Source organism: Pseudomonas fluorescens, assembly GCF_005938625.1.
GTDB lineage: Bacteria > Pseudomonadota > Gammaproteobacteria > Pseudomonadales > Pseudomonadaceae > Aquipseudomonas > Aquipseudomonas fluorescens_BD.
Genome location: NZ_VCNJ01000059.1, coordinates 1 through 43728, shown reverse-complemented (window position 1 = coordinate 43728; position 43728 = coordinate 1). Strand labels below are relative to the sequence as shown.

Annotated in this window: 20 protein-coding genes; 11 read left to right on the top strand and 9 right to left on the bottom strand. The window is 60.6% G+C overall.

Features of this window, described 5'->3' with window-relative positions; genetic code table 11:
• Positions 1-909 precede the first annotated feature (909 nt).
• Entirely contained in the window at positions 910-1275 is a 366-nt protein-coding gene (locus tag FGA82_RS27655) for a DUF6124 family protein (RefSeq protein WP_141129555.1), read from the top strand.
• A 606-nt stretch (positions 1276-1881) separates the two neighbouring features.
• On the top strand, positions 1882-2247 hold the full coding sequence (locus FGA82_RS27650; RefSeq protein ID WP_141129554.1) for a DUF6124 family protein: 366 nt from the start codon (positions 1882-1884) through the stop codon (positions 2245-2247).
• Between the two features lie 769 nt (positions 2248-3016).
• Here the strand turns inward: FGA82_RS27650 and FGA82_RS27645 are convergent.
• Positions 3017-4408, bottom strand: coding sequence for a surface-adhesin E family protein (locus tag FGA82_RS27645; protein WP_141129553.1), 1392 nt, complete (start codon positions 4406-4408; stop codon positions 3017-3019).
• 79 nt (positions 4409-4487) lie between these two features.
• Positions 4488-5186, bottom strand: a complete 699-nt coding sequence (locus FGA82_RS27640) for a hypothetical protein (RefSeq protein ID WP_064389790.1) — start codon at positions 5184-5186, stop codon at positions 4488-4490.
• A 218-nt stretch (positions 5187-5404) separates the two neighbouring features.
• On the opposite strand from FGA82_RS27640, the gene FGA82_RS32720 reads away from it, so the two are divergent.
• Positions 5405-5539, top strand: coding sequence for a hypothetical protein (locus FGA82_RS32720; protein WP_283242354.1), 135 nt, complete (start codon positions 5405-5407; stop codon positions 5537-5539).
• Between the two features lie 150 nt (positions 5540-5689).
• Here FGA82_RS32720 and FGA82_RS27630 read toward each other — a convergent pair whose 3' ends face one another.
• The 3 genes from FGA82_RS27630 to inhA form a co-directional block, all read right to left on the bottom strand.
• Complete coding sequence (locus FGA82_RS27630) at positions 5690-7255, bottom strand: methyl-accepting chemotaxis protein (protein WP_141129552.1); 1566 nt, start codon at positions 7253-7255, stop codon at positions 5690-5692.
• A gap of 102 nt (positions 7256-7357) precedes the next feature.
• Positions 7358-8149 (bottom strand): CPBP family intramembrane glutamic endopeptidase, encoded by a 792-nt coding sequence (locus FGA82_RS27625; RefSeq protein WP_141129551.1) that lies wholly within the window; start codon positions 8147-8149, stop codon positions 7358-7360.
• Positions 8150-8380: 231 nt separating this feature from the next.
• Positions 8381-9067 (bottom strand): isonitrile hydratase, encoded by a 687-nt coding sequence (inhA, locus tag FGA82_RS27620; protein ID WP_141129550.1) that lies wholly within the window; start codon positions 9065-9067, stop codon positions 8381-8383.
• Positions 9068-9156: 89 nt separating this feature from the next.
• Here inhA and FGA82_RS27615 point away from each other — a divergent pair, with 89 nt between their 5' ends.
• Positions 9157-10140, top strand: coding sequence for a GlxA family transcriptional regulator (locus tag FGA82_RS27615; RefSeq protein WP_141129549.1), 984 nt, complete (start codon positions 9157-9159; stop codon positions 10138-10140).
• 53 nt (positions 10141-10193) lie between these two features.
• On the opposite strand, the gene FGA82_RS27610 is transcribed toward FGA82_RS27615, so the two are convergent.
• From FGA82_RS27610 to FGA82_RS27595, 4 genes are all read right to left on the bottom strand, one after another.
• Complete coding sequence (locus FGA82_RS27610; RefSeq protein WP_141129548.1) at positions 10194-11678, bottom strand: hypothetical protein; 1485 nt, start codon at positions 11676-11678, stop codon at positions 10194-10196.
• Between the two features lie 34 nt (positions 11679-11712).
• On the bottom strand, positions 11713-12102 hold the full coding sequence (locus FGA82_RS27605) for a hypothetical protein (RefSeq protein ID WP_141129547.1): 390 nt from the start codon (positions 12100-12102) through the stop codon (positions 11713-11715).
• A gap of 360 nt (positions 12103-12462) precedes the next feature.
• Positions 12463-14289 carry a glycoside hydrolase family 15 protein gene (locus FGA82_RS27600; RefSeq protein WP_141129546.1) on the bottom strand — a complete coding sequence of 609 codons (1827 nt, stop codon included), beginning with the start codon at positions 14287-14289 and terminating at the stop codon, positions 12463-12465.
• Positions 14282-15082: a glucose 1-dehydrogenase gene (locus tag FGA82_RS27595; RefSeq protein ID WP_141129545.1), complete on the bottom strand. Its 801-nt coding sequence runs from the start codon at positions 15080-15082 to the stop codon at positions 14282-14284. The genes FGA82_RS27600 and FGA82_RS27595 overlap by 8 nt, the downstream gene beginning before the upstream one ends.
• 260 nt (positions 15083-15342) lie before the next feature.
• On the opposite strand from FGA82_RS27595, the gene FGA82_RS27590 reads away from it, so the two are divergent.
• From FGA82_RS27590 to FGA82_RS27560, 7 genes are all read left to right on the top strand, one after another.
• Entirely contained in the window at positions 15343-16515 is a 1173-nt protein-coding gene (locus FGA82_RS27590; RefSeq protein ID WP_141129544.1) for an MFS transporter, read from the top strand.
• Between the two features lie 72 nt (positions 16516-16587).
• On the top strand, positions 16588-17328 hold the full coding sequence (locus FGA82_RS27585) for a thioesterase II family protein (RefSeq protein WP_141129543.1): 741 nt from the start codon (positions 16588-16590) through the stop codon (positions 17326-17328).
• A 37-nt stretch (positions 17329-17365) separates the two neighbouring features.
• Complete coding sequence (locus FGA82_RS27580; protein WP_141129542.1) at positions 17366-18349, top strand: TauD/TfdA family dioxygenase; 984 nt, start codon at positions 17366-17368, stop codon at positions 18347-18349.
• Positions 18350-18536: 187 nt separating this feature from the next.
• The gene (locus tag FGA82_RS27575) at positions 18537-21938 is read left to right on the top strand and encodes a non-ribosomal peptide synthetase (protein WP_141129541.1); all 3402 of its coding nucleotides are present in this window, start codon (positions 18537-18539) and stop codon (positions 21936-21938) included.
• Complete coding sequence (locus tag FGA82_RS27570) at positions 21935-29767, top strand: non-ribosomal peptide synthetase (protein ID WP_141129540.1); 7833 nt, start codon at positions 21935-21937, stop codon at positions 29765-29767. Before FGA82_RS27575 ends, FGA82_RS27570 begins: the two co-directional genes overlap by 4 nt.
• Positions 29768-29780: 13 nt before the next feature.
• Positions 29781-42101 carry a non-ribosomal peptide synthase/polyketide synthase gene (locus FGA82_RS27565; protein ID WP_141129539.1) on the top strand — a complete coding sequence of 4107 codons (12321 nt, stop codon included), beginning with the start codon at positions 29781-29783 and terminating at the stop codon, positions 42099-42101.
• A gap of 76 nt (positions 42102-42177) precedes the next feature.
• A complete protein-coding gene (locus FGA82_RS27560; RefSeq protein WP_141129538.1) occupies positions 42178-43134 on the top strand; it encodes an alpha/beta hydrolase in 957 nt (318 codons plus the stop codon).
• The last annotated feature ends 594 nt before the right edge of the window (positions 43135-43728 follow it).

The following is a 43728-nucleotide window of genomic DNA, read 5'->3' as shown; positions in this document are numbered from 1 at the left end:
GGGTTCCTTCGCTGCGGGATCGATCCGGGCGCAGCGCCTACGGTTTGCTTCGCTGCACCTCCTCTCGCTGTGTTTGGCTGCGCCAAACGGTCGCTGCGCTCCCACCCCCGGATCAATCCCTCCACTCAGCCTTCCGACGTCGCCCGTGGATCAAGATCAAAAGCAGGCGAGCTGACACTCGGCCTATTGGCGAAGAGCGGGTGTTCGGCTTTGGATTTGTGGTGGATTTTCCCCTCACCCCAGCCCTCTCCCGGAGGGAGAGGGAGCCGATTTTTGAGCTTTTCAGAATCTGAGTTCAACTCGGTATCGCACGTCGGCGTACCTTGCCCAAACACCTCGATCAGTCCCCTCTCCCTCTGGGAGAGGGTTAGGGTGAGGGGCTTTTGATCTGTTTCAGAATCTGAGTTCGCCCCGGTATTTCACGTCGGCGTACCTCGCCCGAACACCTCAGGTCAGTCCCCTCTCCCTCCGGGAGAGGGCTAGGGTGAGGGGCTATTTCGCTGACACGATAAAAACTTGAACCGCTCTCTGTCCGGCATTTCCTGTGCGTAAACATGATTTTGTGAGCACGTTTAAATTACACAACCCGTTACGCCACTGGGCCTACAACACCTTGCGCCGTTACCTACGCGTACGCCAGAATCCGCCGGCTTACACGACCATAGCGCGGGCTATATCGTTTGCCTGCCACTGCCCATCAGTGGTCGGGTTTAGTAGCCCGTATGGTTTTAGTAAGTGCATAGGTCCCATTAAGTCAGGCGCATTTGCCTGTACTCAATGGTGGCTGTGCTCAGGGCGCTTTCGAGCGCGCCGGTCTTGCTAATTCCTCCGGTCTACTAACCTGCGCACAGCCGCCACCCTTCTTTTAGTAGAGAACGGTCGCGGCCCTTGTTCAGGAATTAGATATTTATGTTCAAAGCCACGCCAAACCCTCCGGGCACAGACCCAACCCCTCACGACCCAGCGCTTGAGTCTCAAAAGACAAAAGAAGCGACTGATCGCGCCCTCGACTACTACCTCAGACCAGAAACCCTGGCGGCCCCGCCAAACTCGCCCAAGTTTCGCCCGGTCTATCTCGTCGACCCCACGCTGGATGACGAAACCCTCCTGGTCGAGGCTAGCGAGTCGCTTTCATACGCCCACGCCATGGCCGGTAACATCGCCAACTCAATCGGCGGCCCGGAACGCAAGCCGCTGCTGGCGCTGCAACAGGTGATCATGCTCAACGAACTGTTGGTCAATCGACTGTTGGATAAGCTGAAATTGCCTCGGTAATTTCGCTGGCTGTTATGGCCTCATCGCGAGCAGGCTCACTCCTACATTGGATCTGCGGTGATCACTGATTGAGTGCCCGGCAACGATCCCCTGTAGGAGTGAGCCTGCTCGCGATGGCGGCCTAAGAGTCGACCAACCTCTAACTGATTGCATCCGGTCCAAATGTGGGAGCGAGCTTGCTCGCGAAAGCGGTCTGACAGACACCATCAAAAGAACAGGGCATTTGCGGATTTTTCTGTCGGTAAACGCAATCCTGTAAGCACGTTTAAATCACACAATCCGTTACGCCGCAGGGCCTACAACACCTTGCGCCGTTACCTACGCGTACGCCAGAATCCGCCGGCTTACACGGCTATGGGCCGGGCTATATCGTTTGCCTGTCACTGCAAATCAGTGATCGGGTTTGGTAGCCCGTCTGTAATAGCCGTGTGGCAACACCCTGTTCTGTCTCTTTGTAGAGGCCCAGTTCAATGGTGGTCATGCGTGGGGCTCACTCGTGAGCGCCGGGTTCCTATTGCAGCCGGTCTACCAACCCGCGTATGGCCACCACCCACTCGTTTGGTAGCGAGAGTGATGGCTCCTTAAACTGCGATAGGAGTTTCATCCATGTTCAAAATCACACCAAACCCACCACCCACCGATCCAATCCCCCACGACCCAGCGCTCAGCCCGCAAAAGATCAAAGAAGCAACCGACCGCGCCCTCGACTACTACCTCCGACCCGAAGCCCTGGCGGCTCCGCCAAACTCGCCAAAGTTTCGCCCCGTCTATCTCGTCGACCCTACGCTGGACGACGAAACCCTGCTGGTCGAGGCGAGCGAGTCGCTTTCATACGCCCACGCCATGGCCGGTAACATCGCCAACTCAATAGGCGGCCCGGAACGCAAGCCGCTGCTGGCGCTGCAACAGGTGATCATGCTCAACGAACTGTTGGTCAATCGACTGTTGGATAAGCTGAAGTTGCCTCAGTAATTTCGCTGGCTGTTATGGCCTCATCGCGAGCAGGCTCGCTCCCACATTGGATCTGCGGTCATCACAGATTGTGAGCCCGACAACGACCCCCTGTAGGAGTGAGCCTGCTCGCGATAACGGTATGACAAGCGACATCAATTTCAGACAGGCAATAAAAAAGCCCGAATGCTTTCGCTTTCCGGGCTTCCACGATCAAAAGATCGCAGCCTTCGGCAGCTCCTACCGTGATCGGTGAATAGCTGCCGAAGGCTGCGATCTTTTAATTTACTTTGTAGTGGGAAGCCTGCCAGTGATCACAAATTCATCGAACACTTTCTGCCCATCACGCGCGGCTTGCCGAACATCAAGGAATGTCAGTTCTTCACAAAATTTCTGTTTGTCGGGTTTTCGGGTGGAGTGTGTATTCATGCGGGCTGGCCTGCGTGATTGAGTAGCGACCGGCAAACAATAGAACCTGGCCTCAACGAGCACCAGTCGGCTCATTCTGGCGCAGTTGTAGGCAGTGTCTGCATTGCTTGAGTGAGATCGTCGTCGGCAGAGAAGGCCTCATCGCGAGCAGGCTCGCTCCTACAGGGGATCGTGACCGGGTACATAAACCTGTGATCACCGCAGATCCAATATAGGCCTTCGCCTGTTCGCGATGACGATCTGCCAGCCCCCAAAAATCCCAGATCACAAACAAAAGGCCCGGAAGCGCTCGCTTGCCGGGCTTTCAAGTGTAAAAAGGGCGACGCGGGATGGCTGCGCTATTTCAGCGTCCCGTCGCCGCCTACTTCACGCTTTGCACGTGCATATCCACCGCAATCCCGTCGCCTTTATCCGTACTAGCGTGATAGAAAAAACCGTAATCCACCAGATAGTAATAATGATCCATCGGCACGGGCTTCAAGCTCTTGCGCTGATCACGGCAACTGATCGCTTTGGCGTTACCACTCAACGCCGGGTTCAGCAGTTTGGCGGGTGACTCGCTGTCGACGGTGCAATCCACGGTAACCGGTTCTTCCCCCAGCGAGCCGATCAGGTTGCTGTTGATGCTGCCTTGGCGGGTGTAGCCCAGTTGGCTGCCGACGCGCATTTGCTGCCAATCACCTCGGAAACTCAAATTGTCGATCACAAGGGTGTTGCGGGACAGTTTGGCCTGTTCCCGACCGGACAGGGTGAGCAGGCCGCGCCAGCTGATTTGATGGCCGACGAGGTTTTCGCTCTTATGGTCAATGCTCAGTTGTTGGGTGACCGGATCGGTGGAAATGAAGTATTCGGTGCGTTCCGGCCAGCTCTTTTTGCTATTGCTGGCGGTTCCGGCGAGGTCCAGGTAAGTCAGGGTCTTGAGTGGTTTCGGCAGGTGCAGCTGTTCGATGCTTTTCAGCACGTTCGGGTTGATGTCGGGGATAGCGTTGGCATCTACCGCCGCTTTGCTGCGTCGGGTCAGCGCCGGCAGGCTGGCGATTGACGTTGGTGCGTTGCACACCAGTTCAACCATTTTTGACTTGTCCGCCTCGGACGCCGTGATCGCTTTGGTCTCGGGGAACATGTCGATTTTGCCGTCGGTGACCTGGTTGTCGGCGTTGAGGAAATAGCGGGCCAGCAGCGTGGAATTGCGTGTAGCGCAATCGTACGTGTAGTGCTCGCGAGTTTGGGTGAACGGTGCGCTATTGACCAGGTTGAGGCGGGTTTTCGGCTCGTCGTAGGCCATCCATACATCGACTTGCCCGGCCTTGTTTTGCAGGTTGTTTTTATCGACCAGCAACCAACGACCCGTGTCGTCTTGCGCCACTTTGCGCCAATCGGCGACGGGCAGGTTTTTGCATGCCTGGAGGAAGTCGCGGTTGTTCAGCAGTGTGGCGTGGTAACGCTCGGGCAACGCCCTCGCCGGCGCATAGTGGCCCGGATTGCCCGGATAAATGTGGCGCATCAACAGGAATGAATACACTTCGTTGATCTGCGCCGTGCTGCAGGCCGCCGAGTACTGGAAGCGCTGTACCACCACGGATTGCGGATCGCGCGGCTCGATCACCTGAAAGTTGATGACGTCGCCTTCACGCATCAGGCTGTTGGGTGTCAACGGCTGGGCCAGCAACACTGCCTGGCGGTCGGTATTTTTGGGCTGGGTGACGCAAGCGGCCAGCAGCAATGTGCTGATGCAAAGAATGATGCGCTGCACGGAACTCTCCGGGGGATCGATTGAAAGAGGCATTACGATTCATATAGCTCTGCTTGGGCTCAGCGCAGCGCCATCACCCTTACTCGTTCAAATCCTTGACCAGATAGTCGCCGACAATCTGCGAAACACCGGTCAACGCGGTGCGTACCAGTTCCGGTTCAGTGCGATAGCGCAGCGGCTCATAACCGTAGGTGTTGGCGCCGTTAAACGCGGTGATCGGCTCGTTGCGCTGCCAGATCAACTCGTCGCCGCGCTTCATCACGCCGTTGACCGCGATGGTCGGGTAAACCACGCTGCTGAAGCCCTGGGTCAGGGCGAAGCCCCAGTTGAATACGGTCAGTTCAATCTGCGCGTCCGCCGGTTCGTTGTCGCCGACGATTTTGAAGCGGCCGCTGGCGGCGAGTTTTTCTTCGAAGCTCGTTTTCACCAAGTCGCCGAGGTTGATGTTGGCGGTTTCCATGTTGTACAGGATCGCATCGACGGTCGACATGGAGGCCAAGTCGCCGGCCTTCAAACCAGCGGCAAAACCGGCACCGCCGAGTGCCGCTGTACCGATTTTGCCAGCGCCCGCCGCCAGACCTACGCCGGTGCCGACGCCCGCGCCAATGGCGGCGCCCCATGCTTGTTCGCGTCCCATATAGCTCATTTCCCGGGGTTTCCATGACACCGCGAGGATTTTCACGGTGTGGATTTGGGTACGGTATTCGGGCTTGAATTTCTGGTTGGCGCATCCGGCCAGGAACAGAACGGCGAACATCAGGACAGCGATCTTCTTCATGAAGGACTCACAACAAGAAACGGACTTGCGGAGGTTGTCGTCCGCATGCAGGAATTCTGAAGGGGTGGTGGATATTAATGTGCCACTATTGCGGCGATCGAGTTCCGGCGCCTGAATTCAGCTGCTGCCAGGACGTGGAAGTGCGCATCGGAAAACTCGCTGGACACACGCACAGCCCCACAAGCTAGCGTCTCGCGCTCTAATGCGAGAGACCTGTCATGGATGACCTGTTGACTACATTATCCAGGCGCATGAAATATCTGGTGTGCACGTCGTTCGCGGCGCTGTTGGCCAGTCAGCCGTTGCTGGTCCTGGCGGAAAACGTCAACGGGAAAACTCTCTATTCCCAGTGATGCGCGGTGTGCCAGACGTCACCAATCCCGGAACCAATAAAACCGGACAGCTTTCGCCGTCCGGGTTTCCAACGTCAAAAAGATCGCAGCCTGCGGCAGCTCCTACACCGATTATCTGTAGGAGCTGCCGCAGGCTGCGATTTTTTGCTGTTAGCGGTTAAACCGCTCCACCAACGAGTACTGCGTATTCGCCGTTTTGGTCAGCTCTTCACTCAGCAAAGCCGAGTTATGCGCTTGCTCCGACGTCTGATCCGCCAACTCCGAAATATTGCTGATGTTGCGGCTGATCTCTTCAGCCACCGCACTTTGCTCTTCGGTCGCCGCAGCAATCTGCGTGGTCATGTCGGTGATATTAGCCACCGCTTCACTAATACCAACAAGCGCCTGATCCGCTTCCAGCACTCGCGCCACACCTTCTTCCGCCTGACGATGCCCGGCTTCCATGGTCTGCACGGCACTCGAAGCCGTCTGCTGCAACTTGGCGATCAAGGCATGAATCTGCCCGGTCGATTCGCTGGTGCGTTGCGCCAGTTGACGGACTTCATCTGCCACCACGGCAAAACCACGGCCCATCTCGCCAGCACGCGCGGCTTCGATCGCAGCGTTCAGTGCCAGCAGGTTGGTCTGGTCGGCGATGCCTTTGATCACGTCAACCACGCCACCGATTTCGTCGCTGTCCTTGGCCAGTTGGGTCACCGTCAGGCCGGTTTCACCGACAACTACCGACAGACGCTGAATGGCTTCGCGGGTTTCGCCGGCGATGTCACGACCGCGACCGGTCAGGCGATTGGCTTCCTGAGTGGCGTCAGCAGTGCGCTGTACGTGGCTCGCCACTTCCTGAGTGGTCGCGGCCATCTGGTTGACGGCGGTGGCGACCTGTTCGGTTTCCACGCGTTGACGTTCCAGACCGCTGGAGCTGTTGTGCGCCAGGGCGTCGGACTGTTTGGCCTGATCGGTCAGGTGTTCGGCGGTGTCCTGCAGGCGGGTCAGGCAGGTTTTCAGGCGTGCTTCCTGGCTGAGGATCGACATTTCCAGACGCGCCTGGGCGCCACGGCTGTCGGTGTACATCTGCGCGATCAGCGGATCGGAGGTGGTCTGCTCGGCCAGACGCAGCAGGCGCTTGAGCCCGCGTTGCTGCCATTGCAGGCCCATCAGGCCCAGCGGCACCGACAAACCGGCGGCGAGGGCGAAGCCCCACTGCGAGTTCAGGGTCGCGCCGATCATGAAGCTCAACTGGCTGACCAGAATGAACGGCAACCAGTCCTGCAGCACCGGCAGCCATTTATCCGTGGAAGGGATCGCCGACTTGCCCTGGTTGATGCGTTGGTAGAGCGCTTCGGCACGGCGGATCTGTTCGGCGGTGGGTTTGATCCGCACCGACTCGTAACCGACCACCTGATTGCCGTCGAACACCGGTGTTACATAGGCGTTAACCCAGTAATGGTCACCGGTCTTGCAGCGATTCTTGACAATGCCCATCCATGGCAAGCCTTGTTTCAGTGTGCCCCACATGTGCGAAAACACCGCAGCCGGGACGTCGGGGTGACGGACCAGGTTGTGCGGCGCACGGATCAGTTCCTCACGCGAAAACCCGCTGATTTCGACGAAAGCGTCGTTGCAGTAGGTGATCACGCCCTTGGCGTCGGTTGTGGAAATCAACCGCTGCTGAGCCGGGAAAGTCCGTTCGCGTTGTGTAATGGGCTGGTTATTACGCATGGTTTTTCAATCCGCAAGGCTTTGAAAGGTTGTCGGCGGTGACAGCTTTTTATTGAAATTTTTTTTCAATAATCAGCACAGCGTCGCAAAACGGCGCTTGCTTCAGCCAGCGAGCATCGGATAGGTGAACAGGCCGAAATGCAGCAGGTTCAGGCCGAAATGCGTGGCGATCGCCGCGCCGAGCCCGCCAAAACGGTAGGCCAGACCATAGCCGACGCCCGCCAGGCCTGCCAGCAACACCCAGGTCCAGCCTGCGCCGGCATGCACCAGACCAAACAGCAGCGAGGCCAGCAGCAGGGCGAGGTTGTCGCCGTACGGCAGGTGTTTGAAGCGCTGGCTAAGGCCGCCCTGTATATAGCCGCGAAACAGCGCTTCTTCGACCAACGTCACCAGCAGCAGGTTGTTCAGCACCCACAGCCACGCCTGATCGGGCCACTTCGGCGCCCAGGCAATCACGCCCAGTAACAGCGCGCCGCCAAGGGCCAGAACTGCGCTCAGCGTCAGGGCGAGGGCGGTGGCGTAGACGCTCAGGCGCAACGAACGCCGCGCGACAATCCACGGGCAGACCAGCAACAGCCAGAAGCCAATCAGCGGTTTATCGAGGTTCAGGTACATCGAGAACGGCACGGCGTTGTCGGTGAAGCGCTGCGGATCGATGGCGCGCCCGTTGGCGAAGCCCGGCAGCCAGTGTAGAGCCAGCGCCAAAGCCAGCACGATGAACAGACCATGGCCGAGAAAGCGGGCGACCGGCACCTGTTGTTGGCGAACGGCAAAGCCTGCGAATACCAGCAGCCCCACGGAAATCAAAGCGAGCCAGCCGAGGTGGCCATAACTCAGTGACCATCCGTAACCGAGGCTGAGAAGCGCCAGATAGAGCCATGGCAAAGCCTTCATCGAAAGTCCCTGTGCAAATTTGTGGAAGGGCTTTCTACACGGGTGGGGGCGTGGGGACAAGTGAAGGTGTGGCGGCAAAGCGGGACAGTGCGCGAACCTGCGGCAACCCCCGATCAACTGTAGGAGTGAGCCTGCTCGCGATAGCGGTGTGTCATTCAACGCAGATGTTGGCTGATCCACCGCTATCGCGAGCAGGCTCACTCCTACAGGGTTTTGCGTTTGGCGTGGGATCTAGTGCAGGTTAAGTTTCGCGGCAGCACGTTCGGTAATTTCCGTGCGCAACTTCAGCGATGGCGCCGCCCGCAAACGTGCCTCATCGACAATTGCACCCGGCGCAGTCTCCGGGCTGCCCGAGTTGAACGGCGGCGCCGGCGCATATTCCAATTGCAACTGGATCAGTTGCGCCGCGTCGGCCCCCACCAACTCTTCAGCCAGCACCAAGGCAAAATCAATCCCCGCCGTAATCCCGCCACCGGTAAACAGATTGCCGTCACGCACCACCCGATCCTTCACGGCAATCGCCCCCAGCGTCGGCAGCAGATCGTGATACGCCCAATGCGTGGTCGCGCGTTTGCCTTGCAGCAGGCCCGCCGCGCCGAGGACCAGTGAACCGGTGCACACCGATGTCACGTACTTCGCCTGAAGGGCCTGGCGTTTGATGAAGTCCAGCGTCTGCGCGTCTTCCATCAACGGCCCGACACCGCCGCCACCGGGAATGCAGATCACATCCAGACACGGGCAATCCTCGAATGTGGTGGTCGGTTTCAGCAACAGACCGGTGCTGGCGGTGAGCGGCATCAGATCCTTCCAGATCAGATGCACCTGTACGTCCGGCAACGACGCGAGCACGTCGTACGGCCCGGTCAGGTCGAGTTGCTGAACCTGCGGAAACAACAGAAAACCGATCTGCAGCGTCATCGTTCTTGCTCCATGAAAAGGGGTGGACGGCTTCACTGTAGGCGCGTAGGTTCTGGCGTATACGCCAATATCCCCACGAATTACGCCAAATGCCCAAAACCATCCACGTACTCGCGTTCGCCAACATGCAGATCCTCGACGTCACCGGGCCGTTGCAGGTGTTTGCTTCGGCCAATGACCTCGCCCGTCAGCGCGGATTGCCAGTCCCGTATGCGCCGAGCGTGATTGCCAGCGGTGGCGGGGCGGTGATGTCGTCGGCGGGTCTGGCGGTGTTGGCCGAGCCTTTACCGGACGCGGCCAGCGACACCTTGATCATCGCCGGTGGCTGGGGCATTTATCCGGCGGCTGAAGATGTGCTTCTGGTGGATTGGGTACGCGAGCACGCCGCCAAATGTCGCCGTGTGGCCTCGGTCTGCACAGGCGCTTTTTTGCTGGCGGCCAGCGGCTGGCTCGATGGCCGTCGCGTGGTCACCCACTGGACGCGCTGCGAGCAACTGGCGCAGCAACATCCGAATTTGCACGTCGAAGCGAATCCGATCTTCATCAACGACGGCCCTGTCTGGACCTCGGCGGGTGTCACCGCTGGCATCGATCTGGCATTGGCAATGGTCGAAGAAGATCTGGGCAGCGACATCGCATTGGATGTCGCCCGGCATCTGGTGGTGTTCCTCAAACGCCCCGGTGGACAATCACAATTCAGCGTGACGTTGTCGTTGCAGAATCAGGGCAATCGCTTTGATGAGTTGCACGCGTGGATCGCGGAAAACCTCACCTGCGACCTCGGCGTCCCGACCCTTGCCGAGCAGGCCGGCATGAGCGAACGCAGTTTCGTCCGCCACTACCGCGCCGACACCGGCCAGACCCCGGCGCGGGCGATCGAATTGATCCGTGTCGAGACGGCGCGCCGATTGCTCAGCGACACTGGTTTACCGGTCAAACGCATCGCTGCCAATTGCGGGTTTGGCAGTGAGGAAACTCTCCGCCGCAGTTTCCTGCGCGCTATTGGCGTAACGCCGCAGGCTTATCGAGAGCGATTTTCGGTCAGTAATTCTAAAATTCAGGCAGTTTACTGAGTTTTTTATTACTGTGGGAGTTTGTAGTTACATCTATCGATTACTGGTGGCTACTATTTTGTGAGTAGTTTCAATGATTGATGCTTTTCCTTGAATAAATTTTGGTACATTTCCAGTTCGTAGTCTTCGCATAGTAGATAAACCGTTTTTCCTTCGGATAATATTTTTGATAGCTCGTCTGTTATCGAGAGTGCTCTAGACATCATCATTGTCCTAGTCGCATCGAAAAATATCGACTCGCAGTCCCGATTGTATTCGAAGATTTCTTGTGCATAGCCGCTGCGGATGGTTTTTTGTACTATGGTTGCTGTGCATTCTAAAACAATTTTCCTGAAGCCCGGGTGCACGCGGGGTAAGTGAAAAGTTTGCGCGTTTCCTTTTTTTGTGTAGATTACTTGGTTGGTTTTTATGTATTTTGGTTCTATCCGGTTTATCCATGTCTGGGCGCCACCATTGGTCCCGGAGATGGTTCTAATATCAAATGATGCTTTGTCTTCTTCAATTGTTATTTTTGAATGGCTGAGAGAAATAGTGGCGCGTGTCGAACCTCCATGTCTGAAAGAATTTTGCACTATTTCCAAAATCATTCGACACATTTCTCTTGGAAATGTTTTTTCGTATTCAACGGTTGAACTATAGCGTTCGAGCTTGTATGCCAGGAGTGGACCGATAATGTCATTTAAATAATCATTTAGTTCATCTGAGCTTCGATGATCTCTTCGTAAGGCTAAAGCATTTCCCGTGAGAATATCATCAATATGCAGTTGATCTTTTTCTGTGGGAAATATATCCAGTTCATTAGTCTCTACGATTTTTGAGACGATTTTTGGTAGGTGCTCTGCGCCAGTCTGAGCGGATTTTTCTTGCCCAACTCGGCTGAAGTCTTTGCACGCATAGTCGGATACATTTTTTACAATGAGCCATGGTATTTGATCCAGCGAAGGCACTATTCCGAATGCTTCCATTTCGCCGCCGATGATTTCATCATCGTATTTAAGGATCTTGTCACGGTCGGCGCCATTTGAAATTAGAGACTCGAGGCTGGCTAGAGTGCCGAGTAATCTTTTATATATTAATGGAGTAAAATTTTCTAAAAGGCTTTCTGGAATAGCTAGGGAACTTATATATTTTTCGGGCTTGTAGGTCACGCCGTGAGGCTCGTCTTTACGGCTGTTAAATGACATTATTTTGTTGCTGATAAGCGTATCACCAATCCATGTTTTCTCTGGAACGCCCCAGCAAAATCCAAAAAGGATGACTGCTTTAGGGGTGGGGAATCTTTCCTTACTGAGAAATTCTATAGCCAATCGGGAAATCGAGTCTGGAGAGGAAATTCCGCTTGTCCCAGTGATGTGAATAACATTGAAATTGTTGATTTTTCCTATCGAGCAGCCGCGATGTTTCATGTTTATTTCGCAATCACTTCGATAGCTTAATATTTTGTTAAGTGCGGCTTTTTCAATACTGTTTGCTGTCAAAATCAGAATGTACTTTTCGTTAAGTACGTCCTTGTGTAAGTCAATTCGAAGCTTCGCCATTTTTTCGACTCCCTATCTGGCATGGGTTCAAAGATTAGAATTCGGCTTCCGCCACTTGATTGAAATACATGCTGCGATCCGGTGTAAACGTCACCAGCATCTTCGTCCGCGAACAGGTCAGCGAACGCTCTTCACTCAAATCGATATCCAGATCCTCACTACGCAAGCCTTGCCACTGCGCCAGATATTTCAGCGAGCCATATTTCTCGTTTTTCTTCAGGCTGCGGCTCACGCCACCTTTCCAGCCGAGCACGGGCAGTTCGCCGGCTAGACATTTTTGCGCGAGGTCGGGGAAGCGGGTGGCGCGCTGGCGGCCGATTTCCCAGCATTTGATCAGGCCTTTGTCCGCGGCTTCCCAGAGCTGGGTGCGGGTCAGGCCGCTGCGAAGGGGCGTGTCGATGGTGCGCTGGACGTGCTGGCTCATTCTGGTTCCTTGAATTCGGGTTTTATTGGACAGCTCCGCTGTGCCCGTTGCGGTGGATGGTAGGGGCGGATGTAACAGCTGGCAACAGGGTATTTCGGCGTGTAAGTGCAAGTTGCGGGGAAGGGTTGAAGTGGGGGATGTTGAGCCGCTGTAGTCCGCAGGTGTGCCCAAATGTGGCGAGGGGATGTATCCCCGTTAGGCTGCGCAGCGGCCCAAAACTCAGAAGCTCCGGTACTTCTGGATGAATGAGTCGGGTGGTTTTGGGGCTGCTTCACAGCCCATCGGGGATACATTCCCTCGCCACAGGGATCCTACAAAGTCATCGTTTTATGGGCTATTTCCTACAGTCACTGGCGAACATTACGGCTGCCACTCACTCTTTTCCCCGCTCAAACGTCGATCCAGAAAGCTCGCCGCGCTGATCAACGCCAGATGTGTCAGCGCTTGCGGCGTATTACCCAAATGCCGGCCATGGCTGTCGAATTCTTCGGCATACAACCCGAGCGGGTTGGCGTAACGCAGCAGTTGTTCAAACTCCAGATGCGCCTTTTCCACCTGCCCGGCGCGAGCCAGGCATTCGACATACCAGAACGAGCACGCAGCAAAAGCGCCTTCGGTGCCGGCCAGACCATCGATATTGCTGTCGTCATTGCGATAGCGGTAAACCATGCCATCACGCACCAAGGTCTTTTCGATGGCCGCAAGGGTCGACAGCCAGCGCGGATCCTTGGCGCTGACGAAACGCACCAACGGCATCAACAGCATCGAACCATCGAGCGCGGTGCCGCCCTTGTACTGAACGAAATGCCCGCGCTCTTCGTTCCAGAAGTTGTCCCAGATATCGGCGTAGATCGCCTGCCGGGTCTGGTCCCACTGCGCGAACGGTGCGGGCAGCGAGCGTTTCGAGGCCAAACGAATCGCCCGGTCCAGCGCCACCCAGCACATCAGCCGCGAGTGCAGAAAGTGATGTTGCTCACCGCGCATCTCCCAAATGCCTACGTCCGTGGTCTGCCAGGTCTCACAGACTTGATCGACCACTTCTCGCACATGTTTCCAGCCTTCGTGGGAAATTGCGTCGCCGTATTTGTTGACCAGATACACCGCGTCCATCAGCTCGCCGAAGATGTCGAGCTGGATCTGATCGTACGCGCCATTGCCGATGCGTACCGGTTTCGCGCCACCGTGCCCCGACAGGTGATCAAGTTCGGTTTCCGGCAATTCCTGTTGCCCGTCGATGGCGTACAGAATATTCAGTTTCATCGGTTGCCCGTGGCAATCGCTGACCCGTCCGCGCAGCCAGCCCATATAGGCATTGGCTTCGCCGACAAAGCCCAGGCGCATGAACGCGTACACCGTGAACGAGGCATCGCGGATCCACGTGTAACGGTAGTCCCAGTTGCGTTCACCGCCCGGTGTTTCCGGCAGACCGAAGGTGGCGGCGGCGAGAATCGCACCGTGTTTGCGCGAGGTCAGCAGCTTTAGGGCGAGGGCGGAGCGATGGACCATTTCCCGCCAGCGTCCGCGATAAATCGACTGACCGATCCAGTCGCGCCAGAACTTCAGGGTGCGTTCCATGCACAAGTGTCCGGCGCCTTCGGCGAATCGTGGATCATCGGTCGCACCGAGCATGAACGCCGCCGTTTCATCCTGCTTGAGCGTGAATTGCGCCACCGCCGCTTGCGCGTCAATCTGCATTGGCTGGTCCGAAGCCAGGCGCAGTGACGGTTGACCAGCAGCGCTGAACGTCACGTCTTGTTGATCCATCTCTGCTCGGGTGTCGGCTCGGGCGTAATCGTGGCGCACGGCACAGCGCATCGTGAAAGTCGCCGAGCCGCTCACAACACGAACCCGCCGCATCAGCAGCGGCAGGGCATCGTCACTGTCTCCGATAGGCAGCAGATCGGTGACTTCGACCACCGCGCGCTCACTCAGCCAGCGGGTTTGCAGAACGTTAGTGTCGGGCAGGTAAATCTGCTCGCGGCGGGCATCAGGCAAGTCCGGGGCAAGTTGGAAAATCCCCGCGTCCGGTGTGTCCAGCAACGAACAGAAAATCGACGGGCTGTCGAACTCCGGCCAGCAGAAAAAATCCACACTGCCACGGTCGTTGACCAGTGCTGCACTGCGCATGTCGCCGATGATGCCGTGGGCGTCGATCGGGCTTTGTCGTTCCAGGTGATGCTCAGCCATTGCCGCGAAACTCCGGATAGAGGCTCATGCCGCCGTCGATGAACAGGGTGGTGCCAACGATGTAATCGGAGGCATCCGAGGCGAGAAAGACCACGGCGTTGGCGACGTCTTTAGCTTCGCCGATGCGTCCGTAAGGGATCAGATCCAGCAGCTTCTCGCCGGCAGTGCCTTCGGTGGCGTCTTTATTGATCGCCGTGCGAATCGCCCCGGGCGCGATGCCGTTGATGCGGATGCGTTGGTGGCTGACTTCCTGTGCAAGGGTCTGCATCAGCTGATCGACACCACCCTTGGACGCGGCGTAATTGACGTGCCCGGCCCAGGGAATACGCTGGTGCACCGAACTCATGTGGATGATCTTGCCGGCCGCGCGGGACACACCTTCACGAACGCCCTGGCGATTGAAAATCCGCAGGGCAGCGCGGGCGCAGAGGAACTGCCCGGTGAGGTTGACGCCGATCACCGCGTTCCAGTCGTCCAGCGACATATCCACAGCGGGCGCGTCTTTTTGCATACCCGAGTTGGCCACCAGAATGTCCAGCGAACCGAAGGTGTCGAGGGTTTCGGCGAACAGCCGTTCAACTTCGTTTTCCTTCGAGACATCGGCACCGATGGCGATGGCTTGGCCGCCATCGGCAATGATCTGTCGGGCCAGTGCCTCGGCTGGTTCTGCCTGCCGGTTGTAGTTGATGACTACTGCGGCGCCGGCTGCGGCCAGGGCTTTGGCACACGCGTGACCGATGCCGGAGCTGGCGCCGGTGATCAGGGCTACTTGTCCGGTGAGGGAGATGTGCATGCGGGGTCGCGCCTTGAGTGAGGGCCTACATAGCTGACCGGTTGCCAATAGTGAGAGTTCATTCGGCAGAAAGGGCTGTAGTGTTTTCGCCGACGCTTTCGCGAGCAAGCTCGCTCCCACAAAGGATCGGCGTCGTACACAAATCCTCCTGTGGGAGCGAGCCTGCTCGCGAAAGGGCCTTCACATTCCACCAACAATTCCTCGCTTCCCCGACACCCGACCCTATGGCAACTTGGCGGCCCTAGTTGAGGCTGCAACCCATGGCAAACCCCTACCGCGAATTATTCAACGCCCCCGGTGCACGAAATTTTGTGCTGGCCGGAATGATCGCGCGCATGCCGATCTCCATGACCGGTATCGGTGTGATCACCATGCTTTCGCAGTTGAAGGGTGGTTATGCGTTGGCCGGTGCGGTGGCGGCAACCTTTGCCTTGGCCACAGCGTTTTGCGCGCCGCAGGTATCGCGCCTGGTCGACCGCTATGGGCAGCGACGCATTCTGCCGGTATCGGCATTGATCGGCGGCGGGGCACTGCTGCTGTTGCTGCTGTGCACGCGGTTGCAGGCGCCGAACTGGACGCTGTTTATCTTCGCCGCGCTGGCCGGGTGCATGCCGAGCATGTCGGCAATGGTGCGGGCGCGCTGGACGGAAATCTATCGCGGTCAGCCGCAATTGCAGACTGCGTATGCGCTGGAGTCAGTACTCGACGAAGTCTGCTTTATTGTCGGTGCGCCGCTGTCGGTTGGATTGTGTGTAACGCTGTTTCCCGAGGCCGGGCCGTTGGCGGGATTGGTGATGCTGGCGGTCGGCGTCACTGCGTTTGTCGTCCAGCGCAGCACCGAACCCTCGGTGCATCCGCATGAGCCACACCATCAAGGCTCGATTATTCGCTCCACGGACATGCAATGGCTGCTGTTGTTGATGACCGCCATGGGCGTCATCGTCGGCGTGATCGATGTGGTCAGCGTCGCGTTCGCCCAGCAACAGGGACAACCCGCAGCGGCGAGTATTGTGTTGTCGGTGTACGGTATCGGTTCATTTCTGTCCGGTATCGCGTTCGGTGCGATGCGCTCGAAGTTGCCGTTGCCGCAACTGTTTTTGTACGGAGGGGTGGCGACGGCGGTGACGACGTTGCCACTGCTGTTGGCGAGCAACATCTTTGGATTGTCGGTGGCCGTGTTCGTCGCCGGGTTGTTCTTCTCGCCGACGCTGATTGTGGCGATGGCGTTGATTGAACGCATTGTGCCGCCGGCCAAGCTCACCGAAGGCCTGACCTGGCTGGTGACCGGTTTGAGTATTGGTGTGGCAATGGGGGCTGCTGGCGCCGGCGCGCTGGTCGATGCCTTCGGCGCCCGTAGCGGGTTCTGGCTGGCGATTGCTGCCGGGGCGGTAGTCCTCGCATCGGCGGTGCAGAGTTTCCGTCATCTGAAGTGATCGGCTCACCGACTAATTCCCGCGCTACCTCATCCGTTCTCTTTTACAGATAACCCTATTGAGGTAAACGCGGTGACAAAGCTGACACTGCTGTGCCTGCCCTATTCGGGCGCCAGCGCCATGGTCTACAGCCGCTGGCGGCGCCAACTGCCGTCGTGGCTGCACCTGCAACCGGTGGAATTGCCCGGGCGCGGTGCCCGTTTCGACGAACCCCTGCAAATCGACATGCGTGCGCTGGCCCGCCAATTGGCCCGCGAGCACCAGCCCGGCTTGCAAACGCCTTATGCGCTGTTCGGGCATAGCCTTGGTGCGCTGCTGGCGTGCGAGCTGGCACACGCGTTTCGTGAACTCGGTGCCCCGGAGCCGGTGGCATTGTTCGCCTCCGGCACGGCCGCGCCGACGATGCGCAGTGACTACGATCGCGGCTTTGCCGAAGCGCGCAGCGATGAGGAATTGATCGATCAACTGCGCACTTTTCAGGGCACCAGCGAAGAAGTGCTGGCCAACAAAGAGCTGATGAGCCTGACCCTGCCGGTGCTGCGCGCCGACTTCATGATGTGCGGGCGTTTCACGCCAGCGCAGCGGCCCTTGCTCAATTGCCCGGTGCACGTGCTGGGCGGCAAGGAAGACCGCGCGACCACCGAGCAACTGATCGGCTGGAGCAAGGAAACCCTGGGCAGTTTTTCCGTGGACATGATGACCGGTGGGCATTTCTTCATTCATGAACACGAAGCCCGGGTCATTCGCACGATCAAGACCCATCTGGAAGTTCATCAACGCCGTCATGCACAGGCAGCGGCGCCGGCCTTTTAGCGCGGTTCACCTATCGAGTGATTACAGGAGGCCAGTCATGGCTGTTGCTGTGGGATTTTCCGTTCGGCCACTGCTGCCGCAGCGGGGGCGCTTGCCGTTGTTGGTAGAAGCGACCGATGCGGACACCGACTTGCTGGCGGTGTTCGATGAATTGAAAGAGCTGGTGGACGAACATTTACTGCACGACGGCGGGGTGCTGTTCCGTGGCTTCCGTCTGAACGGCGCCGAACAGTTTCGTCAGTTCGCAGCCAGTTTCGGCCATCCGTTGTTGAACTATGAGTTCGGCTCGACGCCGCGCACCAACGTGACGCAGGGCGTGTACACCTCCACGGAATACCCGGCGCACCAGAGCATTCCGCTGCACAACGAGCAGGCCTATTCCCGCGATTGGCCGATGAAGATCTGGTTCTACAGCATGATCGCCGCCAAGTCCGGTGGCGAAACGCCGATCGCCGACAGTCGTGAAGTGTATCGGCGGATTCCGGCGGCGATTCGCGAGCGCTTTGTCAGCAAAGGGCTGATGTATGTGCGCAACTTCGGCAATGGTCTGGATGTGGCTTGGGAAGACGTCTTCAACACTGAAGATCGCGAAGTCGTTGAAGCCTACTGCAAGGCCCACGGCATTGTCTGCGAATGGAAGGACGACGGTGAGCTGCGCACCCGCCAGACCTGTCAGGCGGTGGCAGTCCATCCGGTGACCGGCGACAACGTCTGGTTCAATCAGGCGCACCTGTTTCATATTTCCAACCTGCAAGCGGAAGTGCGCGAAAGCCTGCTCGATATCGTCGACGAAGAAGATTTGCCGCGTAACGTGTATTACGGCGATGGCTCGGCGATTGAAGACGAGGTGCTGGCGCAGATCCGCGCGGTGCTCGATGAGTGCGCGATCAGCTTCCCTTGGCAGGAGGGCGATGTGCTGATGCTCGACAACATGCTCTCGGCGCACGCGCGTTCGCCGTTCGAAGGCCCGCGCAAAGTGATTGTCGCCATGGCTGAAGGGCATTCACAGGGTCCGCTCTGAATAATCCTCACGCGCAATGGTAAAACTGCCGAAGCCGGTCTTGTACCGGCTTCGGCATTTGTGCGCCTGCTGGGGTGACCGTCGAGCCGCTGTTGCGCCAGTGCGCTAAATCATCGCGTTTGTCATTCGTTCTTGTTGATACGACCGGGTCTCCTGGTCACGCCGCCGATCAGCAAGGACCCCATGCATGAATGCCGCAGACGCCCAGAAACTAGCCCGTCGTTTTATCGAACTGCCACAGGACAAGCGCCGTTTGTTCCTCGCCGGCATGGCCCGTGAGGGCATCGATTTTGCGCAGCTGCCCATGACTGCCTGTGTCGGCGTCGCCGAGCGGGACGGACTTTCGTATGCCCAGCAGCGGATGTGGTTTCTCTGGCAACTGGACCCGCACAGCGCTGCCTACAACCTGCCGATGGCGGTGCGCCTGACGGGCGATCTGCAAGCGCAGGCGCTGGAGCAGGCGTTCAGTCTGCTGGCGGCACGACACGAATGCTTGCGCACCACCTTCGGTCAGGAAGGTGAGCGCGCATTTCAGCGTGTCGCCGAACCGCAGCCGTTGAAACTGGCGATCACCGATCTCAGTGCAGTGCCCGAAGCCCAGCGCTGGCCGCTGGCGCAGCAGCACATGATGGCGGAAGCCGGTCAGGCCTTTGATCTTGAGAACGGCCCGCTGCTCAGTCTGCGCCTGTTGCGCCTGGCCGAGCAGGAACACGTATTGCTGCTCACTCTGCACCACATCATCGCCGATGGCTGGTCGATGAACATTCTCATCGATGAGTTCATGCGCACCTACGACGCACTGGTAGCAGGGCGCGAGCCGTCGTTGCCGGCACTCACCGTGCATTACCGCGATTACGCGCTGTGGCAACGCAGTTGGCTGGAGGCCGGTGAGCGCGAACGTCAGCTGGATTACTGGCGTGCGCAATTGGGCGCCGAGCATCCGGTGCTTGAGCTGCCGACCGATCGTGCCTATCCGGCGCGATCCAGTCATCAGGGCGCGCGCCTGGAAACGGTCATCGATGCGGCGCTGCGCCAAGAGCTGAAGAGCCTCGCGCAACGTCAGGGCGTGACCCTGTTCGTGGTGCTGTTGGCGGCGTTCAAAACGTTGTTGCATCGCTACAGCGGCCAGACCGATATTCGCGTTGGCGGGCTGATCGCCAACCGCACCCGCAGCGAAACCGAAGGGCTGATCGGCTTCTTCGTCAACACGCAGATCCTGCGCAGCGAAGTCACCGCGCAAACGCGCTTTGCCGATCTGTTGCAGAGCTTGCGTCAGGCGGCACTCGGCGCGCAGGTTCATCAGGATCTGCCGTTCGACGCCGTGATCGAAGCCTTGCAACCGGCGCGCAGCCAAAGCCACAACCCGTTGTTCCAGGTGATGTTCAACCACCAGCCGCTGGTGACCGACTTGCAGCACGTGCAACTTGAGTCCGGTTTGCAGGTGGGCTATTTGACGCAAGAACAACTGGCCGGCAGCGGTCGTCAACATGCCGCCACCAGCGACCTGATGCTCGACACCCGCGAGGAGGGCGAGCAGTTGTTCGCGGCGTTCACGTATGCCACCGATATTTTTGATGCTGCGACCATTGCAGCGATGGCTGGGCATTGGCGTAACATCCTCGCGTCCGTGTGCCGCGATTCGCAGCAAATCGTCGGCGAAATCGAACTGCTGGCGGAGGCCGAACGTGCACAGCTGATTCAGGCCACCGAGGCGGAACCGGTTTTCGCCAGTGTGCAGACCCTCTTCGAGGCGCAAGTAGCGCGCACGCCGCAGGCAGCGGCGGTGATTCTGGCGACCGAACCGTCGCCGTCACTCACCTACACCGAGTTGAACACCCGCAGCAATCGTCTGGCCCATCAGTTGCGCACTCGCGGTGTCGGTCCTGACGTGCTGGTCGGCGTGGCGCTGGGGCGCTCGCTGGAGCTGGCAGTGGCGTTGCTGGCGGTGCTCAAGGCCGGCGGCGCCTACGTGCCACTGGATCCGCAAACCCCGGCCGAACGTTTGCGCCATGTGCTCGATGACAGTGGCCTGAAACTGCTACTCACCGATCGCGAAAGCCTCGCCAGCCTGCCGGACCTTGGTGGCGTTGATTGCCTGTGCCTGGAACAGCTCACCGAGAGTGATCGCGCCGACAATCTGTCGATGACGGTCGAAGCGCAAAACCTCGCCTACGTGATCTACACCTCAGGCTCGACCGGCCGCCCGAAAGGCGTCGCGGTCAGTCACGGCGCGTTGAGCGAGTTCATCGCCCGCGCCATCGATTACAGCGACCTGCGCGAAGGCGACCGCGTTTTGCAATTCGCCACCAGCAGCTTCGACGGCTTCGTCGAGCAGTTTTTCCCGCCGCTGTGCCATGGCGCCGCAGTCGTCCTGCGCGATGCGCGGTTGTGGGACAGCGCGGCGTTGCATCAAGTGATTGTCGAACACGGCATCACCCTGGCCGACTTGCCGGCTGCTTATTGGTATTGGCTGGTGCAGGAATATGCCGCTAATCCACCGAGCGGTTTCGGTGCGCTGCGGCAGATTCACGTCGGCGGCGAAGCGATGGCAGTGGACGGTTTGCGCCTGTGGCAACAGGCCGGTTTGGGCCATGTGCGATTGCTCAACACTTACGGGCCGACCGAAGCCACGGTGGTTTCGACCATTCACGACTGCACCGCGCTGACGGCGGACGCCGTGTCGTGGCGCGGCATCCCGATCGGCCACGGTCTCGACGCGCGGCGCCTGTACGTGCTGGACGATGATTTGAACCTGCTGCCGCAAGGCGCGGTGGGCGAGTTGTACATCGGCGGGCCGGGCCTGGCACGTGGTTATCACCGCCAGCCGATCCTCAGCGCCGAGCGCTTTATCGCCGACCCGTTCGCCGATGGCCTGCGCCTGTATCGCACCGGTGACCGCGCGCGGCTGCGCCCTGACGGAGCCGTGGAGTACATCGGCCGGGTCGATCATCAAGTGAAGATTCGCGGTTTCCGCATCGAGTTGGGCGAAATCGAGTCGCGCCTGCAGCAATGCCCCGGCATCCGCGAAGCGGTGGTGCTGGCAGTTCCGCTAAGCGGTGGCTTGCAACTGGTGGCCTACGTGGTCAGCGATCCGGCCGTGCTGCAAAGCGCGGCGACGCAAGCGGCGTTCCGTCAGCAAATCCGCGCGGCGCTGCAGGCCAATCTGCCGGACTACATGGTGCCGGGCCATCTGCTGTTGCTAGCGAACCTGCCGCTGACACCGAGCGGCAAGCTCGATCGCAAGGCCTTGCCAGCGCCGGACCCGGCGCAGTTGCAGGGCGATTATCGCGCCCCGCAATCGGACGCCGAGCGGTGTCTGGCGCAGATCTGGGCGGATGTCCTGCAAGTTTCGCGGGTGGGTCTGGACGATCACTTTTTTGAACTGGGTGGCCACTCGCTGTTGGCCGCGCAAGTGATTGCCCGGGTGAAAAGTCAGCAGGGCGTGGTGCTGCCGCTGCGCAGCCTGTTCGAGAAACCGCTGCTGGGTGAATTGGCGGGGGTGCTGGCGCAACTGGCTGACGGCGAAACGAACGACGACTGGTCCGATATGGATCAGTTCATGAATGCTTTGGAAGGAGAAGAAGTATGAGCGGCACAATGGCGGAACGTATCGCGAAGAGGTTCGTCGGCTTGCCGCTGGAACAGCGTCGGCTGTTTCTGGCCAAGCTGCGCGAAGACGGCAAGGACTTCAGCTTGTTGCCGCTGCCGGTCAGTCGTCACGATGTCGCGCCGATTCCGTTGTCGTTCGCTCAGCAGCGTCTGCTGTTTCTCTGGCAACTCGAACCGCAGAGCGCCGCCTACAACATGGCCGCCGGTCTGCGCCTGAACGGGCGTCTGGACGAAGCGGCGCTGCAGCGCTCCTTCGATCATCTGGTGGCGCGCCATGAAGTCCTGCGCACGGTGTTCCAGACTGACGGTGATCAGCCACATCAGGTGATCCTTGGTCAGCAACCTCTGGCCGTGGAACGCATTGACCTGACCGGGCTGCCGCTGTCAGAGCGCGAGCAAGCATTGGCGCAACAGGTGCAGACCGTCACCGCGCGACCATTCGATTTGCGCCACGGGCCGCTGCTGCGCGCCAGTCTGTTTGTAATGGCCGACGAAGAGTTTGTACTGGTGGTGAGCATGCACCACATCGTCTCTGACGGCTGGTCAATGGACGTGATGGTCAAGGAATTCGTCCAGTGCTATCAGGCGTTCAGCCTCGAACGCGAACCGCAATTGCCAGCGCTGGCGCTGCAATACGCCGACTACGCGATCTGGCAGCGCCGCTGGCTGGAGGCTGGCGAGGGCGAGCGTCAACTCGATTACTGGCGCCAGCAACTGGGTGAAGAGCATCCGCTGCTGGAAGTGGCGCCGGACTTTGCCCGACCGCTGACGCAAAGCTTCGAGGGCCAGACCCTGAGTTTTGATTTCGGTGCGCCGTTGTCCCTGCAACTCAACGCCTTTGCCCGTAGCCAGGGCATCAGTCTGTTCATGCTGGTGCTGGCCGGGTTCTCGCTGTTCCTGTCGCGGCAGGCCGGGCAGCGCGACATTCGCGTCGGCGTGCCGAATGCCAACCGTGGTCGCGCTGAAGTCGAAGGGCTGATCGGCTTTTTCGTCAACACCCAAGTGCTGCGATGCGAGGTGGATGAGCGCGGCAGTTTCGAGGATTTGCTGGCGCGTGTACGTGAAGCCTCGTTCGGTGCGCAAGCGCATCAAGAGCTGCCGTTCGAACAACTGGTGGACGAGTTGGTCGCCGAACGTACGCTGGGCCACAACCCGTTGTTCCAGGCCAAGTTCAACCAGAACGTCGGCATGCAGAAGCAGCGTTCGATGGCCCTGCCAGGGCTGACCGTTGCCGAGTATCCGCTGGACAAGGACGGCACCCACTTCGATCTGGCGCTGGACATCACCGATGACGGCACGCTGATTCACGGCCAGATGACCTATGCCAGCGATCTCTATCGGGCGGAAACGGTCGAGGCTTTCGTACCGGCCTTGCTTGGTCTGTTCAGCGCGTTGCTGGAAGCACCGCAAGCACCACTTCATAGCATCGCCACGCTCGCGCCGGCCGCGCTTGACGCACCTGCAACACCTGCATTGCTGGTGTTGCAGCACTGGGATCGTGAAGTCGCCTGCCAGCCTCAAGCACTGGCCGCGCGCGACTTGAATCAGGCCTTGAGTTATCAAGCGCTGGATCAGGCGGCCAATCGTCTGGCCCATCATTTGCGCGCGCAAGGCGTGCGCGACAGCCAACCGGTGGCGGTGCTGATGGAGCGTTCGCTGGACTGGCTGACTTCGGTGCTAGCGATCTTCAAGGCTGGCGCGGTGTACATGCCGCTGGACGTAAAAGCGCCGGACGCACGCTTGCAGCAGATGCTGGGCGCTGCGAAAGCACGGCTGCTGTTGTGCGCCGAAGGCGATGCGCGTGTGTCCGGGCTGGCGGTCGACGGCTGTCAGGGCATCGCCTTTGCAGCGCAGCAGTGGCAGTCAATGCCGGACACTTGTCCAGCCGTGACGCTGTGCGCGCAATCACCGGCGTATGTGATTCACACCTCCGGTTCCACCGGGCAACCGAAAGGCGTGCTGGTCAGCCACGGCGCGCTGGGCAGTTATGTGCGCGGTGTGCTGGAGCGACTGGCGCCGACAACGGACGCCAGCATGGCGCTGGTCTCGACCATCGCTGCGGATCTGGGTTTTACCGTGTTGTTCGGCGCGCTGTGTTCGGGACGCCTGTTGCATGTCTTGCCGGAAGAATTGGGCTTCGATCCGGACCGGTTTGCCGAGTACATGGCCACGCATCAAGTGGGCGTGCTGAAGATCGTCCCGGGCCATCTGGCCGCGTTGCTGCAGGCCTCGCGGGCTGCTGACGTGCTGCCGGAACACGCGTTGATCGTCGGCGGTGAGGCGTGCTCGCCAGCACTGGTGGAGCGCGTGCGCGAGCTCAAACCGGGCTGTCGCATCATCAACCACTACGGGCCGAGCGAAACCACGGTGGGCGTGTTGGCCCATGAAGTCGGTGATCTGACCCTGACGCGCAGCGTACCGGTCGGTAGCGCACTGGCCGGCGCTCACGTTTACGTGCTCGACGATGTGCTGAACAACGTTGCCGATCAGGTGGCCGGCGAGTTGTATATCGGTGGTGACAGCGTGGCGCTGGGCTACCTGAACCAGCCGGGGCTGACGGCTGAGCGTTTCCTGCCCGATCCATTCGGCGCGCCGGGTGCGCGGGTGTACCGCAGCGGTGACCGGGTACGCCGCAATCGTCAGCAAACGGTGGAATTCATCGGCCGTGCCGACGATCAGGTCAAGGTGCGCGGTTATCGCGTGGAACCGGCGGAAGTCGCGCGGGTGTTGCTGGGCCTTGACGGCGTCAGCGAAGCGGCGGTGCTGGCGCTGGCACTGGATGACGACCCGACGCGTCTGCAACTGGTTGCGTGGTGTGTGCCGGTGGCGGGTCTGACCTTGCAGGCGCAGGCGCAGGCGTTGCGCGAGCAGTTGCAGGCGTGCCTGCCGGACTACATGGTGCCGGCGCAGATTGTCCTGCTCGAGCAACTGCCACTGACCGCCAACGGCAAACTCGACAAACGTGCGTTGCCGGTGCCGGGGGTGGTCACTCAACACTTCGTCGCGCCAGTGGGTGAAGTCGAAGAAAAACTGGCGGCGATCTGGGCCGATGTGCTCAAGCTTGAGCGCGTGGGCAGCACCGATAACTTCTTCGAACTGGGCGGCGACTCGATCCTCAGCCTGCAAATCATCGCCCGAGCCAAACGCCAAGGCATCAAGCTGAGCCCCAAGCAACTGTTCGAAAAACAGACCATCGGCCAATTGGCTGCGGTGGCCAAGCTGATCGAAGCCAAACCTGTCGCGGCTGCGGCACCGGTCGCTCGCGGACCGTTGCCGTTGTTGCCGATTCAGGCACGCTTCTTCGAAACCGCGATTGCCCAGCGTCAGCACTGGAACCAGTCGGTGATGTTGCAGCCGACCACGCCGCTCGACGCCGCGCATCTGCGCACAGCGCTGGCAGCGCTGATCGAACAGCACGACGCATTGACGCTGAATTTCCAGGCGTCCGGCGACGTGTGGCAGGCAATGCCGCAGACCCAGCGTGATCCGCAGCTGTTGTGGGTGCGCGAACTGAGCAGCGTGGACGCGTTGCCGGCGCTCGCCGATGAAGCCCAGCGCAGTCTCGATCTGCAACAAGGACGCCTGGTGCGGGCGGTGCTGGTGAACCTGCCGAACGCCGAGCAACGCCTGTTGCTGGTTATCCATCACCTGGTGGTGGATGGCGTGTCGTGGCGCATTCTGCTCGAAGACCTGCAGCACGCTTACACTGCGCTGGCGGCGGGCACGTCGCTGGTCTTGCCGGGCAAAAGCAGCTCGCTGCACACCTGGGCCGAGCATTTGCACCGTTACGGGCAAAGCGCAGCGCTGGCCGCTGAGAGTACCTACTGGCGGCAAACCCTGGAGGCGGGCGACGCACAACTGCCACGGGATTTCCCGCAGGACACCCAGACCCGCGAGCAGGCGGCCCGGGCCAGCTCGCGTTTGAGTCAGGCGCTGACGCACAAGCTGCTGAAAGTGGCGCCAGCGGCGTATCGCACGCAGATCAACGACCTGCTGCTGACGGCACTGGCGCGGGTGTTGTGTGACTGGAGCGAACAGCCTTCGGTACTGATTCAGCTCGAAGGTCATGGTCGTGAAGACTTGTTCGACGACATCGACCTGAGCCGCACCGTGGGTTGGTTCAGCAGCTTGTTCCCGGTGCGCCTGACCCCCGAATCGACGCCGGGTGCGTCGCTGTGCGCGATCAAGGAACAACTGCGTGCGGTGCCGGGCAAAGGCATCGGATTTGGTGTGCTGCGTTACCTGAGCCGATCCGTCGAGTTGCAGGCATTGCCGCAGCCGCGCGTGACCTTCAACTATCTCGGCCAGTTCGACGGTGCGTTCAACGCCGACGCCGGCGCGTTGTTTGTGCCGAGCGGTGACAGCACTGGCGCCAACCAGGACGCGGCCGCGCCGTTGGGTAACTGGTTGAGTGTCGACGGTCAGGTCTACGGTGGTGAGCTGGAATTGACCTGGACCTTCGGCACCGGCATGTATCGCACAGAGACCGTCGCGGCGCTGGCCGAAGCCTACCGGCGCGAACTGGAGCGACTGATCGAGCATTGCTGCGACAGTGGCGAGGCGGCTGTGACGCCGTCGGACTTCAGTCTGGCAACCCTGACCCAGGCGCAACTCTCGGCACTGCCGATCCCGGCCCGCGACATCGTCGACCTCTATCCGTTGTCGCCGATGCAGCAGGGCATTCTGTTCCACAGCGTCAACGATCCGGACAGCCCGGCGTACACCAACCAATTGCGCGTCGATGTGCAACACCTCGACGCCGACCGCTTCCGTCAGGCCTGGCAGCAAACCGTTGATGCCCACGAGATCCTGCGCACGGCTTTTGTCTGGCCACAGGATGCCGCCGCCGCAGTGCAAGTGGTGCGTCAGAATGCGCAGATGCCATGGAGCGTGCAGGACTGGCGTGGTCGCCATGACCTCGGTACCGCCCTGGATCAACTGGCCGGCGAAGACCTCGCCAGCGGTTTCGACCTGACCGGCGCGCCGCTGTTGCGGGTGACGCTGGTGCGCACGGACGAGGCCACGCATCACCTGATTTATACCTGCCACCACATCCTCATGGACGGCTGGAGTACGTCGCAGTTGTTCGGCGAAGTGCTGCAACGTTATGCCGGCATGACCCCGGCGGTCGGGCAGGGGCATTATCGCGATTACATCGAATGGCTGGGTCAGCGTGATCAGCAGGCCAGTCGGGATTTCTGGACGACAGCCCTCGCTGATCTTGATGAACCGACGCGTCTGGCCAGTGCCTTGTCGGGCGGCCAGCACGCGGCCAGCGGTTACGCCGATCACGAACAGGTATTCAGCGAAACATTGACGGCGGAACTGAACCGCTTCGCCCGTGAGCAGAAAGTCACCCTCAACACCTTGGTGCAAGCGGCATGGCTGGTGCTGTTGCAGCGTTACACCGGGCAGGACCACGTCGCGTTCGGCGCCACGGTTGCCGGGCGTCCGACGGATTTGCCGGGTGTCGAGCAGCAGATCGGCCTGTTCATCAATACCTTGCCGGTGGTCGCGGCGCCGTCCGCCGAGATCGTCGTCAGCCAGTGGCTGCAACAGGTGCAAGACGTCAATCTGGCCCTGCGCGAGCACGAACACACGCCGCTCTACGACATTCAGCGTTGGGCCGGTGCGGGTAACGGCGCGTTGTTCGACAGCATTCTGGTGTTCGAAAACTACCCGATGGCCGAAGCGCTGCAACAGGGCCCGGCCACCGGTCTGACGTTCTCGGCGATTCGTCGTCAGGAACAGACCAACTACCCGCTGACGCTGGTGGCGGTCACCGGGCGTGAGCTGAGTCTGGGGATCAGTTACGACCGGGCCAGTTTCGATGCAACGGCAATCAGCGGTTTGAGCGCGCAACTGCAAAGCCTGCTGACGCAGTTCCTCGCCGATGCGACGCAGCCGCTGGGTGCGTTGCAATTGCTCGCAGAGCCACAGCGTCAACAGGCCATCGCTTGGGGCAAGGCCGACGTCATGGCCACGGACGCGCGCACGGTGCTGGAGCACATCGGCACGCAGGTGCAGCGTCAGCCGCAGGCACACGCGGTGCTGTTTGCCGAACAACAGATCGATTACCAAAGCCTCGATGCTCGGGCCAATCGCCTGGCGCACAAACTGCAAACGCTGGGCGTCGGGCCAGAGGTGCGGGTCGGGGTGTGCATGCGGCGCACGCCGGACATGCTCGTGGCGCTGTTGGCGATCCTCAAGGCTGGTGGTGCCTATGTGCCGCTGGATCCGGATTACCCGCAGGAACGCTTGCTGCACATGCTCGATGACAGCCGCGCCGCCGTGCTGATCACCGAGCCGGCCGCACTGGCGCTGTTGCCTGAAACCTTGAGCGCGCAGGTGCTGCTGGTGGAAGAGGGCGCGTTGAGTGCGTTCCCGACAACGGCACCGGTGGTGAGCGTCACTGCGCAGAATCTGGCGTACGTCATCTACACCTCGGGCTCGACCGGCAAACCGAAAGGCGTGGCGATCACCCATGGCAACCTGTCGGCGCTGATTCAGTGGTCGGCCGGGGTCTATCGCGCAGAACAACTGCGCGGCGTGCTGGCCTCGACGTCGATCTGCTTCGACCTGTCGGTCTGGGAGATCTTCGTCACGCTGGCTTGCGGTGGTTGCCTGGTGCTGGCGGATAACGCGCTGGCGCTGGCCGATTTGCCGGCCCGCGAACAGGTCACGCTGATCAACACGGTGCCGTCGGCGATTGCCGCGCTGCAGCGTGCCGGGCAGATTCCGCATTCAGTCGCGACCATCAATCTGGCCGGCGAACCGCTCAAGCAAGGCTTGGTCGACACGTTGTACGCGAGCACGTCGGTGCGACAGGTCTACGACCTTTACGGGCCGTCGGAGGACACCACCTATTCGACCTTCACTCGGCGCACCCCGCAGGGGCAGGCGAACATCGGCCGGCCGTTGCCGAACACCGTGGCCTATCTGCTCGACAGCCAGTTGCAAGTGTTGCCGAGCGGCGTGCCTGCCGAGTTGTATCTGGGCGGTGCCGGCGTCACCCGGGGTTATCTGATGCGTGCAGCGCTGACCGCCGAACGCTTTGTGCCGAACCCATACTCCGGCAACGGCGAGCGCCTGTACCGCACCGGCGATCTGGTGCGCCAGGGCAGTGATGACAACATCGAGTACATCGGCCGGGCCGACCATCAGGTGAAGATTCGCGGCTTCCGTATCGAACTCAGCGAAATCGAAGCGCGACTGCTGGAGCAGGACGACATCCGTGAAGCGGTGGTGCTCGCTCAGGACGGAGCCGCCGGCAAAAACCTGCACGCCTACGTGGTGGCGGCGCAGGCAGTGGTTGATCAAACGGTGTTGGCGGAACGCTTGCGCAACGCACTGGCCAGTCGCTTGCCGGCGCACATGGTGCCGGGCCATTTGCACCTGATCGACGCCATCCCGCTAACCCCCAACGGCAAGCTCGATCGCAAGGCGCTGATGGCCTTGGGCGAGGGCCCGACGCAGCAACACTATCAGCCGCCGCAAAGCGATTTGCAGTGGGAGGTGGCGACGATCTGGCAGGAAGTGCTGGAGGTCGAGCAGGTGGGCCTCGCGGACAACTTCTTCCAGCTCGGCGGGCACTCGTTGCTGGCCACGCTGGTGGTAACACGGATCAAGGAGCGTCTGGGCGACAAGGTGCCGCTCAAGGAGCTGTTCGAAACCGACACCCTCAAGGCGTTCTGCGCGCGAATCGAGGCCTTGCGCGTCGAAATGTCGCCCGTTCAGGATGAATTGGCTAAATCCCTGGAGGCCCTCAAACGTCTATCCCTCGATGATCTGGAAAAACTGATTTCTTGAGAGGGAAAAACGCGTGCAAGAGTTAATCGAGTCGGTAGGACAACTTTCGGCTAAGCAAAGAAAGGCTCTGGCGGTTCTGCTCAAGCAGAAAGGCGTCAACCTCTTTGACATTGCCCCGGTTTTCAAGCGCACGGCTGAAGAGCCGTTGCTGCTGTCCTACGCTCAGCAGCGCCAGTGGTTTCTCTGGCAGTGGGCGCCGCACAGCGCGGCCTACAACATTCCGACGGCCCTGCGTTTGCAGGGTCCGCTGGATGTCAGCGCGCTGGAGCGCAGCGTTCAGGCGCTGATCGAACGACACGAAACCTTGCGCACGGTGTTCTCCCAGGAAACCGCGCAACCCTTGCAAGTGGTCCTGCCCGCAGGACCCTTTGCACTGGAGACTCATCAACTGAGCGCTGAGCTGGCCAACAACGCGGATGCCTCGATCCAGGCGTTCGTGCAGACCCAGAGCCAGAAAACTTTCGACCTGCAGCACGGCCCGCTCTTGCGCGCAGCGCTGCTGCAAGTCACCCCGAATGACCATGTGCTGGTGCTGACCCTGCACCACATCGTCTCCGATGGCTGGTCGCTGCAAGTGATGATCGAGGAACTGGTGCAGCTTTACGCCGGTTTCAATCTCGGTCACGACGCCGGTCTGCCAGCGTTGCCGATTCAATACGCCGACTACGCCTTGTGGCAACGGCAGTGGATGGAGGCCGGTGAACAAGAGCGGCAACTGGCTTACTGGCAAGAGAAACTCGGCGGTGAGCAACCAGTGCTGGAACTGCCGATGGATCGCCCGCGTTCCATCGAGCAAAGCTTTGCCGGCGCCAGCCATAACCTGATTCTCGACCCGGCGCTGAGCAACGCGCTCAAGACGTTCGCCCGGCAAGAAAACGTCACCCTGTTCGTGGTCTTGCTGGCCTCGTTCCAGGCCCTGTTGCACCGTTACAGCGGTCAGACCGACATCCGCGTCGGCGTGCCGAATGCCAACCGTGGCCGGGTGGAGATCGAGCGGCTGATCGGCTTCTTCGTCAACACTCAGGTACTCAAGGCTGATATCGACGGGCAGATGTCATTTGTCGATCTGCTGCGTCAGGTCAAACAGACCGCGCAGCAAGCGCAGGCCCATCAGGACTTGCCGTTCGAGCAACTGGTTGAAGCACTGGAGCCGGGCCGCAGCCTCAGCCACAGTCCGCTGTTCCAGGTGATGTTCAACCATCAGGCCGAACGCCGCGCGAGTGTAGAAACCCGTTTGAATGGCCTGAACATCGAACCGCTGGAGTGGCAGAGCCAGACCGCGCAGTTCGACCTGACCCTCAATACCACCGAACAGGCGCACGGCATCGAAGCTGTGCTCAAGTACGCCACGGATCTGTTCGACGCGGCGACCATCGAACGACTGGCACAACACTGGAACGCGTTGTTGCGGGCCATCGTCGCCGAGCCGACGCAGCGCATCGGCCAGCTATCGATGCTCGACGCCGGCCAGCAGCAACAATTACTCGCGCAGTGGAATCCTGAGCGCGTCCAGCAACCACTGGAACAGTGCATCCATCAAGCCATCGAAGCGCAGGCCGAGCGTTATCCCGACGCGGTCGCCGTGACGTACGACGGACAACGCCTGACGTACGCCGAACTCAATTGCCGCGCCAACCAGTGGGCGCATGCGCTGATCGCGCGTGGCGTTGGCCCGGATGTGCGTGTTGGTGTGGCGGTCGAGCGTTCGCTGGACATGATTGTCGCCATTCTTGCCGTGCTCAAGGCCGGTGGTGCTTATGTGCCGCTGGATCCGGGTTATCCGGATGATCGTTTGAGCTACATGATCGAGGACAGCGGCATCGATCTGCTGTTGACCCAGGGTCATCTGCTCGCGCAACTGCCGGTGCCACCGGGGCTGGCGTGCCTCGATCTGCATCAGTCGCCAGAACACAGTATTGAAACCAACCCGCTGTGCCTGACCACGCCGGACAGTCTGGCGTACGTCATTTACACCTCCGGTTCCACCGGTAAACCGAAGGGCGCATTGCTGCCGCACGGCAACGTCATGCGGCTGTTCAGCGCCACCGAGCACTGGTTCGATTTCGGCCCGCAGGACAGCTGGACGCTGTTCCATTCCTACGCCTTCGACTTCTCGGTCTGGGAGATTTTCGGCGCGCTGCTGTATGGCGGCAAACTGGTGGTGGTGCCGCATGACATCACCCGTTCCCCGGAAGATTTCTACACGCTGCTGTGCGATGAAAATGTCACCGTGCTGAACCAGACGCCGTCGGCGTTCAAGCCATTGATGCAGGTCGCCAGCGAGTCGACGCGCACCAATTCTCTACGTTACGTGGTGTTTGGCGGCGAAGCGCTGGAAGTGCAGAGCCTGCGCCCGTGGTTCGAGCGTTTCGGCGACCGCGCGCCGACGCTGATCAACATGTACGGCATCACCGAAACCACGGTGCACGTCACTTACCGGCCGTTGTCGATGGCCGATCTGCAACAAAGCCACAGCAGCCCGATCGGCGAGCCGATTGTCGACCTGTCGTGGTACTTGCTCGACAGCGCGCTGAACCTGGTGCCGCAAGGCTGCATCGGTGAGCTGTACATCGCCGGTGCCGGTCTGGCCCGGGGCTACCTGAATCAGGCCGGCATGACCGCCACGCGATTCGTTCCCGACCCCTTCAATCCGCAGGCCGGTGAGCGCCTGTATCGCACCGGCGACCTGGCGCGGCTGCGCGGCGATGGCGTGATCGAGTACATCGGACGGATCGACCATCAGGTGAAGATCCGTGGTTTCCGTATCGAGCTGGGCGAAATCGAAGCGCAACTGCTCAAGCACCCCGACGTGCGTGAAGCCGTGGTGCTGGCGGTCGACGGTATCAGCGGCCAGCAACTGGCGACGTGGATTGTCGCGAACGAAGTGCTGGACGCCGAGGGGCAGGGCGCACTGCGCGATTCGATCAAGGCGCATTTGCGCGAGACCTTGCCGGACTACATGGTCCCGGTCAGTTGGGCGTTCCTTGAGCGTCTGCCGCTGACGGCCAACGGCAAACTCGATCGCAAACAACTGCCGCACCCGGAAGTCGCGCAGGTGCAGGAAGTCTATGCCGCGCCGCGCAACCAACTGGAACAGCGTCTGGCCGAGATCTGGCAGGACGTGTTGAAGGTTGAGCGCGTCGGCCTCAACGACAACTTCTTCGAGCTGGGCGGCGACTCGATCATTTCGATTCAGGTGGTCAGCCGCGCGCGTCAGGCGGGCATTCGCTTCACCCCCAAAGACATCTTCCAGCACCAGACCGTGCAACGTCTGGCGACCGTCGCGCAACAGAGCGACGCGGTGCAAATGCAGCAGGGCGAAGTGCTCGGCGACGCGCTGCTGACGCCGATCCAGCATTACTTTTTCAACAGTGACATTCCGGCGCGGCACCACTGGAACCAGTCGATCCTGCTGACCCCGGCCAGCGCGCTGCAAGCGGCGCCGCTGGAGCAGGCGCTGTTGCAGCTGCAACGCCACCACGACGCCTTGCGCCTGCGTTACCAGCAAACCAACGACGGCTGGCAACAGCGCCATGCACCTGCGGATCAGGCGCATGCCTTGCTGCGCACGGTCACGCTGGACGACAGTGCGGCATTGCCAGCGCTGTGCCTGGACTTGCAGCGCAGCCTCGATTTGCTCGATGGCCCGCTGATTCGTGCAGTGTTGGTCGATTTGCCGGACGCCACTCAGCGTCTGCTGCTGGTGATCCATCACCTGGTGGTCGATGGCGTGTCGTGGCGGATCCTCCTCGAAGATTTGCAACGTGCTTATCAACAACTGAGCAGCGGTCAGGCTATGCGTCTGCCGGCCAAGACCAGCGCGTTCAAGGATTGGGGCAAGCGTCTGCAGGAGCATGCCCGCAGCGCTGAACTGGAGAGCGAACTGGATTACTGGCGCGGGCAACTGCGCGATGTGTCGGTCGACCTGCCGCTGGACAATCCACAGGGCCAGTTGAGCAACCGTTTCGAGCGCAGTGTCGATACGCGTCTCGACGCCGAACGTACCCGCCAGTTGCTGCAACAGGCGCCAGCGGTTTATCGCACCCAAGTCAACGACCTGCTGCTGACCGCGCTTGCCCGTGTGCTATGTCAGTGGACCAACACCGACAGCGCACTGGTGCAGCTTGAAGGTCATGGTCGCGAAGACTTGTTCGAGGACGTCGACCTCAGCCGCACGGTAGGTTGGTTCACCAGCATGTTCCCGGTGCGCCTGACCCCGGACGCCAGTCTGGAAACCTCGATCAAAGGCATCAAGGAGCAACTGCGCGCGATCCCGAACAAGGGCATCGGCTATGGCTTGCTGCGTCATCTGGGCAGCGCCGAGTCGCAAGCGGCGTTGAACGGTCTGGCGCAACCGAAGGTGACGTTCAACTACCTCGGCCAGTTCGACAATAACTTCGACGAAGGCGCCCTGTGGGTGCCGGCCACCGAAGACAAGGGCGCCGGCCAGGATGAAAACGCGCCGATGGCCAATTGGCTGACCATCGATGGCCGGGTTTATCAGGGCCAACTGAGCTTGACCTGGACTTACAGTGGCGATGTCTTCGAAGAGGCGACCATCAACGCGTTGGCCCGCGCGTATGAAGTGGCGCTGGGTGAGTTGATCGACCATTGCCTGAACCACCCGAGTGGCGGTTTGACGCCGTCGGATGTGCCGTTGGCCGGGTTGTCCCAGGCACATCTGGACAGCTTGCCGATGGCCGCCCAGCGCATCGAGGACATCTATCCGCTGGCGCCGATGCAGCAAGGCATTCTGTTCCACAGCTTGTACGACGCCGATGCCAGTGCCTATGTCTATCAAATGCTGCTGGATATTGACGGCCTCGACGTGGCGCGTTTCCAGCAAGCCTGGCAACGCGTGGTGGATCGTCATGAAGTGCTGCGCGCCGGTTTTATCTGGGGCCGGGATGGTCTCGATGCGCCGCTGCAAGTGATCAATCGCCAGTTGACCCTGGAAATGCCGGAAGTCGACGTGCGTGGTGTGGCGAATCTGCCGGCCGTGCTTGAAGCGCGGGCGCAGGCGGATCGCGAGCGCGGTTTCGATCTGCAGAACCCGCCGCTGTTGCGCTTGTGCCTGTTGCGCACCGCCGATGATCGCCATCGGCTGATTTTCACCTGTCACCACATCCTCATGGATGGCTGGAGCAACTCGCGGATGTTCGGCGAGGTATTGCAGGATTACGCCGGTCAACCGGTGCCAAGCGCGCAGGGTCGTTACCGTGATTTCCTGGTCTGGCTGCAAGGTCAGGACAAAGCCGCCTCGCAGGATTTCTGGCGCGGACAACTGGCCGCACTGGACGAACCGACCCGACTGGCCTCGGCCTGCCACGGGCAAACGGTGCCGGGCCCGGGCAAACAGATGCATCGCCTGCATTTCGACCAAGCCTTCACTCAGCGCCTGAACGGTTTCTCCCGTCAGCAGCAAGTGACTCTCAACAGCCTGGTACAAGCCGCATGGCTGTTGGTATTGCAGCGCTACACCGGCCAGGCCACGGTGGCCTTTGGTGCCACGGTGTCCGGGCGTCCGGTGGATCTGCCGGGTATCGAGCAGCAATTGGGCCTGTTCATCAACACCTTGCCGGTGATCGCCAGCCCGCAAGCCACGCTCAGCGTCGGCGACTGGGTGCGCAGCGTGCAGGACAAAAACCTGTTGCTGCGCGACTACGAGCAGACGCCGTTGCAGGACATCCAGCGTCTGGCCCAACTGAGTGGCGAAGCGCTGTTCGACACCTTGCTGGTGTTTGAAAACTATCCGGTGTCCGAAGCGCTGGAAGCCAATCCGGGCGGTTTGGGTTTTGGCGGCCTGGAGCACCGCGAGCAAACCAACTACGGTCTGACCCTGATCGCCGGGGCCAGCGACGTCCTGAACCTGGACTTCAACTACCTCACCGAGCACTTTGCCGAACGTAGCGTGCTGGGTCTGGCAGGGCACCTGGAAGAAGTGCTGCGCCAGTTCATTGAGGCGCCACAGCGTCTGCTTGGTGAAATTGGCCTGCTGCCGCTCGCCGAACGCCAGACCCTGGCGCAATGGAACGCCAATCAGGCTGCGTATCCGGCTGAGCGACTGATCTCGCAGAGTTTTGAGCTTCGCGTGGCGGCGCATCCGCAGGCACTGGCACTGAGTCATGCCGGCGTCACCCTGAGCTATGCCGAACTCAATCAACGCGCCAACCAGTTGGCTCATCATCTTGTGGCGCTGGGTGTCGGCGCGGAAATCCGCGTGGGCGTGGCGATGCCGCGTTCGGCGGAACTGGTGATCGCCCTGATGGCGGTGCTCAAGGCCGGTGGCACCTATGTGCCGCTGGACCCGGATTACCCGGCGGATCGCGTGGCCTACATGCTCGACGACAGTCAGGCGAAAGTCTTGCTGACGCAGCAATCGCTGCTGGCGCAACTTCCGCAGACCGATGCGCACGTGGTGCTGGTCGAGGCGGGCGGTGCGGCATTTGCCGAGCAGTCTGTGGACAATCTTGCTGCGCGGGGTGATTCGGCCAATCTGGCGTACGTGATCTACACCTCCGGCTCCACCGGCAAGCCGAAAGGCGTGGCCATTGCCCATTGCAACGTGCAGGCGCTGATTCACTGGTCCGCCGAGATCTACAGCGAAGACGATCTGCAAGGTGTGCTGGCGTCGACGTCGGTGTGCTTCGACCTGTCGGTGTGGGAGATTTTCGTCACCCTCGCACGCGGCGGATCGATCGTCATGGCACGTAATGCCCTGGAACTGCCGGACTTGCCGGAGCGCGATCAGGTGCGCCTGATCAACACCGTGCCGTCGGCGATTGCCGCGCTGCAACGCAGCGGGCAAATTCCGCCGGGCGTGCGCATCATCAACCTCGCCGGTGAGCCGTTGAAGCAGAGCCTGGTCGACACGCTCTACCGCGAGACGGCGGTGGCACATGTCTACGACCTGTACGGGCCGTCGGAAGACACCACCTATTCGACCTGCACCCGCCGCGAACTCGGTGGTCTGGCGAACATCGGCCGGCCGCTGGTCAACACCACGGCGTACATGCTCGACGGTCAATTGCAGCAAGCGCCGTTGGGCGTTGCGGCTGAGCTATATCTGGCCGGCGACGGCATCACCCGTGGCTACTTGTTCCGCCCGGGGCTGACCGCCGAGCGTTTCGTGCCCAATCCATTCTCGACCAGCGGCGAGCGCATGTACCGCACCGGCGACCTGACTCGCTTCAGCGATGACGGCCGGATCGAATACGTCGGTCGTATCGATCATCAGGTCAAGGTGCGCGGTTTCCGTATCGAACTGGGTGAAATCGAAGCGCGTCTGCTCGCTCAGGACAGCGTGCGCGAAGGCGTGGTACTGGCGGTGGATGGCCACAGTGGTCAGCAACTGGTCGCATATGTGGTGCCAAGTGATAGCGGCCTCAGCCTCGAACAACTCGACGACTTGCGTGAAACGTTACAGGCCGCGCTGAAGGCGCATCTGCCGGAATACATGGTGCCGGCGCAGTGGCTGTTCCTCGAGCAGTTGCCGCTGACACCGAACGGCAAACTCGACCGCAAGGCCTTGCCGGCACCGGACGTCAGCCAGTCGCAACGTGAATACGTCGCGCCGTCGACGCCGCTGGAGCAGCAACTGGCCGAAGTCTGGCAGGACATTCTGAAGATCGAGCGGGTCGGCGTGACCGACAACTACTTTGCGTTGGGCGGCGACTCGATCATCTCGATTCAACTGGTCAGCCGCGCGCGTCAGCAGGGGATTGGCTTCACCCCCAAAGACCTGTTCCAGCAGCAGACCGTGCAGAAACTCGCCGCTGTGGTTTCGCTCGAGTCGTCAACCGACGAGACTCCGGTGGATTATCCGTTGGCCAAACTCGATCAGGCGCAACTCGATGCGTTGCCGGTGCCGGCGGACATGATCGAGGATGTCTACCCGCTGTCGCCGATGCAGGAAGGCATGCTCTTCCACACGCTGTCGGATAACGGCAGCAGCCTTTACGTGCAACAGGTCAGCCTGCCGATCAAGGGCCTGGACGTGGAGCGCTTCCGCCAGGCGTGGGAGTTCGTGATCGCCCGTCAGGCGATTCTGCGCACCAGTTTCCATTGGCAGGACGGCCTGGCCAAACCGTTGCAAGTGGTGCATCGCCATGCGCCGTTGCAAATGCAGGTGCTTGATTGGCGTGACCAGGAGACCAGCGAAGAGCGGATTGCCGCGTTCGCCAGCGATGATCGCGCGCTCGGTTTCAATCTGGCCGATGCACGTTTGTTGCGGGTGACCCTGCTGCGCCTGAGCGACGATCAGTACCAGATGATCTGGACCAGCCACCACATCCTGATGGACGGCTGGAGCAGTTCGCGGCTGTTCGGCGAGGTGCTGCAGTATTACTCCAAGGGCGAAATCATCGGCGAGAACGGTCGCTACCGCGACTTCATCGCCTGGCTGCAGGCGCAGGATCAGGACGCCCAGGAACTGTTCTGGAAGGCGCGCCTGGCGGTGGTCAACGAACCGACGGCACTGAGCCAGGCGATGCACCCGCGCCACAGCGCCGATGTCGCCGGTCACGATGCGATCTATTCGAACTGGGATAAAGCGCAGACCGCGCGGCTGTTGCAGTTCTGTCGCGACCTGCGCATCACCCCCAACACCTTGATTCAAGGCGCGTGGCTGTTGCTGTTGCAACGCTACACCGGGCAGCAGACGGTGACTTTCGGCGCCACGGTGTCGGGGCGTCCGGAAAGTCTGACGAATGTCGGCAACATGCTCGGTCTGTTCATCAACACCTTGCCGATCATTCAGACCCCGCAAGCCGATCAGCGTCTGGCTGATTGGCTGGGCGATGTACAGGCCTACAACCTCGATATTCGCGATTACTCCCAGGCGCCGCTGGCCGATGTGCAGCGCTGGTCCAGCCTCGGTGGTCAGGCGCTGTTCGACAGCATTGTGGTGTTCGAAAACTTCCCGATCGACGATCGCTTGCAGGAAGAAAACGACACCGATCTGACCTTCGGCAAATCCATCGGCCACGGCGTGACCAACGTGCCGATGGACCTGGCGGTGATGCTCGGTGACGAGTTGTCGATCGAATACCTGTACCTGCGCAGCCATTTCAGCGCCGAGGCCGTTGTCGGTATTCGCCAGACCATGGAAAACACCCTCGCCGCAATGATGGCGGCGCCGTACGAACGCCTCGGCAATTTGCAGCGTCTGAGCCACGAGCAATGGCAAGCGGCGCAGGCCTGGAGTGCTGAACCGGCGCACACGCATCAAGCGGCGCTGCTGCCGGAACTGATCAGTCGTCACGCGCAACAGCAGCCGCAGGCCATCGCGCTGCAATGCGCCGGGATGAACCTGACCTATGCCGAACTCGAGCAACGCGCCAACCGTCTGGCACACTGCCTGATCGAACACGGTGCAGGGCCGGAAGTGGTGATCGGCGTGGCCTTGCCGCGTTCGCTGGAAATGGTGGTGAGCTTCCTCGCCGTGCTCAAGAGCGGTGCGGCGTATGTGCCGCTGGACATCGAGTATCCGCCGGAGCGTCTGGCGTACATGATCGAAGATTCGGGCATGGCGCTGTTGCTGACCCAGAGCAGCCTGCGCAGCACGTTGCCAGCGCCGCAAGGCCTGCTGCGTCTGGAAATCGATCACCTCGACGAAAGCCGCTACGCTGACCACGCTCCCGAACGCTGGGTGCAGGAGCAGGGTCTGGCGTATCTGGTTTACACCTCGGGGTCTACCGGCCGACCGAAAGGCGTCGCGGTGACGCAAGGCCCGCTGAGCATGCACTGTCAGGCCATCGCCGAGCTGTACGAAATGGACGCCAGCAGCTGCGAGCTGCACTTCATGTCGTTCGCGTTCGACGGCGCCCATGAGCGCTGGTTGAGCACCTTGTACAGCGGCGGGCGTCTGGTGATTCGCGACGGTTGCCTGTGGACGCCGGAGCAGACCTATCAGGCGCTGCATGATTACGGCATCACTATTGCCTGCTTCCCGCCGGCCTATCTCAAGCAACTGGCCGAGTACGCGGCGGCCAGCGGTATCGCGCCGCCGCCAGTGCGCATCTATTGCTTCGGCGGCGATGCGGTGCCGGATCAGACCTTCGAGCAGGTCAAGGCTGCGCTGCGTCCGCAGTACTTCACCAACGGCTACGGCCCGACCGAAACCGTGGTCACGCCGATGCTCTGGAAAGTCCCGGTCAGCCAGCATTGCGAAGCGGCATATGCGCCGATCGGCCGAGCTGTGGGCGCACGCTCGCTGTACGTGCTGGACGAGGATCTGAACCCGCTGCCGCCAGGCTTTGCCGGTGAGCTGTACATCGGCGGCTATGGCGTCGCCCGGGGTTATCACGGCCGTCCTGACCTGACCTGCGAGCGCTTCGTGCCGAATCCGTTCGCGGCGGGCGAACGCTTGTATCGCAGCGGCGATCTGGTGCGTTTGCGCGCCGACGGCGTGGTCGATTACATCGGTCGTATCGACCATCAGGTCAAGGTGCGCGGCTTCCGCATCGAACTGGGCGAAGTCGAGGCCAGTCTGCGCCAATTGGCGTCGGTCACCGATGCTCTGGTGATCGCCCGCGACAATGCCTCTGGCAAGCAACTGATCGGTTATGTGGTCACCGCGACCGGTGAAGACATCGGCGATGAGCTCAAGGCGGGCCTGCGCACTTCGCTGCCGGAATACATGGTGCCGGCGCAGATCGTTTGCCTCAGTGCTTTCCCGCTGACACCGAACGGCAAGCTCGATCGCAAGGCGCTGCCGGAACCTGAGTTCAAAACCGAGCAATACCTGGCTCCGCGCAACGAGCAGGAAGCCTTGCTCGCGGACATCTGGGCGCAGGTGTTGCAGGTCGAGCAGGTTGGCATCAGCGACAACTTCTTCGAGCTGGGTGGCGACTCGATTCTGAGTTTGCAGGTGATCTCCCGCGTCAGAAACCACCCGACGTTGCAGATGGACCTCAAGCTGCGCGACCTGATGCGTTATCAGACCATCGCCGGCATCGTTGAGCAGGAGGCGGCGAAGGAGGGCTCCGCACAACCACAGACGGACGTCACGCACGTGGCCGCCGAGGGCTTGTTCAATCTCTTGCCGATTCAGGAGTGGTTCTTTGCCGAAGGCATGGCCGAGGCGCATCACTACAACCAGTCATTGCTGTTGAGTGCACGCCAGCCGCTGGACCTCGATGCACTGGAGCAGGCACTGGGCTGGATCGAGCAACATCACGACTCGCTGCGCCTGCGTTTCTCCCACGAAGGCGGGCGTTGGTTGCAGCGTTACTGCGACCTCAGTGAACAGGGTGAAGCGTTGCTCTGGCGCCGCGAGGCGGACAACAGCGAGCAGGTCGAAGCCTTGGCCAACCTCGCCCAGCGCAGCTTGAAACTCGACGACGGGCCGGTCTGGCGGGTGATGCATGTCGCCTTGCCGGATGGCCAGGCGCGCCTGCTGGTGGTGATTCACCACTTGGTGGTCGACACCGTGTCGTGGCGAATTCTGCTCGACGATTTGAAAGTGGCGTATGAGGCCTGCGTGCAAGGGCTGCAGCCAAAATTGCCGATTCGCAGCAGCAGTTACCGATCGTTCGCCGAGGCCTTGCAGGCGCAGGCGCCAGTAATTGCCGAGCAGGAACTGGCGTACTGGCTGGGGCAGCTGGATCAGCCAGGCGTCGACTTGCCGTGCGACAACCTGCGCGGCAAGAACCTCGTGCGTCAGCAGGCGCAGGCGCGGCTCAAGCTGTCCCGTGAGCACACTGAACAACTGCTCAAACAGGCCCCGGCGGTGTACGGCACGCAGATCAACGACCTGCTGTTGTCGGCGCTCAGCCGTGCCCTGTGCCGCTGGAGTCAACAACCGTCGGCGCTGATTCTGCTCGAAGGCCATGGTCGTGAAGACCTGTTCGAGTCGATCGACCTGAGCCGCAGCCTCGGCTGGTTCACCAGCATGTTCCCGGTGCGCTTGCGCCCGGACAGCGACGACATCGGTCAGTCGATCGTCAATGTGCAGGCACAGTTGGCGGCGGTTCCGCAGAAAGGCATCGGCTATGGCGTGCTGCGTCATCTGGCCGGGGCTGAGGTGTCGCGGCAACTGGCCGAGCTACCGCAAGCGCGGGTCACTTTCAACTACCTGGGGCAATTCGACCAAAGCTTCGACGAGCAGGCTTTGCTGGTGCCGGCGCTGGAAGAGACCGGTGACAACTACAGCCTCAAAGCCAATCTGGGTAACTGGCTGGAAATTGTCGGCCAGGTCTATGACGGTCAGCTGGCCTTGCGTTGCATCTACAGCAGCCAGCGTTATCGCGCCGGCACTATGGATGCCTTGATGAGCGATTACCAGCGTGAGCTGGAGGCGTTGGTCGAGCATTGCATGGCACGCGTGGGCTGATCGCCGCACGTTCAGTCATCTCGAGGGGGCGCTGCCGAGGCGCGCCCCTTTTTTTGCCGATACAAGGATTTTAGCGATGTCTTTACACCCTGATCTGGAAGCCTTCCTCGACCTGGCCCAAGACAGCCAGGACGCCGGCCTGCCGGCCATGCACCAAATGACCCCGAGCGAGGCCCGCGCGACTTTCGAGCAGACCACCGCGCAACTGCGCTGGCCGGCACCTGAAGACCTGTTGGTCAGCGAAATCGATACGTCGGCGCGTGATGGTGCGCGGTTGGCATTGCGTCTGTATCGCCCAAGCGCTGCGGTCTCGCCGATGCCGGTATTGGTGTATTTCCACGGCGGTGGTTTTGTCGTCGGCAGCCTCGATTCTCACGACGGTGTGTGCCGCGAGTTTTGCCAGCGGACGCCGTGTGCGGTGTTGTCGGTCGGGTATCGATTGGCCCCGGAGCATCGTTTTCCAACGGCGCTGGAGGATGGCGAAGACGCTTTGTCGTGGTTGGCGGAAAACGCCGTGAGCCTTGGTCTTGATACCTCGCGCGTGGCGTTTGGTGGCGATAGTGCCGGTGCGACGTTGGCCACGGTGCTGGCGATTCAGGCGGTGGTGCAACCGCATACCGTGGCCATCGCACCCAAGGCACAGTTGTTGTGCTATCCGGTGACCGACGCTTCGCGCGTGCACGATTCGCGGTTGTTGTTCAGCGAGGGTTATCTGTTGGAGAACGATACGCTTGACTGGTTTTATCAGCATTACGCCCGCAGTCCGGAAGATTATCTGGACTGGCGCTTTTCGCCGTTGTTGGCGGAGGATCTGCGGGGTGTGGCGCCGGCGATCGTGTTGTTGGCGGGTTTTGATCCGTTGTTTGATGAGGGTCAGGCTTATGCTGACAAATTGCGGGGGCAGGGGCTGAGTGTTGAGGTTGAGCATTGTCCGGGGCTGACGCATGATTTGCTGCGGATGGCTTCGGTGATGCCTGATGTTTTGCGGGTGCATGAAACTTTGAGTCGGGCGTTGGAGCGGGTGTTGGGGTGATCATTTTCTTGGTTGGTTTTGGGGGCATATCCGTTGCTGCGGTAACGGCGGCTTAGGGTTCCGCCCTGACGGCGGGTCACCTTTTCCAAACGCCGAAAAGGTAACCGAAAAGGCTTGCTCCTACGTGCGGCCCGCTCGCTGGGGCTCGGGGTTCCTTCGTTGCGGGATCGATCCGGGCGCAGCGTCTCCGGTTTGCTTCGCTGCACCTACTCCCGCTGTGTTTGGCTTCGCCAAACGGTCGCTACGCTCCCACACCCGGATCAATCCCTCCACTCAGCCTTCCGACGTCGCCTTATAGATCAAGATCAAGAGCAGGCGAGCTGACACTCGGCCTATTGAGTGGTGAAGAGCGGGACGTGGTCGGCTTTGGATTTGTGTTGGAGCTGCCCCTCATCGGAACGCCGCCCGCCCAGCCGTCTCTCGGAGGGAGAGGGGGCCGATTTTTGGGCTTTTCAAAATCTGAGTTCGACGCGGTATCGCATGTCGGCGAAGCTTTCCCGAACATCTCAGTCAGTCACCTCTTTCTTGGGGGGTGAGGGGCTGATTTGTTTGCTTTTTAGAGCCTGAGTTCAACGCGGTATCGCATGTCGGCGT

Excerpts from the sequence above, each read along its gene's own strand:
- FGA82_RS27605 (WP_141129547.1), bottom strand. The coding sequence starts at position 12,102 with ATGAGCCAGCACGTCCAGCGCACCATCGACACGCCCCTTCGCAGCGGC.
- FGA82_RS27575 (WP_141129541.1), top strand. The coding sequence starts at position 18,537 with ATGAATGCCGCAGACGCCCAGAAACTAGCCCGTCGTTTTATCGAACTG.
- FGA82_RS27640 (WP_064389790.1), bottom strand. The coding sequence starts at position 5,186 with ATGAAGAAGATCGCTGTCCTGATGTTCGCCGTTCTGTTCCTGGCCGGA.
- FGA82_RS27625 (WP_141129551.1), bottom strand. The coding sequence starts at position 8,149 with ATGAAGGCTTTGCCATGGCTCTATCTGGCGCTTCTCAGCCTCGGTTAC.
- inhA (WP_141129550.1), bottom strand. The coding sequence starts at position 9,067 with ATGACGCTGCAGATCGGTTTTCTGTTGTTTCCGCAGGTTCAGCAACTC.
- FGA82_RS27615 (WP_141129549.1), top strand. The coding sequence starts at position 9,157 with ATGCCCAAAACCATCCACGTACTCGCGTTCGCCAACATGCAGATCCTC.
- FGA82_RS27595 (WP_141129545.1), bottom strand. The coding sequence starts at position 15,082 with ATGCACATCTCCCTCACCGGACAAGTAGCCCTGATCACCGGCGCCAGC.
- FGA82_RS32720 (WP_283242354.1), top strand. The coding sequence starts at position 5,405 with ATGGATGACCTGTTGACTACATTATCCAGGCGCATGAAATATCTGGTG.
- FGA82_RS27650 (WP_141129554.1), top strand. The coding sequence starts at position 1,882 with ATGTTCAAAATCACACCAAACCCACCACCCACCGATCCAATCCCCCAC.
- FGA82_RS27560 (WP_141129538.1), top strand. The coding sequence starts at position 42,178 with ATGTCTTTACACCCTGATCTGGAAGCCTTCCTCGACCTGGCCCAAGAC.
- FGA82_RS27580 (WP_141129542.1), top strand. The coding sequence starts at position 17,366 with ATGGCTGTTGCTGTGGGATTTTCCGTTCGGCCACTGCTGCCGCAGCGG.
- FGA82_RS27590 (WP_141129544.1), top strand. The coding sequence starts at position 15,343 with ATGGCAAACCCCTACCGCGAATTATTCAACGCCCCCGGTGCACGAAAT.
- FGA82_RS27610 (WP_141129548.1), bottom strand. The coding sequence starts at position 11,678 with ATGGCGAAGCTTCGAATTGACTTACACAAGGACGTACTTAACGAAAAG.
- FGA82_RS27655 (WP_141129555.1), top strand. The coding sequence starts at position 910 with ATGTTCAAAGCCACGCCAAACCCTCCGGGCACAGACCCAACCCCTCAC.
- FGA82_RS27570 (WP_141129540.1), top strand. The coding sequence starts at position 21,935 with ATGAGCGGCACAATGGCGGAACGTATCGCGAAGAGGTTCGTCGGCTTG.
- FGA82_RS27630 (WP_141129552.1), bottom strand. The coding sequence starts at position 7,255 with ATGCGTAATAACCAGCCCATTACACAACGCGAACGGACTTTCCCGGCT.
- FGA82_RS27600 (WP_141129546.1), bottom strand. The coding sequence starts at position 14,289 with ATGGCTGAGCATCACCTGGAACGACAAAGCCCGATCGACGCCCACGGC.